At 39.6% G+C, this 57,671-nt stretch carries 49 protein-coding genes and 1 pseudogene (2 of these 50 cut by a window edge); 32 read left to right on the top strand and 18 right to left on the bottom strand.

Features of this window, described 5'->3' with window-relative positions; genetic code table 11:
• A protein-coding gene (gene rsmI, locus IPMB12_RS07620) for a 16S rRNA (cytidine(1402)-2'-O)-methyltransferase (RefSeq protein WP_166916502.1) crosses the window boundary here: on the bottom strand, positions 1–422 show its 5' portion. 421 nt of this gene lie to the left of the window's left edge; only the first 422 of its 843 coding nucleotides appear in the window; its start codon is at positions 420–422; its stop codon lies beyond the left edge, outside the window.
• 549 nt (positions 423–971) lie between these two features.
• On the opposite strand from rsmI, the pseudogene IPMB12_RS07625 reads away from it, so the two are divergent.
• The 4 genes and pseudogenes from IPMB12_RS07625 to mdtI form a co-directional block, all read left to right on the top strand.
• A pseudogene (locus tag IPMB12_RS07625) lies at positions 972–1,730 on the top strand (peptidoglycan DD-metalloendopeptidase family protein); the annotation flags it as partial.
• Positions 1,731–1,890: 160 nt separating this feature from the next.
• A complete protein-coding gene (gpmA, locus tag IPMB12_RS07630) occupies positions 1,891–2,643 on the top strand; it encodes a 2,3-diphosphoglycerate-dependent phosphoglycerate mutase (RefSeq protein ID WP_166916504.1) in 753 nt (250 codons plus the stop codon).
• Positions 2,644–3,161: 518 nt separating this feature from the next.
• A complete protein-coding gene (mdtJ, locus tag IPMB12_RS07635; RefSeq protein WP_166916506.1) occupies positions 3,162–3,551 on the top strand; it encodes a multidrug/spermidine efflux SMR transporter subunit MdtJ in 390 nt (129 codons plus the stop codon).
• Positions 3,538–3,867 carry a multidrug/spermidine efflux SMR transporter subunit MdtI gene (gene mdtI / locus IPMB12_RS07640; RefSeq protein WP_166916508.1) on the top strand — a complete coding sequence of 110 codons (330 nt, stop codon included), beginning with the start codon at positions 3,538–3,540 and terminating at the stop codon, positions 3,865–3,867. Before mdtJ ends, mdtI begins: the two co-directional genes overlap by 14 nt.
• A 154-nt stretch (positions 3,868–4,021) precedes the next feature.
• On the opposite strand, the gene mutS is transcribed toward mdtI, so the two are convergent.
• A complete protein-coding gene (mutS, locus tag IPMB12_RS07645) occupies positions 4,022–6,586 on the bottom strand; it encodes a DNA mismatch repair protein MutS (RefSeq protein WP_208293459.1) in 2,565 nt (854 codons plus the stop codon).
• A gap of 509 nt (positions 6,587–7,095) precedes the next feature.
• Here mutS and IPMB12_RS07650 point away from each other — a divergent pair.
• From IPMB12_RS07650 to IPMB12_RS07675, 6 genes are all read left to right on the top strand, one after another.
• The gene (locus tag IPMB12_RS07650; RefSeq protein WP_166916510.1) at positions 7,096–7,947 is read left to right on the top strand and encodes a MurR/RpiR family transcriptional regulator; all 852 of its coding nucleotides are present in this window, start codon (positions 7,096–7,098) and stop codon (positions 7,945–7,947) included.
• A 219-nt stretch (positions 7,948–8,166) separates the two neighbouring features.
• Positions 8,167–8,598: a PTS sugar transporter subunit IIA gene (locus IPMB12_RS07655; protein ID WP_166916512.1), complete on the top strand. Its 432-nt coding sequence runs from the start codon at positions 8,167–8,169 to the stop codon at positions 8,596–8,598.
• A gap of 14 nt (positions 8,599–8,612) precedes the next feature.
• A complete protein-coding gene (locus IPMB12_RS07660) occupies positions 8,613–9,086 on the top strand; it encodes a PTS system mannose/fructose/N-acetylgalactosamine-transporter subunit IIB (protein ID WP_166916514.1) in 474 nt (157 codons plus the stop codon).
• 16 nt (positions 9,087–9,102) lie between these two features.
• On the top strand, positions 9,103–9,903 hold the full coding sequence (locus IPMB12_RS07665) for a PTS mannose/fructose/sorbose/N-acetylgalactosamine transporter subunit IIC (RefSeq protein ID WP_166916516.1): 801 nt from the start codon (positions 9,103–9,105) through the stop codon (positions 9,901–9,903).
• A complete protein-coding gene (locus IPMB12_RS07670; RefSeq protein ID WP_166916518.1) occupies positions 9,900–10,751 on the top strand; it encodes a PTS system mannose/fructose/sorbose family transporter subunit IID in 852 nt (283 codons plus the stop codon). Before IPMB12_RS07665 ends, IPMB12_RS07670 begins: the two co-directional genes overlap by 4 nt.
• Positions 10,752–10,774: 23 nt before the next feature.
• On the top strand, positions 10,775–11,842 hold the full coding sequence (locus IPMB12_RS07675) for a tyrosine-protein phosphatase (protein ID WP_166916520.1): 1,068 nt from the start codon (positions 10,775–10,777) through the stop codon (positions 11,840–11,842).
• 96 nt (positions 11,843–11,938) lie between these two features.
• Here IPMB12_RS07675 and IPMB12_RS07680 read toward each other — a convergent pair whose 3' ends face one another.
• Both IPMB12_RS07680 and IPMB12_RS07685 read right to left on the bottom strand, forming a co-directional pair.
• Positions 11,939–12,337 (bottom strand): hypothetical protein, encoded by a 399-nt coding sequence (locus IPMB12_RS07680; RefSeq protein WP_166916522.1) that lies wholly within the window; start codon positions 12,335–12,337, stop codon positions 11,939–11,941.
• 126 nt (positions 12,338–12,463) lie between these two features.
• On the bottom strand, positions 12,464–13,708 hold the full coding sequence (locus IPMB12_RS07685) for an MFS transporter (protein ID WP_166916524.1): 1,245 nt from the start codon (positions 13,706–13,708) through the stop codon (positions 12,464–12,466).
• Positions 13,709–13,891: 183 nt separating this feature from the next.
• Here IPMB12_RS07685 and IPMB12_RS07690 point away from each other — a divergent pair, with 183 nt between their 5' ends.
• The 3 genes from IPMB12_RS07690 to IPMB12_RS07700 all read left to right on the top strand — a co-directional run bounded on the left by IPMB12_RS07690 (position 13,892) and on the right by IPMB12_RS07700 (position 16,301).
• Positions 13,892–14,083: a hypothetical protein gene (locus IPMB12_RS07690; protein WP_166916526.1), complete on the top strand. Its 192-nt coding sequence runs from the start codon at positions 13,892–13,894 to the stop codon at positions 14,081–14,083.
• Positions 14,084–14,135: 52 nt separating this feature from the next.
• The gene (gene metC, locus IPMB12_RS07695; protein ID WP_166917737.1) at positions 14,136–15,320 is read left to right on the top strand and encodes a cystathionine beta-lyase; all 1,185 of its coding nucleotides are present in this window, start codon (positions 14,136–14,138) and stop codon (positions 15,318–15,320) included.
• A gap of 147 nt (positions 15,321–15,467) precedes the next feature.
• Positions 15,468–16,301 carry a MurR/RpiR family transcriptional regulator gene (locus tag IPMB12_RS07700; RefSeq protein ID WP_166916528.1) on the top strand — a complete coding sequence of 278 codons (834 nt, stop codon included), beginning with the start codon at positions 15,468–15,470 and terminating at the stop codon, positions 16,299–16,301.
• A gap of 121 nt (positions 16,302–16,422) precedes the next feature.
• Here IPMB12_RS07700 and IPMB12_RS07705 read toward each other — a convergent pair whose 3' ends face one another.
• Entirely contained in the window at positions 16,423–16,929 is a 507-nt protein-coding gene (locus tag IPMB12_RS07705) for a GNAT family N-acetyltransferase (protein WP_166916530.1), read from the bottom strand.
• 108 nt (positions 16,930–17,037) lie between these two features.
• Between IPMB12_RS07705 and mazG the strand changes: the two genes are divergently transcribed.
• The 6 genes from mazG to IPMB12_RS07735 all read left to right on the top strand — a co-directional run bounded on the left by mazG (position 17,038) and on the right by IPMB12_RS07735 (position 24,078).
• Entirely contained in the window at positions 17,038–17,844 is an 807-nt protein-coding gene (gene mazG, locus IPMB12_RS07710) for a nucleoside triphosphate pyrophosphohydrolase (protein WP_166916532.1), read from the top strand.
• A gap of 96 nt (positions 17,845–17,940) precedes the next feature.
• Entirely contained in the window at positions 17,941–18,381 is a 441-nt protein-coding gene (locus tag IPMB12_RS07715; RefSeq protein ID WP_166916534.1) for a hypothetical protein, read from the top strand.
• A gap of 114 nt (positions 18,382–18,495) precedes the next feature.
• Positions 18,496–20,139: a DUF2813 domain-containing protein gene (locus IPMB12_RS07720; RefSeq protein ID WP_166916536.1), complete on the top strand. Its 1,644-nt coding sequence runs from the start codon at positions 18,496–18,498 to the stop codon at positions 20,137–20,139.
• 125 nt (positions 20,140–20,264) lie between these two features.
• Positions 20,265–21,899 (top strand): CTP synthase, encoded by a 1,635-nt coding sequence (locus tag IPMB12_RS07725; protein ID WP_166916538.1) that lies wholly within the window; start codon positions 20,265–20,267, stop codon positions 21,897–21,899.
• Between the two features lie 66 nt (positions 21,900–21,965).
• The gene (gene eno / locus IPMB12_RS07730; protein WP_166916540.1) at positions 21,966–23,267 is read left to right on the top strand and encodes a phosphopyruvate hydratase; all 1,302 of its coding nucleotides are present in this window, start codon (positions 21,966–21,968) and stop codon (positions 23,265–23,267) included.
• Positions 23,268–23,376: 109 nt separating this feature from the next.
• On the top strand, positions 23,377–24,078 hold the full coding sequence (locus IPMB12_RS07735) for a hypothetical protein (protein WP_166916542.1): 702 nt from the start codon (positions 23,377–23,379) through the stop codon (positions 24,076–24,078).
• A 60-nt stretch (positions 24,079–24,138) separates the two neighbouring features.
• Here the strand turns inward: IPMB12_RS07735 and IPMB12_RS07740 are convergent, their stop codons facing one another.
• Positions 24,139–25,035 carry a PhzF family phenazine biosynthesis protein gene (locus IPMB12_RS07740; protein WP_166916543.1) on the bottom strand — a complete coding sequence of 299 codons (897 nt, stop codon included), beginning with the start codon at positions 25,033–25,035 and terminating at the stop codon, positions 24,139–24,141.
• Between the two features lie 79 nt (positions 25,036–25,114).
• Positions 25,115–25,345, bottom strand: a complete 231-nt coding sequence (locus tag IPMB12_RS07745; RefSeq protein WP_166916545.1) for a hypothetical protein — start codon at positions 25,343–25,345, stop codon at positions 25,115–25,117.
• Between the two features lie 213 nt (positions 25,346–25,558).
• Between IPMB12_RS07745 and clpB the strand changes: the two genes are divergently transcribed.
• Together clpB and IPMB12_RS07755 are read left to right on the top strand one after the other, a co-directional pair.
• Positions 25,559–28,129 (top strand): ATP-dependent chaperone ClpB, encoded by a 2,571-nt coding sequence (gene clpB / locus IPMB12_RS07750; protein ID WP_166916547.1) that lies wholly within the window; start codon positions 25,559–25,561, stop codon positions 28,127–28,129.
• A 191-nt stretch (positions 28,130–28,320) separates the two neighbouring features.
• Entirely contained in the window at positions 28,321–30,546 is a 2,226-nt protein-coding gene (locus IPMB12_RS07755) for an IgaA/UmoB family intracellular growth attenuator (protein ID WP_166916549.1), read from the top strand.
• Positions 30,547–30,690: 144 nt separating this feature from the next.
• Here the strand turns inward: IPMB12_RS07755 and ttcA are convergent, their stop codons facing one another.
• From ttcA to yeiP, 3 genes are read right to left on the bottom strand one after another with little or no spacing between them, the layout of a single operon-like run.
• The gene (gene ttcA, locus IPMB12_RS07760) at positions 30,691–31,608 is read right to left on the bottom strand and encodes a tRNA 2-thiocytidine(32) synthetase TtcA (protein WP_166917738.1); all 918 of its coding nucleotides are present in this window, start codon (positions 31,606–31,608) and stop codon (positions 30,691–30,693) included.
• Positions 31,571–32,284, bottom strand: a complete 714-nt coding sequence (locus IPMB12_RS07765) for a phosphatase PAP2 family protein (protein ID WP_166917739.1) — start codon at positions 32,282–32,284, stop codon at positions 31,571–31,573. The genes ttcA and IPMB12_RS07765 overlap by 38 nt, the downstream gene beginning before the upstream one ends.
• Before the next feature lie 11 nt (positions 32,285–32,295).
• Positions 32,296–32,868, bottom strand: a complete 573-nt coding sequence (yeiP, locus tag IPMB12_RS07770) for an elongation factor P-like protein YeiP (protein ID WP_166916551.1) — start codon at positions 32,866–32,868, stop codon at positions 32,296–32,298.
• A 91-nt stretch (positions 32,869–32,959) separates the two neighbouring features.
• Between yeiP and IPMB12_RS07775 the strand changes: the two genes are divergently transcribed.
• Positions 32,960–33,214, top strand: a complete 255-nt coding sequence (locus IPMB12_RS07775; RefSeq protein WP_166916553.1) for a YkgJ family cysteine cluster protein — start codon at positions 32,960–32,962, stop codon at positions 33,212–33,214.
• Positions 33,215–33,295: 81 nt separating this feature from the next.
• On the top strand, positions 33,296–34,741 hold the full coding sequence (locus tag IPMB12_RS07780) for an amino acid permease (RefSeq protein WP_166916555.1): 1,446 nt from the start codon (positions 33,296–33,298) through the stop codon (positions 34,739–34,741).
• A 241-nt stretch (positions 34,742–34,982) separates the two neighbouring features.
• Here IPMB12_RS07780 and infA read toward each other — a convergent pair whose 3' ends face one another.
• From infA to IPMB12_RS07820, 8 genes are all read right to left on the bottom strand, one after another.
• Positions 34,983–35,201 (bottom strand): translation initiation factor IF-1, encoded by a 219-nt coding sequence (infA, locus tag IPMB12_RS07785; RefSeq protein ID WP_025315083.1) that lies wholly within the window; start codon positions 35,199–35,201, stop codon positions 34,983–34,985.
• Between the two features lie 122 nt (positions 35,202–35,323).
• Positions 35,324–35,968, bottom strand: coding sequence for a nicotinate-nucleotide adenylyltransferase (gene nadD / locus IPMB12_RS07790; protein ID WP_166916557.1), 645 nt, complete (start codon positions 35,966–35,968; stop codon positions 35,324–35,326).
• Positions 35,961–36,986 carry a DNA polymerase III subunit delta gene (gene holA, locus IPMB12_RS07795; protein ID WP_166916558.1) on the bottom strand — a complete coding sequence of 342 codons (1,026 nt, stop codon included), beginning with the start codon at positions 36,984–36,986 and terminating at the stop codon, positions 35,961–35,963. Before holA ends, nadD begins: the two co-directional genes overlap by 8 nt.
• Positions 36,986–37,507: an LPS assembly lipoprotein LptE gene (gene lptE / locus IPMB12_RS07800; protein ID WP_166916560.1), complete on the bottom strand. Its 522-nt coding sequence runs from the start codon at positions 37,505–37,507 to the stop codon at positions 36,986–36,988. Before lptE ends, holA begins: the two co-directional genes overlap by 1 nt.
• A gap of 64 nt (positions 37,508–37,571) precedes the next feature.
• The gene (leuS, locus tag IPMB12_RS07805) at positions 37,572–40,154 is read right to left on the bottom strand and encodes a leucine--tRNA ligase (RefSeq protein WP_166916562.1); all 2,583 of its coding nucleotides are present in this window, start codon (positions 40,152–40,154) and stop codon (positions 37,572–37,574) included.
• Positions 40,155–40,534: 380 nt separating this feature from the next.
• Positions 40,535–40,834: an AtuA-related protein gene (locus tag IPMB12_RS07810; protein WP_166916563.1), complete on the bottom strand. Its 300-nt coding sequence runs from the start codon at positions 40,832–40,834 to the stop codon at positions 40,535–40,537.
• A gap of 1 nt (position 40,835) precedes the next feature.
• Positions 40,836–42,173 carry an acyclic terpene utilization AtuA family protein gene (locus IPMB12_RS07815; RefSeq protein ID WP_166916565.1) on the bottom strand — a complete coding sequence of 446 codons (1,338 nt, stop codon included), beginning with the start codon at positions 42,171–42,173 and terminating at the stop codon, positions 40,836–40,838.
• A 44-nt stretch (positions 42,174–42,217) separates the two neighbouring features.
• Positions 42,218–43,531, bottom strand: coding sequence for a CitMHS family transporter (locus IPMB12_RS07820; RefSeq protein ID WP_166916568.1), 1,314 nt, complete (start codon positions 43,529–43,531; stop codon positions 42,218–42,220).
• A 391-nt stretch (positions 43,532–43,922) separates the two neighbouring features.
• Between IPMB12_RS07820 and IPMB12_RS07825 the strand changes: the two genes are divergently transcribed.
• The 9 genes from IPMB12_RS07825 to IPMB12_RS07865 all read left to right on the top strand — a co-directional run.
• Positions 43,923–44,819: a LysR family transcriptional regulator gene (locus IPMB12_RS07825; protein ID WP_166916570.1), complete on the top strand. Its 897-nt coding sequence runs from the start codon at positions 43,923–43,925 to the stop codon at positions 44,817–44,819.
• Positions 44,820–45,762: 943 nt separating this feature from the next.
• Positions 45,763–47,085: a chromosome partition protein MukF gene (gene mukF, locus IPMB12_RS07830; RefSeq protein WP_166916572.1), complete on the top strand. Its 1,323-nt coding sequence runs from the start codon at positions 45,763–45,765 to the stop codon at positions 47,083–47,085.
• Positions 47,086–47,167: 82 nt separating this feature from the next.
• Positions 47,168–47,857 (top strand): chromosome partition protein MukE, encoded by a 690-nt coding sequence (gene mukE, locus IPMB12_RS07835; protein WP_407704080.1) that lies wholly within the window; start codon positions 47,168–47,170, stop codon positions 47,855–47,857.
• A 2-nt stretch (positions 47,858–47,859) separates the two neighbouring features.
• On the top strand, positions 47,860–52,266 hold the full coding sequence (mukB, locus tag IPMB12_RS07840; protein ID WP_166916574.1) for a chromosome partition protein MukB: 4,407 nt from the start codon (positions 47,860–47,862) through the stop codon (positions 52,264–52,266).
• A gap of 85 nt (positions 52,267–52,351) precedes the next feature.
• Positions 52,352–52,651, top strand: a complete 300-nt coding sequence (locus IPMB12_RS07845; protein WP_166916576.1) for a putative periplasmic lipoprotein — start codon at positions 52,352–52,354, stop codon at positions 52,649–52,651.
• An 87-nt stretch (positions 52,652–52,738) separates the two neighbouring features.
• On the top strand, positions 52,739–53,353 hold the full coding sequence (locus IPMB12_RS07850; RefSeq protein ID WP_166916578.1) for a hypothetical protein: 615 nt from the start codon (positions 52,739–52,741) through the stop codon (positions 53,351–53,353).
• Between the two features lie 295 nt (positions 53,354–53,648).
• On the top strand, positions 53,649–55,907 hold the full coding sequence (locus tag IPMB12_RS07855) for an aconitate hydratase (RefSeq protein WP_166916580.1): 2,259 nt from the start codon (positions 53,649–53,651) through the stop codon (positions 55,905–55,907).
• 76 nt (positions 55,908–55,983) lie between these two features.
• Positions 55,984–57,246 carry an NADP-dependent isocitrate dehydrogenase gene (icd, locus tag IPMB12_RS07860; RefSeq protein ID WP_166916582.1) on the top strand — a complete coding sequence of 421 codons (1,263 nt, stop codon included), beginning with the start codon at positions 55,984–55,986 and terminating at the stop codon, positions 57,244–57,246.
• 20 nt (positions 57,247–57,266) lie between these two features.
• Positions 57,267–57,671, top strand: the beginning of a protein-coding gene (locus IPMB12_RS07865) for a citrate synthase (protein WP_166916584.1). It continues 951 nt past the right edge of the window; the window shows 405 of its 1,356 coding nt (coding positions 1–405); its start codon is at positions 57,267–57,269; its stop codon lies beyond the right edge, outside the window.

The following is a 57,671-nucleotide window of genomic DNA, read 5'->3' on the forward strand; positions in this document are numbered from 1 at the left end:
GGTAAAAAGCCTTCATAACAAAAACGGTCAGAAGGAAGTCCGGCAACAGACAATGCTGCAATAGCTGCACAAGCACCGGGAACAGGTACCACGGTAATATTTTCTGCCCGGCACTGATGAACTAAATGATAACCAGGATCGTTAATCAGTGGAGTGCCGGCATCAGAGACTAAAGCAACAGACTGACCGCTCTTTAGTTTTTCAATCAGAACCTGAGCCTTTTGCTGCTCGTTATGATCGTGCAGGGCAAATAATTTGGCATTGATTGAGTAGTGTTGTAGCAGTAGCCCTGTATGTCTGGTATCTTCTGCAGCAATTAGATCGACGTTTTTTAGTACTTCAATTGCGCGTAAAGTCATATCACCTAAATTACCAATAGGAGTAGCGACGATATAGAGTGTAGCTGGTTGAGTAGCAGACATTTATTTTCTTTCTGATTAAGGAGTTAATGGGTGTTATTCTAAATCACTTAGCAGATTAAACCAATTTTTCTGTCGCAATTGATTTTCATGTCATCAAATTTAGCAATATATTTTTTGTGATTGATTGTTTTTGTCATTTAAATCAGTAAGAATAACCACAATCGTAGATGAGAAAAGCACACAATATCAATAGTCAAGCAAACTAATATTGTATAGAATAAGTTCAGTTTGTGTCGAAAATAATGTGTTACATGTATGGACTGTAACTCATAATAAGGGAGACCTATAGTGTTAAATAAAGTTATTAAAATTGCTGCACTCAGTTCTGTAGCGTTAATTCTTGCAGCGTGTACGCAAAATAATCCGGCTGTCGTTAAGGATATCTCCGATGCTGGTACATCACCGTCAAGCCGTACGACGATTGATAACAGCGCTCCAACTTATGAACAGCGTCCTTCTTCAATTGTCAGTGGTACAACGACGCAGCCAACATCTTCAGTCGTAACGACAAACCCTAACAATAATACGGTTACAACGACAACAACAACTCAAGAACGTATTGTTTACACGCGTAATTATGAAGATATTCCTAAGGGCGGTTATCAGGGTAATTCTTATACCGTTCAACGTGGTGATACATTATTCTACGTAGCATGGATTACGGGTAATGACTACCGTGCTTTAGCACTGAAAAATAACATCAAAGCACCTTATGAATTAAGTGTGGGTCAGGTGCTTGACGTTAGTGGTAATACATCAGTTGTGGTAACAGAAAAAACAGTCACAACTAACCCGGCAACATCAACCAAACCAGCTACCAGTACAAGTACAGGAACTAAACCTGCAACGAGTACCACTACAACGACAACAGCGGTGACATCGCCATCATCGTCAACTACGACAACTACTACCACGACTACGCCGACAACGACAACAAATGTTGCCAATATTACATGGCAGTGGCCGGCAAAAGGGAAAGTGATTGAAACCTTCTCTAACGCAACTAAAGGGATTGATATCTCTGGCTCACTTGGTGATAAAGTTGTGGCAGCAGCGGCTGGTCGTGTTGTGTATGCTGGTAACGCATTACCAGGTTATGGTAATTTGATCATTGTGAAACATAATGATGATTACTTAACGGCTTATGCACATAACCAAAGTATTTTAGTGAAAGAGCAACAGGACGTAGCAGCAGGGCAGCAAATTGCAACAATGGGTAATACAGGGACGTCATCAGTTCGCCTGCATTTTGAAATTCGATATAAAGCGAAATCTGTCGATCCTTTAAAATACTTACCTAAACAGTAATATCTGTTATTGATTTACTAATAGCGCTACAACTGTAGCGCTATCACATAATACTAATAATTGTTAGCAATTTGAGAATGTCTTGTTTTTATAGTGAGTTATATGTAGTTACATGATAAGCATGTAGCGGTATATAGTGTTTTATACTAAGGAGCATTCTATGGCAGTAAAAAAATTGGTACTTGTCCGTCACGGAGAAAGTACCTGGAATCAGGAAAATCGTTTTACCGGCTGGACAGATGTTGAGTTGTCCGATAAGGGTCGTCAGGAAGCGCTCGAAGCAGGGAAGTTGCTGAAAAAAGAGGGCTTTATCTTTGATTTTGCCTACACTTCTGTTCTTACCCGCGCAATTCACACGTTATGGACTATTCTGGATGAGTTAAAACAGCCATGGTTGCCTGTAGAAAAATCATGGAAGTTAAACGAACGTCATTATGGTGCACTACAAGGTCTTAATAAGGCTGAAACAGCAGCAAAATATGGTGATGATCAGGTTAAACTCTGGCGTCGTGGTTTTGCGGTAACGCCTCCGGCACTGGATAAATCTGATGAGCGTTATCCGGGTCATGATCTGCGTTATAAAAATCTGACCGAGAAAGAACTCCCTGTGACAGAAAGTCTGGCACTGACCATTGAACGTGTAATGCCATACTGGAATGATGTGATTGCCCCGCGTGTAGCTAAAGGTGAGAGAGTGATTATTGCAGCTCACGGTAATTCACTCCGTGCACTGGTTAAATATCTGGATAATATTAGCGATGATGACATCATTGAGCTAAATATTCCAACAGGTGCGCCACTGGTTTATGAGTTTGATGATAATATGAAAGTGCTTCGTCACTATTATCTGGGTGATGCCGACGCTATAGCAGCCAAGGCGGCAGCAGTTGCTAATCAGGGTAAAAGTAAGTAAGCATTAATTGAAAATATTCAATAAAATCAATGTGTTATAATTAAACCTAACTATTTGATTTTATTGAATAATTTATTTTCACAACTCTATTTTTTCTTCTCATAAATAATTAATTGTTATTAATTAAAAAGTTATTTATTAAAATCTGCTTGCCTTTTTATTTTCACTATGGAAGAATAAAGCCACTGAAGACTTATATTCTGTTTGTTTTTTGAACTTTAAATTGAAATCTTTAGTAAACAAATAAAAGGTTAAATGTTTAAAATGTGTATTTCAAAATCGTTGAATTATCAACTGTCAATTTTCTCAAGTTTTACCAGTGAATATCACTGGCGTGCATTGCTGTAGCGTACTTCACCCTTATCGCTGACGTTTATCAAGCGTAGTTCTGATTTTGGCATAGTTAGTCGTTTTCTATTTATTCTGACAATAATCTATCCATTGATACGCTGATTACGTCCAGTAACCATCATTCTTTCTTAAATTTATAAATATGGTGCAAACCATTGGGGTGAAATATGATTTATTGGATATTTTTATTATTTGCTATTGTGGCAGAAATTATCGGTACTGTTTCGATGAAATATGCCAGTGTACACGGTGCAATGACTGGTCATGTGGTGATGTTTGTGATGATCGCCTGTTCTTATTTACTACTGGCAATCGCCGTTAAAAAGATTGCTTTAGGTGTTGCTTATGCGCTTTGGGAAGGAATTGGTACAGTTGCCATTACCTTCTTTAGTGTGGCCTGGTTTGGCGAAGTAATGACACCACTTAAAGCGACTGGTTTAGCGGTGTTATTACTAGGTATTGCTCTGGTTAAATCTGGCTGTAAAGAAGAGCGCGCCAGGCCAGCCAAAAGCAGATCAAATGTAATTAAACTGGAGGTTAATCATGCAACAGCTTGAGTTCTATCATATTGCCTTCTTAGCCCTGGCGGTTGTACTGGAAATCATCGCCAATATTTTTCTGAAATATTCTAACGGCTTTAGTCATAAAGGTTTCGGTTTTTTGTCACTGGCCTCAGTTTTAGCTGCCTTTGCCTGTCTGGCTCAGGCCGTAAAAGGGATTGATCTTTCAGTAGCTTATGCACTTTGGGGTGGCTTTGGTGTTATCGCAACGGTTGCGGCCGGGTGGATCTTATTTGGTCAGAAACTCAATAATCGTGGCTGGATTGGTCTGGCTTGTCTGTTGATTGGTATGACAATGATTAAGCTGGCTTAATCAAAGTAAATCAGCTTAGGATTAAGAGCAAAATAGCATCAATCACTATGATATAAAGCAGCAATAATGAGTATGTTTCTGGTATTAAGTAATAAAAAAGCGCTAATTATTAGCGCTTTTTTTATGTCCTGATTTTACTGACTCAAGAGAGTTTTTACTTGAGTAAACCTTTTAATCGGTAGAGCTGTTCCAGCGCCTCTTTTGGCGTTAACGAGTCGGGGTCAATACGTTGTAATTCTTCTTCCACAATTGATGGCTCTGCTTCTGCCAGTAATGAGAGTTGTGAACGATCAACATGACTCCCTGATGCCTGCTGAGAAAGAGATTCAAGCTCTTTCAGTTTTTGACGAGCACGTTTTAATACTGATTGTGGAACACCGGCCAGACCTGCTACAGCAACACCATAACTTTTACTCGCAGCACCTTCCTGAACGGTATGCATAAAGGCGATAGTGTGACCATGTTCAACCGCATCTAAATGTACATTGACTGCACCCAGAATTTTTTCTGGTAACTGAGTCAGCTCAAAATAGTGAGTGGCAAACAGCGTCATGGCTTTAATGTGATTAAGCAGATACTCTGCACATGACCAGGCTAAAGACAGACCATCATACGTTGAGGTTCCGCGTCCAATTTCATCCATCAGCACTAAACTTTTATCGGTCGCGTTATGCAGGATATTGGCGGTTTCTGTCATTTCAACCATAAAAGTAGAACGGCCAGACGCTAAATCATCCGAAGCCCCAATACGGGTAAAGATGCGATCAACCGGGCCAATTTGGGCATGAGAAGCTGGCACAAAACTTCCAATATAAGCAAGTAGTACAATCAGTGCAGTCTGGCGCATATAAGTACTTTTACCACCCATATTAGGGCCGGTAATAATCATCATACGGCGCTGTGGTGACAGCATCAAAGGATTAGCAATAAACGGCTCTGAAAGCACTTGTTCAACGACCGGATGACGGCCTTCTTCTATATCAATGCCCATTTTATCGGTCAGCAGCGGACAACTATAGTTTAAAGTATAAGCACGCTCTGATAAGTTGCTAAGAACGTCAAGCTCTGCCAGTGCAGCGGCACTTTTTTGCATTTCAGCTAAAGAAGGCAGAAGCAGATCAAAAAGCTCATCATACAGGGCTTTTTCTAGCGCCAGTGCTTTACCTTTCGAACTTAATACTTTGTCTTCATGTTCTTTTAGTTCAGGGATGATATAACGCTCAGCATTCTTCAGCGTCTGGCGGCGAGTATAGTGGATAGGTGCTAAATGGCTTTGACCTCGACTAATCTGAATATAGTAGCCATGAACAGCATTAAATCCGACTTTAAGCGTGTCGATACCGTGTGCTTCTCGTTCGCGCTTTTCTAGCTGTTCTAAATAGTTACTTGCACCTTCTGCTAAAAGGCGCCACTCATCAAGCTCTGCGTTATAGCCAGTAGCAAGCACACCACCATCACGAATGAGAACAGGTGGCACTTCAATAATTGCACGAGTGAGTAACTCACAAATATCATCGAATTGATTAATATCGGCTTTTAAGTTTTTAAGATGCTGACAGTTAACTTGTGCTAAGTTGCCATGTAACTCTGGCAGTATTTTAAAGGCATCACGAATACGGGCAAAGTCACGCGGACGAGCCGTGCGTAGCGCTAAGCGCGCTAAAATTCGTTCAATATCACCGATTTGTTGTAACATCGGTTGCAGATCACAAATCATAGTTTGTAATTCATTGATCGCTTCCTGACGATATTGCAGCGTTTTTAGATTACGAATCGGTGCATGCAGCCAGCGTTTTAACATACGGCTACCCATAGCGGTTTTGGTTTTATCTAAGATTGCTGCTAAGGTATTTTCTGTACCGCCGGAAAGATTTTCGGTAATTTCCAGATTGCGGCGGGTTGCAGCATCAAGAATTACGCTCTCTTCCAGTGATTCTTTAGTGAGACTACGAATATGTGGCAGGGCAGTGCGCTGGGTATCTTTGACATATTGCAGTAAACAACCAGCAGCACGCAGACCTTTACTGGCGTTTTCAACGCCAAAACCAACCAAATCGCGGGTACCAAACTGCATATTCAGCTGTTGCTTAGCAGTATCCAGTTCAAATTCCCAGACAGGGCGCCGACGTAGACCACGGCGATGTTCAATCAGGTACATCTCCTCAAAGTCTTCCGGATAGAGTAACTCAACCGGATTTGTGCGTTGCAGTTCTGCTGCCATTGATTCAGCATCTTTGCATTCAAACAGATGGAAACGACCAGAGCTGATATCCAGCGTTGAATAGCCAAAACCGGTTTTATCTCTTGAGATAGCGGCTAGTAAGTTATCGCGTTTTTCTTCCAGCAGTGATTCATCACTGATGGTACCGGGAGTAACAATGCGCACCACTTTACGCTCAACCGGACCTTTACTGGTTGCCGGGTCACCAATTTGTTCACAAATCGCGACAGACTCGCCTTGTTGGATGAGTTTTGCCAGATAGTTTTCAACTGCGTGGTAGGGAATACCAGCCATGGGAATAGGATCACCAGCTGAGGCACCGCGCTTAGTTAACGAAATGTCCAACAGTTGCGAAGCTCTTTTAGCATCATCATAAAACATCTCATAAAAGTCACCCATGCGATAAAACAGCAAAATATCCGGATGCTGCGCTTTAAGTTTTAAGTACTGTTGCATCATTGGTGTGTGAGCGGTGTAGTCAGTCTCGATGTTTTGCATAATGATTTGATTTATATCGCTATTTTAAGATATCAGATTATCGGTTATTATCGCATAAATTGGGTGAAGCCGCAAAAATTAGTGATAATTATATAAAAAGATATTAGTGGAATGGGGAGAATAAAAGGAATAAACCTCCCTTCATATCCAAAAATTAAGACTGTTATTTAATATGAGTAAAGCGCATGAATTGATAGCAAAAAAATCACTGGAAGAATATTTTAAATATATAGATTTGTATCAGTGACAGCAAAAAATATCTAATTTTCGTAATAAAAATTTTAGGAAAATGAGCCTGCAAGAAATTTTTCCAGAAATTATTCAAAAGACTAAGTCTAATTGTTAATAAAAAATTATATTTATAATTGTGTTTTAATTATATTGAAAGTGCAATATTGTCTTTAACCTTTCCGTGAATCCCTTCTCACTTTCACAAAAATAACCTTGTTGATTCGTGATAAAGCTATAATATAATGTGACTTAATTTTATACGAGTGGATAACATGTCGATGAGTCTTTTAAAATTGAAGGAAATGCAACAGGATCTTTCTAAGAAAGAACTGCTTGTTGCCTCTTATATTTTAAATAATGCGGAGACGATCAAAACTATTAGTATCCATTCCCTCGCTGAAGCAACCAAAGTCAGTACTGCAACAATCCTTAGACTTTGTGACAAGCTTGGTTATAGTGGCTTTAGTGATTTTAAAATTGCCCTTATTGCCTCACCAAATACCACGCAATCTAAACTCTATCTGCAAGACGATATTAAAGTTAGTGACAGTATGGAGGAGATTAATGCTAAAGTTTTTCAGATGGAAAAACTGGCGATCGATGCGACTTATTCGATGATTGATACTGCAACATTAAATCAAGCCGTTGATATGCTGATTAAATGTAACAAAGTGGTGATTTATGGTGCGGCCAGTAGTTCACTGATTGGTAAAGAACTTGAATATCAGTTGATTAAACTGAAGAAAAATGTGTCCTGTAATTTTGATTATTATGTTCAACATAATATTTTAGGTACGCTTGATAAAGATGATGTCTTGATTATTTTTTCTAACTCAGGTGAAACGTCGCTTTGTATCAAATTACTGGAATACAGTAAAAAATTAAATGTGCCATCGATTGCTATTACTCGTCTTGGACACAGTAAAGTCTCTTCTCTGGCTTCTATTGTGTTACATACTTCGTCAGAAGAAACATCCCGCTTAATTCCTATTCGTTCGAAAGTATCACAACTTTCTATCATTAATATTTTAGTTGCGAATATCTTTGTTCGACAGTACGAAGAAAACTTTGAACGTTTGTCTGCTTTAGTTTCTAGTCCTAACTATTTGAAAACACAAAATAATTTTTAAATCCCTGTTCTAAACGCTACTTTTCATCTTTTTTTGAGTATTTTCTCAATATTTCCGACTATGTCTCATTTTTGACAAGAAACCCTACATTCTTTGTGATTATCTTCACAAAACATAAATCATGGGGTAGTAATCTGTAATATAAAAAGTAACATAATTACTGAAATTATAATTTATTTAGTAACAATGTTTTATTTACTGTGGAAATAAGGAGTACAAATGGCAACAGAATTACCCATTATTTTAGCTAGCCATGGTTCTTTCGCAAAAGGTGCACTGTCTTGTGCTGAACTTTTGATGGGGAAGCAGGATAACGTAGCAACGCTCTCTGTAGAAAATGACAGTAATATCGATCAACTTCGGGAAGAATTTGCCGAACTATATGAAAAAATGAATAACGACAAAGGCTTACTCGTCTTAGTTGATATTATTGGTGGAACACCGTGTAACCTGGCTTCAGAGCTTGCCATCAAACACAAAAATATCACTATTTATACCGGATTTAATATCCCGATTCTACTCGAAGTCCTGTCTAATCGCGATATTTGCTATAACGAAATTTGTCCAATTATTAATGAGGTTTATGGTCAAAGTTGTGTCAATGCAACGGCGATTTTAGCCATTACTAATGATGATGTGACTGAACTTTAATAAGGAACAATGATATGCCTATTAATTTTGCCCGTATTGATGACCGCCTAATCCATGGTCAAGTTGTAACAACCTGGATTAAAGCGTATGACGTAGAACAAATTATTGTTGTGAATGATAAAGTTGCAGCAGATACCGTTCAGCAATCAGTATTAACCATGGCTGCTCCTCCGGGAATTAAAGTGGTAGCTTTTGGTGTTAACCAATTTGTTGAGATTTTGAAGAAAACTGAAATCAAAAAGAAAACGATGCTGATTTTCTCAACTTGTCTTGATGTACTTCCTTTAGTTGAAAGCGGTCTTAAACTGGACAAACTCAATGTTGGTGGTATGCGTAAGAATGATGAACGAAAAGTTCTGTCTCGCGCTGTATCAGTAACGCCAGCAGAGGAAGAAGCATTCCGTAAATTACTGGCAACAGGTCTTAAGATCGAAGTGCAAATGGTGCCAAAAGATCCAATTGTGCAACTTAGCTCAATATTGAATTAATTGAGGGGTAATCATTATGTTAGTACAAGCTCTTTTAGTTGCGGCCTGGGCGGGGATATGTTCCCTTGATGACGTCGGCCCGCAAATGTTACGTCGACCACTCTTAACTGGTACTATTGTTGGTGTCATTATGGGTGATGTGGTTCAAGGTATGGCAATTGGTGCGACACTTGAACTTATGTGGATGGGTGTGGGTAACGTTGGTGCTTACTCTTCTCCGGATACGATTGCCGGGGCAATTATCGGCGTTGCTTTAGGTATTTCAACCAATGGTGGTGTTGCAACAGGTATCGCGCTAGCTATTCCGGTGTCAATTCTGTGTCAGCAGCTTCTGATTATCTGGCGTTCAATGGCATGTTTCTTAAACCCTTGGGCTGATAAAGTTGCACTAACTGGTGACTTTAATGCGATTAAGAAAGTGCACTATTCTGCAACGCTACTTTGGTTCCTGATTCGCGCTATTCCTTGTTTCCTTGCGCTTTACTTTGGTAGTTCTCTGATTGAAAAAATCCTTGAGATGATTCCAGATAGCGTTCTTGGCGGACTTGGTGTTGCGTCTAAATTAATTCCGGCAGTAGGTATCTGTATCCTTCTTCTAATGTTACTAAAAGGCAGAATGTGGGTATTCTTCTTACTTGGTTTTATTTTAACAACTTACCTAAAACTACCAATTATTCCAATTACCTTTATTTCTCTTGCTTTCGCGGTGGTTTATGACCTGGCAAGCAACATGCAAAACAATAATGCAGCAGTGAAAAATGATGCATCAGCAAATCAAACGGGGAATAAAGCAGCAGAAGAGGAGTACGACCTATGACACAAGATATTAAAACTGAAGTGACCGAAGTGGCACCAGTTGAGAATAAAATTACTAAGAAAGATCTCAATCAGATTTTCTGGAACATTCAGACAATGTCGTTTCCTTTCAACTATGAAAAGTTACAAACGATTGGTTTTGCTCACTGTATGGTTCCGGTTCTTAACCGTTTATATAAAGATGCCGATAAAGAGACTCGTATAAAAGCGATGCAGCGTCACCTTGAGTTCTATAACAGTCAGGTAAACTCTGGTGCACTCATCATGGGTATCACTGCGGCACTGGAAGAAAAAACATCTGAAGAAGAAAAAGATGCAGTTGTTGCTGTAAAAACTGGTTTGATGGGACCATTTGCAGGTCTTGGTGATAGCTTACTGAAATTCACCTGGTTACCTATCTGCGGTAGTATCGGTGCTTCTTTTGCCTTACAAGGTAATATTTTAGGCCCGATCATCATGTTCATTATGTTTAACTTTGTGAACTTATTCACTAAATATTACTTTATCCATTATGGTTATAGTAAAGGTGTGGATCTGATCGAACAATCTAAGAACTCAAATATTATTCAACGTATTTCTAACTTAGCTAACGTCGTCGGGGTAATGGTGCTGGGGTCCCTCATAGCCACCACCGTAAAAGTCGCCACCCCAATGACGATAGAAGTTGGGGAGCAAACGATTAAAGTTCAGGAGATGTTTGACAAAGTTATGCCAAACTTCCTGGTATTACTCTTTACGATAGGCCTGTTCTTCTTATTAAGAAAATTAAACGGCAAATATAGTGTAACAGTCATCATTTCATTGATGGTGTTAGGTGTAATTTTATCAACCGCCGGTATTTTAAAATAATTTTTGATGAATAAGGGAAAGTAATGAAACAGTTAATCAAAGCGGCTTCTGTTTGTCGAAAAGATGATAATCGCTTAGTTATAAATATTGAAAAAAATGGTAGTGCTAATGTCGCTTTGTTTTGGACTAAAGATCACGATTCTCAAACTAAAAACAGAGAACTTGTGCAGGAGAATGTAGGGGATTCAATCACCCTACAAGATCCGTTAAATAATCAGCAGCGCATCTACTTTATTCTGGATACTTTAGACGGGCAAAGTAAACCATATTTGTTTGGTGAAAGAACGTTAAAAGTAGCGGGTATGACTAATCTGCGTGATTGTGGTGGGTATGTTGGTGTTGATGGTAAACGTATTAAATGGGGTGTGTTATATCGCTCCAACCATTTACATGGTCTGACTGAGGGCTCTCTGGCTTATATCAAGGCGCTTGGTATTAAAGCGGTTATTGATTTTAGAAGTGACAGAGAAATCAGTAAATCACCAAATGAATATATTGGTGAAAATAAAACAGTCAATGTCGATCCATCAGCCCATACCGCTGAACTGGCTGCGCAATTTGCTGCTAAACCGGATAATGAAAATCAAGATTTAATCAAATTCATTACTGAAAATCTGCCAAAAGATAAAGTGAACGGTAAAGGTGAGCAGGTTCTTGAACAGTACCGTAATTTTGTTAATGGTGATACGGCTAAAGTGGCATTTAAAGATATGCTACAGGCAATGCTGGACAAGAATAACGTTCCTTGTGTTCTGCACTGTCGTGGTGGTAAAGATCGTACTGGTTATGGCGTGTTACTCGTTATGGTTATTTTGGGTATTTCGGTTGAGGATATTGTCTACGACTATATGCTCACCAGAGAAAACCGCTTAGAACGTAATGATTATAAAATGTCGCAATACCGTGAAATTACTCAGGATGAAGATGTACTTGGTTATCTGTTAAGTCTGATTGATACGCGTGAAGAATTTATTCTGGAAGTATTGAAAACGATGAAAGAGGTAGCAGGTACACCGGAAAATTATATCAAACAAGAGCTTGGTTTATCTGAACAAGATTTCCTTACGCTTAGAGATATTTTCCTGGAATAATAACAATAATAAAATCAGTATCTTTTCAATGAATTGCCAGATAACTGGCAGTTCATTTTTTTATTTTTTAATTTGAACTGAATTATTCCAAAAAGATTAATAACGAGGGAGTAACGAAGATACTGCCATCAAAGCCAATGCTAACAATAGACTAGTGATAAACGCAATAAATACCCCTTTCGTGAAAGAAACTCGATATTCGCGACTTGAAAGTATTGTAAGTAGTAAGAATAATAGAGCAAAAGTAATCAGATTATAATTACCTGTTAAATATCGTTCTATATTAAAGAATTTCGATAAAAATCGCAGTAAGAATAAACCAATAATAAAATAACCGGTTGTATATATTGCAGATGAAAAGCGAATTAATTCAGTTGTTGCTATGCGGGCACCAATAAAACTACAAATAGCCATAATACAGACAGATAAAATGACGACAAGACCTAGCTGGTGGATGGGTAAATACAATATATTTTGCAGTGAGTAGAAAGACATAAAGCCCCCCTTAAAACTATAGATAATTGAAATCATAATATCTTGAGATTATTGACATGGATCAATATCAATAAAATCGCAGCGATTATAGCAGGTTTATTTTTTATTTGCTTGATTATCAATCAATTATTTTATTATTTGGCGTGTTGGTAAGGTGATCGAAATCGCAGCAGCCAGCACTAAAAATATACTTGCCATGCCAAAAGCAATCCAGTGAGTTTGATAAGCTTCATACGCAAACCCGCCCAGCCACGAGCTTACCATCGCGCCAACTTGATGACCTAAATAAGTGAGTCCGGTAAGTAGTCCGACTTGCTTAACACCATATACGTCAGCCATTATTGCTGCAGATAAGGAAATGGTACCCGACCAGACAAAGCCACCAATAATCGAAACAGTAAAAAGCTGCCATTTTGATGTGGCGGCGACCAGTCCAATAAAGCCCAGAGCCCGGACAAAATAGATAACAGCTAAAATGTTACGTCTTTGTACCAGATCAGAAATTTTACCCAAAATAATAGTACTGAATATCGCAACAAGTCCAATCAGACCTATTCCGTAAGAGCTGGTGATATTATCAAACCCATGATCCATAAGCATCGGCACACCATGAGTACCCAGTAAATTCATGCTAAAACCACAAGCGAATAATCCTAAGCATAAGAGCCAGAAAGGTTTAGTCTGTAATATTTGTGACAAAGTCAGATGAGCGAGGGGAGAAGGCGCTCTGCTTGTCGTTTTATGAGTCGTATTTTGACTATCCGGGAGTAAATCCGTTTGTTCCGGTACATCTTCACGGATAATCCAGATTGCAGTCGGGATGGCCAGTAACGTGAAAATAACGGCAAAACCTAAAATGGTATTTTGCCAACCAAACCACTCAATGGTGAAAGTAAAGACCGGAATCATAACTGCAATTCCGGCCATTCCTCCGGTAGAGAGAAAGAACAGTGCCATTCCTCTTTGGCGAGTAAACCAGTGGCTAATGATTTGAGTGAAACTAATTGAGCTGACAAAGGCTAAACCAAAAGAAGAAGCAATACCAAAGGCTAAAAAGAAGTTGATTGGATCTCTGGCCCAGACAGTCCAGACTGATGAAATAACAATAATAACGGTACCAAGCAATAAGACAAAACGTGTTCCGTATCGACCAACTAAATAGCCGGCAACTGGCATAGCCAGACCATAAAATAACATACCAATAGCGATCATGCCCGACAGCAAACTACGGCTAAAACCTAAGTCATGGGAAATGGGTAAAAGGAACACACCCAGACTCATTCGCATACCACTGGATAATAAGGTCAAAACTACGGTGGCAGCGACAATATTCCAGCCAAAATACCAATTGAACAAATGTGTTTTTTTCACGCTGCCTCCTTAAAGGCATGACCTTATTATGCTGGAATTACAGGATGTTTATTTGACTCATCATACGCGCTTAATCAGAAATGATGAACTGAAAAAATATTAATATTCGAAAGAAAAATTAGTGATAAAACAGTGACATTTGGTGTTTGTATCTTTATTATCTTATTATTGTGGTGCTGGGTAATGACCAAATTCTCCTTTATCTTATTACAACAAATTGGTGCACCGGTATATGGGCTTGTTTCTTGTCTTATTCCATGTTTTCTGGTGTATCGTGTTCCGGTTTTAAATAAATTTAAAGGTCTGAGTATCTATTACATTATCATAATGGGGATCATGCTTTGTGCTTCGCCATTATTTAAGTTCTTCGAATAAAAATATATTGTTTCGTAACTATGCAGGAATTAAAGAATAAAGGTAATTTATGATGAAAAATAAACACGGTGATCCTAAACATCAAATTAGTACTCAGCTGACACAGTTAGGTCGTGATCCGGAGGAGCAATGTGGCTTTGTTAATACGCCGGTGTATCGTGGTTCAACAGTTATCTATAAATCATTACAAGATATCGAAGCGAGAAAAGCCCGTTTCCATTACGGTACCTCAGGTACTCCAACCATCGCTAATTTAGAAGATGCCTGGTCACAAATCTCTAATGCAGCCGGGACAGTCATGTCACCATCAGGTTTAGGTGCTGTGGCACTGGCTATCTTTACTACGGTGAAAGCCGGTGATCATCTGCTAATGCCTGATTGTGTTTACCGTCCATCACGTAATTTCTGTAACGGTATGTTAAAGAAATTTGGTGTAGAAACGACTTATTATGATCCGCTCATTGGTAAAGATATCGAGAAGCTGATAAAACCAAATACCAGTACGATTTTTCTTGAATCTCCGGGCTCACAAAGTTTTGAAGTGCAGGACGTACCGGGAATTGTTAGTGTCGCTAAAAAGCATGGTATTAAAACTATTATTGATAATACCTGGGCTACGCCTATCTTCTTTAAAGCGCACGATCACGGTGTCGATTTATCGGTGGAAGCAGGGACTAAATATTTAGGTGGTCACTCTGATCTGTTACTTGGTATGGTTTCTGCTAATGAAGAGACATGGCCAGCGCTACGTGCCACTTATGACAGTATGGCAATGCTACCGGGTGCGGAAGATTGCTTCTTAGCACTGCGTGGTCTGCGTACATTACATTTGCGTCTTAAAGAAGCGGAAAGACGTGCGTTAGAAATTGCGAACTGGTTAAAATCAAGACCTGAAGTCAGCAAAGTCTTACATCCGGCATTCCCTGAGTGCCCGGGACATGAATTCTGGAAACGTGATTTTACCGGCTCATCAGGCTTGTTCTCTATTGTCTTGAAAGATGAGTTTACCAAAAAAGGCCTGGCCAGCATGCTGGATAATATGTCAATTTTTGGTATGGGCTTCTCTTGGGGGGGATTTGAAAGTCTGGTTATTCCATTTAACTGTGCAGAGTATCGAACAGTGACCAACTGGAATCCGGGTGGACTGACACTGCGTCTGCAAATTGGTCTGGAAGATGTAGAAGATCTAAAACAGGATTTGGCTGAAGGTTTTAAACGTCTAAAACAAGACAGCTAGAATTATTTCAACTGACTAAAAGGGGCTGTTGCCCCTTTTTATTTAGGGCAAATTCAAGATTTTCACTTGTCAGTCACGGGCTCTTGTAGCATGATCATAATGATGTAGTAATGACTTCTTCAATAATTAATAAAACTGAGCTATAACATGAGTAAGAATGAACAATTATCAGCCCTGCATAATGAAATTCGCTCTCGTTATGATGGATTGAGTAAAAGACTACAACAAGTTGCCCGCTATGTGCTGGATAATGGCGATAGTGTCTGTTTTGATACCATCACTGTCATTGCCCAAAAGGCTGAGGTTCCGCCATCAACGTTAATTCGTTTTGCCCGCCTGTTTGGTTTTAAAGGGTTTAATGATATGAAGCGCGTACTACGACAATATCATATTGGTACTACTCCACTTTATACTGAAAGAGTGAATTTATCGGAAACGGAGTCAGGTCAATTTGATGACTTAGCTGGGCCGCAAGAGGTACTTAGCGCATTTGCTCAGGTCAATATTGAGGCACTACAGGAATTACCTGCACAGGTACATGAATCAGAGCTTAAAAATGCTATTCGTTTACTGAAAAATGCTGATAATATTTATGTGGTCGGTTTCCGGCGCTCTTTTAGCGTTGCTTGTTATCTATCTTATGCGTTATGTAATTTAGAGATGAAATCTATTTTGATTGATAGTGTCGGGGGAATGTATCGTTCTCAGCTTAACGGAGCGACTAAGCGAGATGTTATTTTTGTTGTGAGCTATTCACCTTATGCGACAGAAGTCCTTGAGTTACTTGAAATTGCTGATAAACGTGGTATGAAAAAAATCGCTTTAACGGATAGTCATGTCAGTCCGTTACTGGATAGCAGTAATGTCACCTTTGTTGTTAAGGAAGCAGAGCTTAACCATTTTCGTTCTCAGGTTGTTTCTTTGAGTTTGATTCAGTCACTAGTTGTGTCGCTGGCGCTACAAAAAGCTAAAAAGAAATGAGCTTATAAAAGTAGAAAATGAAGATTGAGAACGTATTAATACTAAGCGAAAGACAAATTGTTAACGATATTTTTCTTCTTCACATGAGTATTAATACGGTTATAGTCGATACAGATAAATTTTATTGATTAATCACGGCCATCACAGAATGTACGCCAATTCCTTCAATGGTGAGCAACTCTTCTTCAATAAAACCGATCTTTTTAAATAAACGCTGCGATACAATGTTGTCTTTATTGACCACTGCAATCAGACGGCGAATTCCGCGTTGATTAAAGGCATAATTAATTACTGCCGTAACAGCTTCTGTCGCATAGCCTTTATTCCAATATTCACTCGCTATTACGACGGACACTTCAATATCATCAATAATTCCCAATGCCATTTTTTCTAAACAGCAGTAACCTATCACTTTGTCAGTCTCTGGCAACGTAATGGCAAAAGCCTGTTTGAAGTCCTCACCATCATAAGAATCAATTTGTTCTGATAACCAAAGCAGGCTCTCTTCAGCCGAAAATGGGTCAATAGCAGAAAACTCAATAACTTTAGGATCAGCGAGTAAAGTTTGTACATCAGACAGGTCGTCTGGTTTAAAAAGACGCAGGACCAAATTATCAGTTTTAATCATATCAATGTCTCTACTTACTTGGGATAAAACCCAATTGTTTTATAAAATAGCTGATATTTTCGAAACTGTTAGCATATAATTACTTAATGAAAAATAACGAAAAATCAGGTGTGTATTGTGCCACAAAATAACTGTTTAGCATTAAAAAAATTATTAGAAATTACAAATACTTTACGTGATCCTGTGAATGGATGTGAGTGGGATAGGGTACAAACATTTGAGTCAATTACTCCTCACACACTGGAAGAAACATACGAAGTTCTTGATGCGATTGAGCGGAAAGATTATCCGGAGTTAAAAGAAGAGTTAGGTGATTTACTGTTTCAGGTCGTGTTTTATGCCGATCTGGCTAAAGAGCAAGGGTATTTTACTTTTGATGATGTCTGTCAGGCGGTGAACGATAAACTCATTCGCCGTCATCCACACATTTTCCAAAATGAATCGGTATCGATGTCTGATGCTAAAAACTGGGAACAGCGTAAGCAACAAGAGCGTAGTCAAAAGCAGCAGTTTTCTGTTTTAGATGATATTCCTCTCGCTTTACCGGCTTTAATGAGAGCACATAAGATTCAAAAACGCTGCGCATCGGTAGGTTTTGACTGGCATGAGCTAGAACCAGTAGTTGATAAAGTGCAGGAAGAGATTTTAGAAGTGATGTTTGAGGTTAAACAAGAAACAGTTGATCAGGAGAAACTGGCTGAAGAAGTCGGTGACTTACTGTTTGCTACTGTGAATCTCTCTCGACACTTAGGGCAAAATGCTGAACTGGCACTAAAACACGCTAATCAGAAATTTGAGCGACGCTTTAGACAAGTTGAAGGGCATTTTAAACAACGCGGTCAGGATATGAATCAAGCCAGTTTGGATGAGATGGAAGAAGTCTGGCAACAAGTTAAGCAAGCAGAACACAAGTAAAGCAGATCTTTTGTGCCAGTTAGCCTTGTCTGATAGTCAAATGTTGAGAAAAGTGATAATCTTTTAAAAGATGAAAATTAACTGAAGGGATATCACATGGCAACAGCAAAAAATGAACTTTATGAAGAGATCAAAGCCTGGTCTGATAATGCAATTTTACATAGCCCGGCATGGAGCGTGAATGAGCTGGACTACAGTGAGAAAAGTCTGAGTGCCGTTGAGATTATTGTTGATGAATTGTCAGCTAAACATTTAGAAGTGTCTGAAGAGCAGCTGGATATGATCGCTCAGGAGTATGGTTGTTATATGTTAATTGCCGCGCAGCGTTTATATGGTGGTGAATTCTACTGGAATGAAGACGTTGAACAGCCGATGTTAATTGTTGGTGAACCTGATGCCTGTATTGTTTTGCTTACATGGAATAAAGTCAAAGGGCGCCTGCTTGGTGATAAAATTGATCATTTAGCGTATTTTTTTGAACAATTTGCAGCTGATGCAAAAGCACCTGAAGCTGGTAAGAAAGTGATTTATATGTAACTGATTTTATTTAGAATATTTAATTAAATCAATTGCTTATTTTTTATTGTAAAGTGAAAAATACGTGCCATACAGGAAGTTTGGACAACCATATATGATATTTTGGAGTTGAGCATGTTTTTAAAAACCGTTGATGTTAAAGGTTTTAGAGGTATCAGTGAGCTATTTCTGGATGTCAATAAAGACGGTAGTGTACTGATTGGTGAAAATGCCTGGGGTAAATCCAGTTTACTTAGTGCGTTGATGTTTTTATCGCCGGAGCAGATGTTTAACCAGTTTGTATCTGAAGATTTTCATCATAATTCCCATAAGCACAATACTCTTTCTATCACCTTTACTTTTTGTGGTGAATATCAAAATCAGCTCAATGAGCCTGTATATCAAGCACTGCAACCGGTTGTATATCTGAATCGTTCTGATAAGTTACAGTATCTGGTTTATCAAATCAGGGCAGAGCAAAAAGAGGGAAAAATCGTTGTTGATTACCGCTTCTTAAATGAATATGGTGACAGCCTGTTTGTAGAAGATGTTAAAACGATGATGACTGCTCTGGTGAAGTTACGTCCGGTACTGCGTCTGAAAGATCCTGGTGATAAGCAGTTCCTTGGTGACCCGGTTAATAATCACTCAATCCATGTAGATCCAAGGTCAGATAAACATTTAGATTTACTCAAACAGCAGTTACTTAAATATTCGCCTAATCTGCGTCCAGAAGAGTTGTCCCGAGGTCTTGATGCCGCGTGTTATTTGCTGGAATATTATCTGGTAGATCAGAAAAAACGCTATAATATTAAGCACGTCGATAAAAGAGAGACCCCTAATCTGGTAGACTGGAACCATCTTGATCAGGTTAACCATATTTTAAGTCGGTTTGATGATACTGCGATTCGCTCAACCTTACTGAGTGTTTTTACTGCGCTGTTGGTGCTTAATAATCCACATCAGTTCTCGCCTGACGTTGTACCAATATTGCTGCTGGAAGAGCCAGAAAGCCAGTTACATCCAAGAATCTTATCTATTGGGATACGGTTTTTAAATCATCTGCCAATGCAAAAAATTGCCACCACGAATTCCAGCGATCTGATTTCTCTTATTCCTCTGGAAAAAATTTATCGTCTGGTGCGTCTGCCTGATCGTATCGCGGTTTATCATTTTGAACCAAGAGCGCTGAGTGTCAGTGATACGCGTAAGATAATGTTCCATTTACTTTATCGTCGTCCAACTACGCTATTTGCCCGCTCCTGGCTTTTGGTTGAAGGTGAAACCGAGATTTGGATGCTCAATGAACTGGCTAATTTGTGCGGTTATCACCTTGATTCAGAAGGGATTCAGCTAATCGAGTTTGCACAGTGTGGTCTTAAGCCTCTCATTAAGCTGGCGAATAAAATTGGTATTGAGTGGTTTGTAGTCACTGATGGCGATATAGCCGGTAAACATTACAGTGAAACGGTTAATTCCTTAGCACCAAATAGAGATCATATAGAAGATTATTTGCTCACATTACCAGCCCAAAATATTGAGAACTTTATGTTCCGCTATGGCTTTAGTCATGTGTATAAACAGATCGCTTATGGCAGTACAGAACACGTGAATTTACCTGTTTCACGTATTATTCAAAAAGCGATTCAGCGTTCATCCAAACCGGATCTGGCTATCGCAATTTGTGATGATGCTAAACAAAGAGGAGTTGAATCAGTTCCTCCAATACTAAGAAATATGTTTGGACGTTTGGTTAAATCGGCAAAGACGATCTATTAGTGTAGAAATTCGACTTTTAAGATCTATTTTGATTGTCGCAAAATGTGGTTTCTGTTAGACTGTTATCCCGTCTGGCAGTAATGCACTTTTTATTATTTTTTCACCTCAACTTGAATCGGTTTATTATGGTCACGAATTATATTTTTGTAACAGGCGGTGTGGTTTCTTCATTAGGTAAAGGGATCGCAGCAGCATCACTTGCCGCAATTCTGGAAGCGCGTGGTTTAAATGTCACCATGCTTAAACTTGACCCTTATATTAACGTCGATCCGGGCACAATGAATCCTACCCAACACGGGGAAGTGTTTGTGACAGAAGATGGCGCAGAGACCGATCTTGACCTTGGTCATTACGAGCGTTTTATTCGAACTAAAATGACACGTCGTAATAACTTTACAACAGGTCGTATCTATTCAGATGTTCTACGCAAAGAGCGCCGTGGCGATTATTTAGGCGCAACAGTTCAGGTTATTCCTCATATTACTAATGCTATCAAAGAACGCGTATTAAGCGGTGCTAAAGGCTTTGATGTAGCGATCGTAGAAGTGGGCGGTACTGTAGGTGATATTGAGTCACTACCATTTCTTGAAGCTATTCGTCAGTTAGCGGTTGATGTGGGTCGTGAACATACCTTATATATGCATTTAACGCTGGTGCCTTATCTGGCGTCTGCGGGTGAAGTGAAAACTAAGCCAACTCAGCACTCAGTAAAAGAGTTACTTTCTATTGGTATTCAGCCGGATATTTTGATCTGTCGTTCTGATCGTGTCGTGCCGGCTAATGAACGTGCTAAAATTGCTCTGTTCTGTAACGTACCAGAAAAAGCGGTTATCTCTTTAAAAGATGTTGATTCGATTTATAAAATTCCGGCCCTGCTAAAATCTCAGGGGCTGGATTCCTTTGTTTGCAGCCGTTTCCGTTTAGAGTGTCCAGAAGCTGACTTATCAGAGTGGGAACAAGTCATTTATGAAGAAGCCAATCCGGTTGGTGAAGTAACAATTGGTATGGTTGGTAAATATATTGAACTTCCTGATGCGTATAAATCAGTGAACGAAGCATTAAAACATGGTGGCTTAAAAAATCGTCTGACTGTGCATATTCGTTATATCGATTCTGAAACTGTGGAATCTCGTGGTGTTGAAGTATTACAAGGTCTTGATGGTATCTTAGTTCCGGGTGGTTTTGGCTACCGTGGTGTGGAAGGTAAAATCATGGCTGTACGTTATGCCCGTGAAAGCAAAATTCCTTATTTAGGTATTTGTTTAGGTATGCAGGTAGCACTGATTGAATTTGCCCGTAATGTTGCCGGCATGAAAGATGCTAACTCAACTGAATTTGTTAAAGATACGCCAATACCTGTTGTTGGTCTAATCACTGAATGGAGCGATGAGGCTGGTAATGTAGAACTTCGTAGCGAAGATAGTGATTTAGGTGGTACAATGCGTTTAGGTGGGCAGGTTTGCCATTTAGAGAAAGGCTCTATGGTTCATGCAATGTATAAGAAAGACTCCATTGTTGAACGTCATCGTCATCGTTATGAAGTAAATAACAATTTATTACCTCAAATTGTTGCAGCAGGTTTAAAAGTAACTGGTTTATCAACTGATAAGCAATTAGTTGAAATCATTGAAAACCCAGATCATCCTTGGTTTGTTGCTTGTCAGTTCCACCCGGAATTTACATCAACTCCGCGCGATGGTCATCCGTTGTTCAGTAGTTTTGTGAAAGCAGCAAAAGAGTATCAGGATACAAATAGCTAATTTGTATTACCTATTTGCTGTTTTGAAAGTTTTTTAATTTACTATGTCATATAGAGGAAAAGTAACATGGCAAAGATCGTTAAAGTACTAGGTCGTGAAGTTATCGATTCACGTGGTAACCCAACTGTAGAAGCTGAAGTTCACTTAGAAGGTGGTTTTGTTGGTTTAGCAATGGTTCCATCAGGAGCTTCAACTGGTTCACGTGAAGCATTAGAATTACGTGACGGTGACAAATCTCGTTTCCTTGGTAAAGGTGTATTAAAAGCTGTTGGTCACGTAAACAATCAAATCGCTAAAGCATTAATCGGTAAAGATGCATTAAATCAAGCAGCTATCGATAAAATCATGTTAGATTTAGATGGTACTGATTACAAATCTAACTTAGGTGCAAACGCAATTCTTGCTGTTTCTTTAGCAAATGCTAAAGCAGCTGCAGCAGCAAAAGGTATTCCTCTTTACAAACATGTTGCTGAATTAAACAACACGCCTGAAAAATACTCTATGCCTTTACCAATGATGAACATCATCAACGGTGGTGAGCATGCTGATAACAATATCGACATTCAAGAGTTTATGATTCAACCAGTAGGTGCGAAAAACTTAAGAGAAGCTTTACGTATGGGTTCTGAAATTTTCCATAACTTAGCTAAAGTTCTTCACTCTAAAGGTATGAGCACATCTGTTGGTGACGAAGGTGGTTTTGCTCCTAACTTAAAATCAAATGCTGACGCTCTTGCATGTATCAAAGAAGCTGTTGAGAAAGCTGGCTATGTTCTTGGTAAAGACGTTGTTCTTGCGCTTGACTGTGCTGCTTCTGAGTTCTATGACAAAGAAACTGGCAAATATGAATTAAAAGGTGAAGGTAAATCATTCACTTCTCAAGAATTTGCTCACTACTTAGAGCAACTAACTAAAGACTACCCAATCGTGTCTATCGAAGACGGTTTAGACGAAAGCGACTGGGATGGTTGGGCATACTTAACTAAAGTACTTGGTAACAAAGTACAATTAGTCGGTGACGATTTATTCGTAACTAATACTCGTATCTTCAAAGAAGGTATTGATAAAGGTATTGCTAACTCAATCCTTATCAAATTCAACCAAATCGGTTCTTTAACTGAAACAATCGCAGCAGTTAAACTTGCTAAAGATTCTGGTTATACAGCAGTTATCTCTCACCGTTCAGGTGAAACAGAAGATGCAACAATTGCAGATCTTGCAGTTGGTTTAGCAGCAGGTCAAATCAAAACTGGTTCTATGAGCCGTTCAGACCGTATTGCTAAATATAACCAATTAATCCGTATTGAAGAAGCACTTGGCGAAGCTAAAGCTCCTTTCCACGGTTTAAAAGAAGTTAAAGGTCAATAATTTCTGATTATTTACTTTAAGAAATCCCGCTTCGGCGGGATTTTTTATACCTTATTTTAAAATATAACATTATAAGTTTATTAATGATTTATTCGAAAGGAAATATAAAATGAAAAAAATATGGTTTCTAGGGTATTTTTTGTTACTGTTATCCGGATGTAGTAGTCATTATGTCAAAAATTATGAAGCACAAAAAGAAAGTATTAATGAGCCTAATTTAGGTATGCAAACTAAAGCTTTTGTAGGGGAAAGTATACTGAAACAAGGACAATTAACCCGCTCAGATGTATTGCATTTTGATAAAGAAACAAATATTAAGGGGCTTGTATTTTATAAAATTTATGCAGGAGATTATCTTAAAGTTGGTGAAGAAGGTAACGATAATTACTATTCACTGCAAGAAATGCGATCAGGTTTAGTTGTTCAAAAATCGGGTTCTGCAGCAGTGCCTGCGGCAATAAAAACGTTTCAAGATAAACCTGGAATTGTTTGTATTCCGTATGAGTGGGGTGGAGGCCCTATGCTCTGCCAAAAGGAAGTCGATTATTCCACAAGAACTATTACTTTTTTGAATAATAACGATTATGAACAAGAAATTATTTATCTTGGAAAATCCGGCAATAAACTTAGTTTTCAATATCGATTAAAGATAGGAAATGGTCACAGTACTTCATCTGAATCTTACCAATTTGAACATAGCTTATCTGACTCATCGATTGTACAATATAAAGGTGCTGAGATTAAGGTTATTACAGCAAATAGTAGCAATATTGAGTATGTGATTGTTAAAGGTTTAAATTCTATTCAATAATTCATTCTCAAAAATCCCGCTTCGGCGGGATTTTTTATACCTGCTATTTTATTGCTATACCTAAATATATATTGATCCATTAATCAGCGTGCAACTTTGCCCACCAATCCATGGCTCATTGTCAATAAAGCGAACACTAACCCGACCATCACGATGCAGTTGGGTACCTTGTCGAACGTGATAACCCTGCGACGTTAGACCTCCATCCGGGAAGTTGTTAGCCTGTAACAAATGGGCCAGACACGCATTAGCACTGCCAGTCACAGGATCCTCAACTAATTTATCCTGTTCAACCAGAAACGCTCGTACTTCGTAATCTGCCGGATTACCAGATGGATAGGCGCCATAAATTGCCACGCCATCAACACGGCAGGCAATTTGTAGTTTTTTAATCATGGCTTGTGTCGGAACCATTGTCAGACAAGACTGAGCATCTGGCATACGAACCATAAGCCAGCGAATGCCCATATCTGCCACCACCGGCATTGTCTCTGTTTCAATAATTGCAGGCTGAAAAGTTGTTATTAGTAGCTCTTTTTCTTCAACGGTCAGCGTTTGAAGTGTTACTGCAGGTGCAGCAAATGCCAGTGTTCTTTCTGGCTGGATATTGACTGTAACCAGACCAACTCCACATTCTTGTACAATAACCCCCGGCTGTTTAGTGACAAGTCCAGCCTCGAGTAATGCATGAGCTGTGCCTAGTGTTGGATGCCCGGCAAAGGGTAATTCTTTTTCAGGGGTAAAAATACGTACCCGATAATCTGCAAGAGGACTCGTCGGTTTGAGAACAAAGGTTGTTTCTGAAAGATTATTCCAGCGCGCGAATGCAAGCATCTGCATTTCATCCAATCCCTCTGCCTCCAGAACCACTGCCAAAGGGTTACCTTGTAGTGGCGAGGTGGTAAAGACATCTACTTGTTTATAGGCACGTAGTATCACCTTATCTTTTTTAGGCATTTTCTATAATCCGATATATACAAGGCTTAATAATAGCTGTGTTAGGTAAATTTATCAATTTGTGGCTAAAGTCAGTAAATTAAATGACTCCACTGGCAATTAAATAAAGCGATAATCCAACACCACACACACCAAGTACGGCTAATATCCAGAATAAAATAGAAAAAGCGATAATATTAGAGCGAGTTTTCTTCCATTCATCACTACCCGGTTCCATTTGTGATAAACGGTTTTTGAGTGTCTTTTTATAAAAATAAATAATCACAGCACCCAGTAACGCAATAATAAGTTTTATATCAATTCCAAACATATCAATAAATCCTACATAATCCATTTAGTCAGTGTTCTATTATACGTGTAATTTAGTTTTATATTGATGATAAATTTTCTGACTTTTCCACTTGAATTCTTATAAAACAGGCATACGTTACTAAAAGAAGCAATGGTTTAAAATGTATGATTAATTCAAGAATATTTGATGTTATCACTTAGACCAAATTTATTGCTATAAGGAGATATCTATATGCGTTTAGACAAACTAACGAACAAATTTCAACAGGCTTTAGGTGATGCACAGTCACTGGCTCTGGGTAAGGATAACCAGTTTATTGAACCTGCTCATTTACTTTCGGCATTACTTAATCAGGACGGTGGCAGCGTTCGTCCGTTACTGGTTTCAGCCGGTGCTAATATTGCAACATTACAAAATGAATTAAATCAGGCGATTAGCCGTTTTCCTCAGGTGCAAGGTGTTGGCGGCGATGTCCGTCCATCGAACGATTTTATGCGTGTGCTTAACTTATGTGACAAGTTAGCTCAGAAAAATAATGATAGTTATATTTCTTCAGAGTTATTTGTGCTTGCAGCACTGGAGGACAAAGGTAGCTTAAGTGAAATGCTAAAAAAAGCAGGTGTCACTCAGGCTCGTCTGGAACAAGCGGTAAATCAAATTAGAGGTGGAGATAGCGTGAACGATAGCAATGCAGAAGATCAAAGAGATGCACTGAAAAAGTTTACTATTGATTTAACAGAACGTGCAGAACAGGGCAAACTTGACCCTGTGATTGGGCGTGATGAAGAGATTCGTCGTACGATTCAGGTATTACAACGTCGTACTAAGAATAACCCGGTACTGATCGGGGAACCCGGTGTTGGTAAAACTGCCATCGTTGAAGGACTAGCACAACGTATTGTGAATGGAGAGATCCCGGAGGGGCTTCGCAATAAACGTGTCTTATCTTTAGATATGGGGGCACTCATTGCTGGCGCTAAATATCGGGGTGAATTTGAAGAGCGTTTAAAAGCGGTACTAAAAGACTTATCAAAAGAAGAAGGACGTGTGATCCTGTTTATTGATGAGTTACATACCATGGTTGGTGCCGGTAAAGGTGATGGTGCGATGGATGCAGGTAATATGTTAAAACCTGCACTTGCTCGTGGTGAGTTACACTGCGTGGGTGCTACCACGCTGGACGAGTATCGTCAGTATATTGAAAAAGATCCGGCACTTGAGCGTCGTTTCCAAAAAGTGTATGTGGCAGAGCCAACAGTGGAAGATACCATTGCCATTTTACGTGGACTTAAAGAGCGTTATGAGCTTCACCACCACGTACAAATTACTGACCCGGCAATTGTCGCAGCAGCGACCTTATCGCACCGGTATATTTCTGACCGAATGCTACCTGATAAAGCAATCGATTTAATCGATGAAGCAGCATCAAGTATTCGTATGCAGATGGACTCTAAACCGGAGTCTTTGGATCGCTTAGAACGTCGTATTATTCAGCTCAAACTAGAACAACAGGCCCTGAAGAAGGAGACTGATGATGCGAGTAAGAAAAGGCTTGAAATGCTCAACGAAGAGCTTGGCGAGAAAGAAAAAGAGTTTGCTTCACTTGAAGAAGAGTGGAAAGCAGAGAAAGCTGCTGTTTCTGGCACTCAGACAATTAAAGCAGAACTGGAAAAAGCGCGTACAGAGTTAGAACAGGCTCGTCGTGCCAGTGATTTAAATAAAATGTCAGAACTTCAGTACGGTAAAATTCCGGATCTGGAAAAACAACTCGCTTTAGCAACGCAGTCAGAAGGCAAGACTATGAAGCTGCTGCGTAATAAAGTGACTGACAATGAGATTGCTGAAGTACTGTCTAAAGCAACGGGTATTCCGGTATCCAGAATGCTGGAAAGTGAAAAAGATAAATTACTGCATATGGAAGATGCGCTACATAAACGTGTGATTGGTCAGGATGAAGCGGTAGTGGCGGTAGCTAATGCGATTCGTCGTAGTCGTGCAGGACTTTCTGATCCAAACAAACCAATTGGTTCATTTCTGTTTTTAGGACCAACCGGGGTGGGTAAAACGGAACTCTGTAAATCGCTGGCTAATTTTATGTTTGATAGCAGTGATGCGATGGTGCGTATTGATATGTCCGAATTTATGGAGAAACACTCAGTTGCCCGTTTAATTGGTGCACCTCCTGGGTATGTTGGCTATGAAGAAGGTGGTTATTTGACTGAGGCTGTCAGACGTCGTCCTTATTCAGTGATTTTGCTGGATGAAGTGGAAAAAGCACATCCTGATGTATTTAACATTTTATTACAGGTGCTTGATGATGGTCGTTTAACTGATGGACAGGGTCGTACTGTGGATTTCCGTAATACTGTGGTAATCATGACATCAAACTTAGGTTCTGATTTAATTCAGGGTCATGATGTATTTAGTTATGATGAAATGAAAGCGATGGTGATGACAGTAGTGAGTAAGCACTTCAGACCAGAGTTTATCAACCGTATTGATGAAACTGTAGTATTCCATCCACTTGGTCGTGAAAACATTAAAGCGATTGCAAAAATTCAATTGGCTCTGGTGGAAAAACGTTTACAAGAACGCGGTTATGAAGTTTCAATTTCTGACGGGGCGCTTGACCAGCTGGCAACTGTTGGCTTTGATCCAATTTATGGCGCAAGACCACTAAAACGTGCCATCCAACAAGAGATTGAAAATCCGCTTGCTCAACAAATCTTATCGGGTCAGTTAATTCCGGGTAAAATGATTAAACTGGATTTAAAAGATAATAAGATTGTAGCAACGCAGTAGTTTATATTCTAACTAACAATTAACACACAAAGGGTCAGCATCTGCTGACCTTTTCTTTTTAAAGTGATTTCATTACTCTTGTTATAAGATTCCTCTCAACTAGCAACAAAAATCATTTTCGTGTAAAATTCTTCGTTCAAAACAAAGATAAAAAATTATTAATTTCTTAATTGCAAGTAAGTGGTGTATTTATGGATGGTATTGCTCTTATTTTAAAACTGATTCTGCTTGGTATTTTCTTAATCTCTGCCATTAGTTATGCGATTCAGCGTAGCGGTAATAAAGCTAATTTAAAGGCAGCCCTATCTTCCGAGCCTTTGCGTGAGCTGACAACTAAAGAGCTCGAATTGCTCAATCCCTATCTGGTTGATAAAAAGCTAGTTAAACCCCCCTATAAACATCAGGAACATTTAGCCAATCTGAATGTTTTCTTACTATCAGGTCCCTGTATTGCCCATACCATCACCACCAATAATAGCTCTTCTACTTATTACACGATTGCTGATGTGGAAGTCTTTTTCCCTTATGAGATGGATAAATACACAATCGACTTCAATCAAGCTGAGGTTGCGTTTACTGGCCGATATGCCTTTGTGGTTAACTTAAATGGTGTATCTCTAGAAGTCGCTAAAAATGTTCAGGATGATATTGCTAAAGATGAAGCTGACTGGCAGGCTGGGGTAACTTTAACTGCAGAGACAAGAAGCTATAAAGACTATACTGGTTCTGATGAAAGCCCTGAAACAGAAGACGAACCAGCTTATAAAGAAACAGTACAAATTATCAGTCAGAGAGACCTGACCGAGACTGAAAAGAAAATGCATTCACAGGCAAATACTGGTTTTGTGAGCTCAGTTTTCTTGGTTATTGCAGCTATAATCATATTATTTATCATCAATCACGTCATGGATATTGAACCGCTTGTGTTATGCGTGATTGCAGTTATCTGTTTAGGTCTGGCAGCTTTCTTTTATATCAAAAAAGCCAAAAGAGAAGAAGAGAAAGTCAACCATGTCAGAGGCACAGTTGGTTTTAAAAGTCCTGAGAATAAAACACTTTATATTGGTAACGCGATTGGTGCTATCTACCCACAGCATTGGGATCAGGATATTCCGGCAACAGAAGGCAGTACTATTGATGTTGACGTGACAGTGACCTCTAAAAACATGTTACGTTTTGGGCATACTCATTCTGTTGAAGATGAAATCAAACGTTTTGGTGCGCCGCGTTTTTGGGGTAGAAACTGCTTCTTATTTATTGTATGTGCTATTTTATCGATTATTTTCTATATTTCGGTTCCGGCTTTAAAAGGCAGTATGATTTACATGTATGCTAAGTTAACCGGTAGCTCTTCAGAAGTGATTACTGTTACCGACAAAGAGGGTTTTAATAAAGAAGCCTTTACTGTAGGTAGCTGGGTGAATTTAAGGGGGCAGGGGCAATGTGCTCGAGATGCTTATTATTGTGAGCGTATTTTGGTAAGCCGGGATATTCCTTATGATGTCGCACCAGAAAAGCTAATATTACCAAGCTGGGCAAGAAAACTGGCAAATGACCAGTTATATTCATCTGTTAGTGATGCACAGGTAACGAGTATGCAAAGTATGATGAATATGTTATCTGGCTATAACTCATATAATGTATATGGTTCCTCTTCCCGTCAGATTTATTTAACTAAACTCAAATCCCTTGATGCTGTTGTTGCGATGATCAATGACATTTGTTTCAAGGATAAAACGACACCAGGAATGATTCAAGGCTCATGTGATAACTTAGCGGGTATGGTTGTTAATCTCTATAATGATGACCTATTAAGTAAGAGTGATAACTTTTATACCTGGGAGCTACTAGTTGAAGACGAGGAAGAAGGAATGTTACCCTCAGATGTGATTGTAACGACTTCATCAACTTATGGTCTGGAAAGTCGCTTAATTAGCCTTGCTAATACTTATTTACGTACTGATTTACTGTCGTTAGAGAATATTGTTGATAAGTATCAACGTGAAAATATGATGGTACTTGATGTCACATTTGATCCTACGAATAACTCGGTCTCATTCCCACGTAGCCGATTAGCGGGGTCTGATCGAAGCATGAGTGCCACGGCTTCTTATAGCTATTTGGTGAACGTGATTAAAGGCAAAGCAGACGAATACTTTAATGTTAAAGGTATGGTGACAGGAGTGAGCTATAATAGTGACGGTCAGCTAGTAAAACTTGAAGTTAACGCTGATATTAACCCTTATACTGATTCACTTAGCGTGTTACTTACGGCAATTGGATTTATTTTCTTAATCGCTTTAACGGTATGGCAATTACTAACATGGATTTACAAAATCATGTTTAATGCCAAACGTAACCGCGCACTAAGTCAGGGAAATAATAATTTTTCTTCCGGTAGCCAAATGGTCAAATAAAAATAAAGCCGCCTTCATTTGAGGGCGGCTTTAATCTTGCTAAATATTGTTGTAATCAAAAAATAGTCTTTTTAATGAAAATCGTAATAAAATCAATGGGTTATAAATTTGAATAATGGTATTTAACTTATTGATTTATTGAGATTAATTCACTTCTTTCCATAAAATAATATCCTGCTCATCAATACCGGAAGCATCAAAAGAGGCAGCAGTAAACTCTTCTTTGTCAAAAGCAATATCACCACCATTGATGACGTTATCCCCTTTTTTAATCGCTTTAAAATCAAAAAGCTTGGTATCACATAGATGGGAAGGAACAATATTTTGTGTCGCGGTAAACATCGTTTCAATGCGTCCCGGGAATTTTTTATCCCACTCTTTGAGCATCTCTTTAATCACCTGACGTTGCAGATTAGGCTGAGAACCACAAAGGTTACATGGAATAATAGGAAACTGTTTAATCTCTGCGTATTTTTCAATATCTTTTTCTTTGCAGTAAGCCAGCGGACGGATGATGATGTGTTCACCAGTATCATTCATCAATTTTGGCGGCATCGCTTTCATTTTGCCACCATAGAACATATTTAAAAACAGAGTTTCTAAGATATCATCACGATGATGACCAAGGGCGATTTTAGTCGCACCCAGTTCAGTGGCTGTTCGGTATAAAATACCACGGCGTAGTCTGGAACAAAGCGAGCAGGTGGTTTTTCCTTCAGGAATCTTCTCTTTCACAATGCCGTAGGTGTTTTCTTCCACAATTTTATATTCAATACCAAGCTTTGTCAGATATTCCGGCAGAATATGCTCCGGAAATCCCGGTTGCTTTTGATCAAGATTAACCGCGATTAATTCAAAGTTAACCGGTGCACTTAGTTTTAGATTAATCAGGATATCAAGCAGGGTATAGCTATCTTTACCACCTGACAGGCAAACCATAATACGATCGCCTTCTTCTATCATATTGTAGTCAGCGATAGCCTCACCAACCTGACGGCGTAAGCGTTTATGGAGTTTATTTTGATTATAGACTTTCAATTTTGAACCTATCAAGTAATGCAGAAAATAACTTAGTGAGTTTACCGATGACCCAGTCGCTGGCTGGAGTAAGTAAGAACCAGCTTAATACGATAGAAACCATGGATAAGGATCCGACATAAACATCAGTAAACCAGTGTGCACCTGCCATGATACGTGGTAATGAAAAGATGACCACAATACCGGCAGAATATAAAAATGCTTTAAGTCCAAAGTAGCGAGCCATAAAGGCGGCAAAAATCATCAGCATCATGCCGTGATCACCCGGGAAACTATCACCTGACGCATCTTTAGTTCCAAAATTAGTCAGCTGTGATACCCGATTAACATGGTCAAAGTAAAGTGACGGGCTTTCATGAGAAATCGGGATGAAACGACCGTATTGTTTAATGAGCACAGCCATAAGCAGCATAGTAAAGCCAATAGCAATCATACGACGTCTGTCTTGTTTTGACTGCTTAAGGAAATAGTGCAGATATAACAGTGCCATGGCCAGAAAAGCAATCACATCAAACAGCCGATAATTGGTGACAGCCACTAAATACAGATAGACTTTATTCGTGCTCAGTGGAGCATTGAAAAAGTGGAAGATAGCGGAATCAATGTTAAACCAGAAACCAGCCCGATAAGTAAAATAGTAGGTAGTCAGTAATATCAGCCCCAAAATATTGAGGCTGATAATTTTATAAATATTCTTCATCACATTAAATATTAGTCTGCACGACTCATATAGCGACGTTCTGCAATATGAATCTTAATTTTTTCACCATTGTTGATATATTCAGGAACCTGAATGACAAGACCTGTTGACAGTGTCGCTGGTTTATTGCGGGCACTGGCAGAAGCGCCTTTGATACCCGGAGCAGTTTCAATGATCTCTAAATCAACTGTTTGCGGCAGTTCTAAAGCGATGATCTGATCTTCAACTGTCAGGACCTGCATACCCGGCATACCGCCTTCTGGCATGAATAGTAGCTCGTCTTCGATTTGCTCTTTTTTGAAGATATAAGGTGTATAGTCTTCATCGTCCATGAAGTTATACTCATCACCATCAATATAAGAGAAAGAGACCGGACGACGACTTAACTGTACAGTTTCCAGAATATCATCACCTTTAAAACGCTCTTCCACTTTTAAACCTGTTTTAACGTCAGCAAAACGCATTTTGTACAGGGTGCTGGCACCACGTGCGCTTGGACTTTGAACATCAATATCTTTTACCAGTAGTAGTTTGCCATTGTAACTAATTGCATCACCACGTTTGACTTCGTTTGCTTTAGCCATGTTAATCTTCTTCAAAATGGGGTTAGAAATTTCGCTCGCTATTTTACCGCTAACTTGATATTGTCACCAGCAAATAATGAAAGGAAAGCAGATGAATTGTAGAGAAAAATGTGGGGCTTGTTGTATTGCGCCTTCAATATCAAGCACAATTCCCGGCATGCCTGATGGTAAAGCAGCTGGTGTTCCTTGCATTCATTTAGATGCAAATTATCGTTGTCAGATTTTTAATCATCCTGACAGGCCGCTTGTTTGTGGTCACTTACAACCTTGTCTTGAAATGTGTCAGCAAAACAGAATTCAGGCACTGGATTACCTGACCGAGCTGGAAAAACAGACTCAGCCCTAAAATTATATAAATATTACTGCTCAGCTACGTGAAAATTTGTTAGAATTGCCGACCATTGATTGAAAGTAACTTGAGTAGATAATGCCAAAAAAATTAAAACGTGACTTAAAAGCCCGCCATTTAACGATGATCGCCATCGGTGGTTCGATCGGTACCGGGCTGTTTGTTGCCTCAGGTGCAACAATTGCACAAGCTGGCCCGGCAGGTGCTTTGCTCTCCTATATGATCATTGGTTTAATGGTCTATTTCCTGATGACAAGTTTAGGTGAACTGGCGGCGTATTTACCTGTTTCAGGGACTTTTGCCACTTATGGTTCTCGTTATGTGGATGAATCATTTGGTTTTGCGATCGGCTGGAACTACTGGTATAACTGGGCTATTACAGTAGCCGTTGACCTTGTAGCAGCACAATTAGTGATTTCCTACTGGATTGACCTTGACCACTCCCTTAGCTGGCTATGGAGTGCATTATTCTTAAGTATTATCTTTGGTCTAAACTACATTTCAGTAAAAGGCTTTGGTGAGGCTGAGTTTTGGTTCTCTCTAATTAAAGTTGTTACAGTTGTTATCTTTATTATTGTCGGCGCACTGATGATTTTTGGTATTTTGCGCGGGGGAGAAGGGGCTGGCTGGCATAACTGGACGATTGGTGATGCACCATTTGTGGGTGGATTCTCATCAATGATTGGGGTTGCCATGATAGTTGGTTTCTCATTCCAGGGTACTGAACTTATTGGTATTGCTGCTGGTGAATCTAAAGATCCAGAGAAAAATATCCCTAAATCGATGAAACAGGTATTCTGGCGTATCTTATTATTTTATGTGCTGGCTATTTTTGTGATCAGTTTAATTATCCCTTATACCGACCCAAATCTGTTACGTAATGACGAAACCGATATTAGTGTGAGTCCGTTTACACTGGTATTCCAAAATGTTGGTTTACTATCAGCAGCTGTGATTATGAATGCAGTTATTTTAACTTCTGTTCTTTCTGCGGGTAACTCTGGCTTATATGCATCAACCCGTATGTTGTATGCCTTAGCTAAAGAAGGTAAAGCACCTAAGATTTTTGCGCGTATCTCTAAATCAGGTGTGCCAAGAATGGCTTTAGTTGCCACAACAGTCGTCGCTATGCTGTGCTTCTTAACCTCTTTCTATAAAGATCAGGCGGTTTACCTGTGGCTACTTAATCTGTCCGGTATGACTGGCTTTATTGCCTGGTTGGGTATTGCTATCAGCCAATATCGCTTTAGACGCGGTATGATGATTCAGGGACGTGATTTAAATCAATTACCTTATAAAGCGAGTCTGTTCCCGTTTGGACCGGTATTTGCTTTTGTGCTATGTTTAATCATTACTCTGGGTCAAAACTATCAGGCATTTTTAGAAGATAAGATCGACTGGAATGGTGTGGTTGCAACGTATATCGGTATTCCATTATTCTTAGCGATCATGTTTGGTTATAAGATTATTAAGAGAACCAAATTCGTTCGCTATAAAGATATGGATTTTACCAGAGATTATTAATCAATTTAATGGGCGAGAGTAGTGGTACTTTTTGCCCATTTTATCAGCTAATGCCTGCTAATTACTCTTCTTAGTAACCAGAGCTATTGATTAATATTTTATAAATTGCAGATAGCACAAAGCACGGCTAATACCGTGCATCACTCAGACAATGTTTTCTTCTTTTCTGTTATCTTGGTAAAACTTCAAAAACAGATATATTCTTGATTATTGCAGGAATAGAACTTGCTTTGAATTGCAATTAACGGCTACGGAAGATGATACGTGCTTTAGATAAGTCATAAGGTGTCATTTCAACAGTCACTTTATCGCCAGTTAAAATACGGATATAGTTCTTACGCATTTTTCCTGAAATGTGAGCTGTAACTACGTGACCATTTTCCAGTTCAACACGGAACATCGTGTTTGGTAATGTATCAAGAATAGTGCCTTGCATTTCAATATTGTCTTCTTTAGCCATTTAATCCTCTAAAGTAAATTAAAAATTATGATATAACAGCGCGTGATAATGCCCAAAAAATGTCCTGATGTAAAGGTCTTTCTTAAGGATCGAGTGAAAAATCTCAATAACGCTGCAATTGGTTAAATATATAACTGGTTTTGTTGAATATATTGCCAGACTTTTTCTGGTAATAGTGTGTGATAATCTTTTTGTTCTCTGATCTGTTGTCTGATTTCTGTGGCAGAAATATCTTCTAGTGGAGTATGTGCCAGATAGAGATGACCATGTGGTTTTTGATGTAGCAGCGCTATATCTTGTGTCTGGTGTTGTACGATCCATTCTTTCAGCTCCGGGCTCTCGGTTTGAGCTGTAAAACCGGGACGACGACAAACCAGTAAATGACAATAATTGAGCAGCTCCCGCCAGCGCTGCCAGGAAGGTAAACTAAGCAGGGAATCCTGACCAATAATAAATGCCAGAGAAACATCCATTCCATGTTCTTTCCGCCACTCTTCCAGTGTATCTATTGTGTATGAAGGTTTATCTCTGTTAAGTTCGCGCATATCAATCGTAAACAGTGGATTACCTTCAATAGCCAGTTTTAACATAGCGACGCGCTGAATTGGTGTCGTATCTGGTTGTTGTTTATGGGGCGGAATATGATTAGGTAACAAATTGACCTGAGTTAAACCCACCTCTTTTGCCAGCGCCATTACCGGAAGTAAATGACCATTATGGATGGGATCAAAAGTACCACCAAAAAGTGCATAGAGTTGTTTAGGCATTAACCGGTTTTCCAATTAATAACAGGCTCAGTGATTCCAGCTCTCGCCAGATTTCTGTGCTGTAATCCTGTTTTAATGAAATTTCAATCTGTGTCAGTTTATTTAGTGCCTGATAAAGATCGTGTAGTGCTAAACGATTTAGAATCTGAGTGAAAAGAGGGCGGCGATTCTGCCAGACTTTATATTGATCAAAGGCCTGCCTGACTGGCATTGACGATCTTTTTAAATTAATTAACAGCAGCAATTCTCTTTGTATGGTCCGCAGTAAAATCAGCACTTCCACTTCATTCAGTTTTAGTTGCTGTAAAATATGCATGGTTCGCTTAGTTTTACCAGCCAGAATGGCATCTATCCAGTGATAGGGCGTAAAAATTGCTGAATCATTAATATTATTTTCGATCTGCTCAAAAGAGACTTTTCCCTCTGGGAACAGCAGAATCAATTGCTCAAGGATTTGAGACAGCGCCAGTAGATTACCTTCGTAATAATAGCTGAGCAGCTCAATCGATTGTGGTTCTAATTTTAAACCTTTCGCTTGTGCCTGTTGATTCAACCATTGAGGTAAACCGGCAGTATCAGGTGCAGTGCAATTAACCCATAAACTTTGTTCTGACAGCGCTTTAAACCAGACACTATTTTCTTGTGGCTTAGTGATTTTGCCTAGGGATAAAATTAAAGCGATATCCGGATTTAGTAAGGGAATAAGCTCATTTAATTTAGCTGTGATGGTAGTATTTACACCGTTTTCACCAAATAACAAAACCAGTAATGTCTGGCTAGAGAACAGACTGAGGGATTGACAATGGTCATAAATCTTATTCCAGTCTGTCTGAGCATCAATAGTGAAGATATATTGTTCTTCAAAGCCAGCTTGTTTTAAGTTTTGTTGTAGAACGGTTTGTGCCTGATGCTGTAAATACGGTTCAGTACCGACCAGAAAATAGTAAGGCAGCAATTTTTGTTGCTGCTTTAAACTGTCTAATTTACTGGTGAGTTGTTCCGTATTAATTTTAATCATTATGGATTTTGTTTTTGCTCTGCAACATCAACAGATTTTAGTTTTCGTACCAGTTGCTCTGCTGCCTGTTGATACATTTCACGGGTAATCATACCTTGTTCTGTATCTTTTGCCAGAGCTGCTGCCGGGTTATCAAAGAAGGTTTTAAAAATCTTCACAGTAATTGGATGGATATCATCACCAGCAATCACAATTTGGGCATCAACCGTCAGAATTAATTGATATTCAGCTGCTTTACCATCCTGATAAATAGAGATGGTATTTTTAGACATGTTATCACCGGTTAAACGTAGTGAAGGGATATTTTGATTTAAGTGATCTTCTGTTATGGTCACACCATTATCTCTTAACGCTGTTTTCACTTCACGCGCGAGCTGACCATAAGGGTCAGCGCTATAAAACGTTAAGGTTTTAAATTGCTCCGGAATTTCAGCTGTACTTGATAAATGAAACCCACACCCGGATAGTGCCAAAACTGCAGTCAGGCATAACCATTGGTATTTTTTAATCAGAAAAAACATTGTTCACCTACATTCTTATTAACTTCTCATAAGAAACTTATTTGTTCCTTATGAGAAATTGAATTTAACCAACTACCACGTTCAGTAATTTACCAGGGACATAGATCACTTTACGGATCGTCACACCCTCAAGGTATTTTTGAATATTTGGTTCTTGTTTAGCGATGTCTGTCACTTGTGCTTCTGTCGCATCTGCTGCAACAGTGAGTTTAGCACGTACTTTACCATTGATTTGTACGACGATCAGTTTTTCATCTTCAACCATTGCTGATTCGTCAGCAATCGGCCATAGTACGTTATCAATTTCAGTCTGATTGCCCAGCGCTTTCCACATAGCAAAACATGCATGAGGAATGATCGGGTAAAGTAAACGCACGATATTGTTTAGCGCCTCATCCATCAGTGCACGGTCTTGGGCTGATTCAAGTGGAGCTTTTTGTAAGCGATTCATCAGTTCCATGACAGCAGCAATTGCGGTATTAAATGTCTGACGACGACCAATATCATCGGTGACTTTAGCAACAGTCTTATGTAACTCACGACGCAGAACTTTTTGCTCATCATTTAACTGGCTTACATCAAGTGCTGGTGCTTTACCTTGCTCTGTATGTTCATACACTAAACGCCATACACGTTTAATAAAGCGGTTGGCACCTTCAACACCAGATTCTTGCCACTCAAGCGTCATATCGGCTGGTGAGGCAAACATCATAAACAGACGAACGGTATCAGCGCCGTATTTTTCAACCATGTCTTGTGGATCGATACCGTTATTTTTTGACTTAGACATTTTGCTCATGCCGGTATAAACCAGTTCACGACCCTCTTGATCTAATGCTTTAACGATACGGCCTTTTTCATCTCGTTCAACATTTACTTCTGTTGGCGAAACCCAGACACGGCTACCTGTTGCAGAGGTATAGTAGAATGAATCTGCCAGTACCATGCCCTGACATAGCAAGCGTTTTGCCGGCTCGTCAGAATCAACCAGACCGGCATCACGTAGTAATTTATGGAAGAAGCGGAAATATAATAAGTGCATGATCGCATGTTCAATCCCACCGATGTATTGGTCAACAGGCAACCAGTAGTTAGCTGCTGCTGGATCAAGCATACCTTGATCGTAGTGCGGGCAGGTATAACGCGCATAGTACCAGGAAGATTCCATAAAGGTATCAAAAGTATCTGTTTCACGTAGAGCAGGCATACCATTTACCGTTGTTTTTGCCCAGTTTGGATCTGCTTTAATCGGACTGGTAATACCGTTCATTTGCACGTCTTCCGGCAGAATAACAGGTAACTGGTCTTCTGGTGTTGGAATGACAGTACCATCTTCCAGAGTCACCATTGGGATTGGAGCACCCCAGTAACGCTGACGAGAGACTCCCCAGTCACGCAGGCGATAGTTCACTTTACGTTGGCCAGCATTTAAGCTAATGATTTTATCAGCGATAGCATTGAAAGCCTGATCAAAATTAAGTCCATCAAACTCACCAGAGTTGAAAAGAATTCCGTGTTCAGTATATGGGCCTTCTGACAGGTCAGGTGTTTGACCGTCGCTATTTAAAATAACTGGTTTGATTGGTAAGTTGTATTTTGTGGCAAATTCCCAGTCACGCTGATCATGGCCTGGAACCGCCATAACTGCACCTGTACCGTATTCCATCAGAACAAAGTTAGCGATCCAGACCGGAATTTTTTCACCATTTAATGGATTAACAGCGTAAAAACCAGTAGCGATCCCTTTTTTCTCCATGGTTGCCATATCAGCTTCAGCCACTTTAAGAGTTTTAAATTCTTCAATTGCTGCTGCGATTTTGCTATTTGCTTTCGCTGCAAGTTGAGCAAGTGGATGATCAGTTGCCACCGCTAAATAGCTGGCTCCAAGCAGGGTGTCCGGACGAGTTGTATAAACGCGGACTTTTTCTGGGTAGTTTTCAACTACAAAGTCGATTTCAACACCTTCTGAACGGCCGATCCAGTTGCGTTGCATGGTTTTCACTTGTTCAGGCCAGCTTTCAAGGGTATCTAAGTCATTTAATAGTTCTTCTGCGTAGGCAGTAATTTTAATGAACCATTGTGGGATCTCTTTACGCTCAACCGGAGTATCACAACGCCAGCAGCAGCCATCGATAACCTGTTCATTTGCGAGTACAGTTAAATCGGTAGGACACCAGTTAACAGCAGATGTCTTTTTATAGACCATGCCTTTTTCATAAAGTTTAGTGAAGAACCATTGTTCCCAACGATAATAGTCAGGATCACAGGTGGTGACTTCACGCTCCCAGTCATAACCAAAACCAAGTAATTGTAATTGGTTTTTCATGTAAGCAATGTTTTCATAGGTCCATTTAGCCGGTGCAGTATTATTTTTTACCGCAGCGCCTTCTGCAGGCAGGCCAAATGCATCCCAACCAATTGGTTGCAGAACGTTTTTACCCATCATACGTTGATAACGAGAAATAACATCACCGATAGTATAGTTACGCACGTGACCCATATGGAGACGACCCGACGGGTACGGAAGCATCACGAGACTATAAAACTTCTCTTTGTTTTTATCTTCTGTTACGTGAAAGGTTTTATTTTCATGCCAGTGTTTTTGTACGGCAGACTCTATCTCTTCGGGGCGATATTGTTCTTGCATAATAACTCTACATCCTATATTTCTGGTGATTTTTTACTACGTCTCAAAATAATCTGTCAATTGTATTGTTTAATGAGGCAAATTGAAATAATTGTTTTCTATTTGTTGCAGTTATTTTCAAGGAAATGGGTTAAATCAGTAACAAAAAAGTAATGAATAAAAAAGAGGATTTAAAAAATCAGTAAATTTAAAGATTCATAAAGTGATTTAAAAGAGTAACTATTTAATTAATATAAATAATTAGTTAAAAAGACTAGTTTGTAACTCTTTGATTAATAAGCGGAAATTTATTGATTAACTAGTTGTGTGCTAATTACAAACACAAATAAAAAAGAGGGAATAATCCCTCTTTTTACTATTAACTCACTATTTAAATTGAACTAAATATCCATATTTAAAATAGCTGCACTCAGGCCTTTACCATGCATATCATGCGCTAAAGTACGAGTTACTCCGCCACCCAGTGCGTTGTACATCACAAAGTTTAGGGCACCAATATTTGGTAACTCATAACGGACAACTTCACCTTTGACGATATCAGAGAAGAAGTCCTTCACTTTTTCTGCCGTTAGCGCGGCTTTGATTTTCTCATAATCTTTGCTGTCATAAGCGATCACAGAGATATTAGAAATATTCCCTTTATCACCAGTACGGGAATGTGCGATTTCACGAAGTTTCATTTTATACCTCCAAATAACTGACAGTGGTTTTAACTAAATTACGAGCAAGTAGTGTTGAATCCATCGCAACAATCTCTTTAACAGATTTAAATGCTCCACCACCGCCAGCTGGACCATTGGTATAAAGGGTTTCAACTTCATTACCAATTGTTGCTGCTTCTTCTTTAGTTGCAAAGCGTGCTGCAACACGCGCTCTGACCTCATAAGGTTTGCTTTCTTTAGAGAGTTTTTCACCATGTAAAGAGTTAACACCAATTAAATCAAAACGAATTTCCTGTGGTTTAACCTGACAAATATCTAAGCGCTCCTTAACAATCTCAAGTGCCAGCTGGCCACGCTCAACAGCGCCTGGGCCTGCGTAACTAATTTCGCCTTCACCAATAAAGCCATCAGTATAGCCAACAGAGACTTTCAGTGTGTCTGTACGTGCTCTGCCAGTTGCTCCTTTGACAGCGACCTGATCTTTAGCCACCTGAGTAAACGTAATTCCGGTAAAATCAGCCACAACATCAGGCGTGATATAAGCATCCGGTTTATGGATCTCATACAGAAGTTGCTGCTTACAGGTGTCAACAGTAACGCAACCTCCTGCATCAGCCACTTTAGTAATAACTGCATTACCATCTTCGGTTATCTCAGCAATCGGGAAGCCAAGACGAGCTAAATTAGGTACGTCACGGAAACCTGGATCAGCAAAATATCCACCAGTAATTTGACCTGCACATTCAAGTAAATGACCAATTGCCGTACCTTTGCCTAGCTTATCCCAGTCATCAGCCAGCCAGCCAAATTCAAACATCATGGTAGATAAGAACAGTGACGGGTCTGAAACACGCCCCGCAATCACAATGTCAGCCCCTTGAGTCAGAGCTTCAACCAGTGGTTTGGCGCCTAAATAAGCATTAGCTGAAATAATTGTTTTGCCTGATTTTGAGATAACACTGCCAGCTTCATCCAGTTTAGAATCTTGCTGAATAATCGTGTTATACACATCATCACCTTCAACAATGGCGATTTTAAGATTTGATAAGCCTAAATCTTTAGCGATTGTTTTAGTCAGCTCAGCCGCTGCTCTTGGGTTTGCAGAGCCCATATTGGTGACAATTTTAATCTTTTTAGCCGCACAGATTGGTAGTACTGCTTTCATACGTGCTGCTAAAAGCTCATTAAAACCTGCATTAGGATTTTGTTTCTTTTGACGCTGACCAATAGCGATCGTTCTTTCCGCCAGACATTCAAAAATTAAGTAAGAGATATCACCTTTTTGAGCCAGTTCAATGGCTGGTTCTACCCGGTCTCCACCGTAGCCTGCACCACAACCAATTCTAATTTTTTTCATAACAATTTACCTTTATTCGATTTAATTTGTCTTTTGTGCGTCTGTTATATCGGGAATACTCCAAACACTACGCACGCAAATGTCATAATGATGGAAGCTAACCATAAAATTGGAATACTGAATTTTTGGTGATCAGCTAAGTCAACGCCAGCAAGGCTTACCAGTAAGAAAGTGGCTGGTGTTAATGGACTAACAGGGAAACCAGTAGTCATTTGTCCCATAATTGATGCCTGAGCAACCTGAATTGCAGGAACACCCAGCATTTCAACGGTATGAGCCACAACTGGCATAATGCCAAAGTAGTAAGAATCAGGATCGAAGACTAAACTTAAAGGCATTGAAATAATACCGGTGATAAACGGTACATGTGATGCAAAGCTTTCTGGTACAAAGTTAACCGCTGCTTCTGACATCGCTTTTAACATACCAGAACCACCCATAATGCCGGTGAAAGCACCTGCTGCAAATAGAATACTTGCCATCATTAGTGCAGCTTTGGCATGAGCATTAATACGCTCAGATTGCATTTTTACATTTGGATAGTTAATGATTAGCGCAAGTGTTAAGGCAATCATAAATGCCACTGTTGGAGAGATTTTGGTAAATACCATGGTGCCAAGAACAGCAACAACCAGTAAAATGTTGACCCAGAATAGATGTGGGCGACGTAATTTCTTCTCTTCTTCAGTCAGCTCTTTCTCATGGAATTGGTCAGAAGAACCACTCGCAATAGAGAAGCCACCAGCTAAACCAAGGCGTTTTTGTTCTTTCTTGCCCCAGTAATAGCCCATAAAGATCATGAATGCCAGACCACAAAGTTGAGCAGGAATAAGCGGTACAAACAGATCGTGAGTTGAGATATTTAAAGCACTCGCAGCACGAATCATCGGTCCAGTCCAAGGCAGGAAGTTAACACCGGCACTGAGTGCGGTAATCCCGATCAGCATGCGTTTATCCATACCTAATTTGTCAAATAGCGGTAGCATAGTTGGGACAGTAATTAGGAACGTTACTGCACCGTTACCATCAAGGTGGGCAATTAGCGCTAGAATCCCGGTACCAATAATGATACGAATAGGATTCACACCAACAAAACGCAAGATACGTTTAATAATTGGGTCAAACATACCGGCATCGGTAACAACACCAAAGAACGTAATAGCAAAAACAAACATCGCCGCCATTGGCGCCAGTTTAGTAATGCCTGATACGATATATTTTGGTGTTTCCAGACCACAACCAGCGATCAGTGCCCCAATTGTCGGTATTAAAATTAATGCCGCAATGGGTGACATTCGTTTTGACATGATGCAGTACAAGAGTGCTGCTATCGTCAAAACCCCGATAAGAGCTAACATAGATTCTCCTTATAATGTAATGATGAGTTGTAACTTTGGAGAAGATTTTTAGGGATTTAAGGCAATAAAACTAATCGAAAAACAAAATAGAGTTATCTGTTTTTTCAATAACATCCATCTATTTGCAATTCAAATAAATTAATTGAACGATTAAATAAATAATATAAATAAAAAACATCAATACATTCATTAAGTTAAATAAAGAAGATAAAAACTGAATCTAACTTTATTGAATTTTTTATTTATTTACGTCACAGAATTAAAAAGTCACTTTTGATAACTCGTCCAAAAATGGAGTAACTATGTTAAAGTGACCGCAACTTAAGGATTGACACACAAAAACCAGGAACGTTTATCCATTTAACAAATAAATATGAGATAACTGACTGATATGAATCTATCTATAAAGCAATTACGTGCTTTTTTGGCTCTGGCTGAAGCGGAAAACTTTACCCGGGCATCAGAGAAAGTAAATTTATCCCAACCTGCTTTTAGTGCACTTATTGCTTCACTCGAACAAGAGATTGGTTATCGATTATTTGATCGTGATACTCGTAAAGTTCAGTTAAATAGTGACGGGCTGCATTTTATCGAACTCGCTCGTACAATGGTACATACTTATGACAATACTGTGAATGAGATCAGAGTTCGTTCCAAAGGTGAAGAAGGCCGGGTGACTTTAGCCGTTTTACCATCTATTGCGGTGCAGTGGGTGCCAGAGTTACTGGTCGAATTTAATAAGCAAAATCCGAATATTCATGTAGAGCTGATGGATACTCAGTGGGATCGCTGCTTGCAATCTATTATCAATCATACTGCTGATTTGGCTTTGACGGCAGGTACGCCATCCTTAAATGAGCTGAGTTCTGAAGTGTTATTTTCAGATAATTTTTATTTGATTTGTCATAAGGATCATCCCTTAGCCAGTAAAGAATATGTAGAACTTTCTGATCTTGAGCATCAGCCACTGATTGCCTTTTCTCAGGGGACAAGTATTCGTATCTATACTGACCAGTTAATTCAGTTTCATAATATCCGGTATATTCTGGAAGTTCGTCAGCTCACCACAATGATGGGAATGGTGGCTTCTAATTATGGTATTAGCATTGTTACCGGGTTGACACTGTTTCAATTCGAACATCACAATATTGCGATCGTGCCTTTTAAGGATGTGTCGCTACGCCGGGCGGTATATCTGATTAAAAGTCGGGATAAAACATTATCGATTCCGGCGCAAAAGTTATATGACTTTATTAAAGAGAGTGCAGAGAAGAAATTTCAGGCGTAGTTTTAATTTAGTTTTGTGTGGCGGGGAGCACACCCCGCTGGCGTGTATTTTTTTGTATCGTGTTTGTTATCTGCATTGGGTTTAGGGCGGACTGCACCGCCCATGCGCAATAGCTTTTGTTCTGTGTTTACTCTCAGCTTGGTATAAGTGCCATGGTTCAATAGAATTCTCGAGAAGAGATGCAAGTGTGCCATCGCGAATTCTATTGAACCATGGCACTTAGTAGATTTTCTCAACCTCTTTTAAAAACACAAATACTTTTTCCAAAAGTAAGACGATTAATATCGTTTTGATATGTGTATATAATTAATAAATACAAAATATAGAAGTTAATAAAATCAAGTGGTTAAAATTTGAATTTATATATTTAACTTATTAATATTGAAAAATTTTTTCTTCTTTGTTCTTTTTGATTCAAACGGTGAAGTGTTGATTGATGGAGAGCGTACCTCATAGGTCTTAGCGAGCCCTCGAGCGGGAGCCTATGGGGTGCGGTAGGCCATCAAACCTACGGAATCAGCAGCCACACTCCCAAAAAACATACCCGGGGGATGTATCCCCCGCAACATACCATGCTAATACAAACACAGAATAAGCCTGATTGTATATTGCGCCCAGGCGGCGCAGTCCGCCCTAACCGAATGCTAATAGCAGACTCAAAACAAAGAACACGCAGAGCGGGGCGTGCTCCCCGCCCAAACACCATGCTAATAACATTTACCCCTCAAGAAACCTTCACCCAATGGTAATGAATCTCCTCAAATATCTCCTTAAAAATTAAATCGTTATTTTTAAATGTTAACTTCTTCTCGTAATTTGCTTGAATCATTACAATTTTTTGCCGATTTGTTATATAATCTCCGATTATTTTGCCTGTAATTTGTACTTAGTTGTATAGACGTTTACAGAGTTGGCTTAGGCTGAAAGTTTATAAGGGTTATATATGAGCGATTTTTCCCAATCAGTACCAGAACTGGTAGCTTGGGCAAAAAAGAATGATTTCTCCATTTCGTTACCAACAGAGCGCCTGGCGTTCCTGCTTGCTATTGCGGCGCTGAACGGTGAGCGATTTGATGGTGAAATGAATGAATCTGAACTGGTTGATGCTTTCAGACATGTCAGTAAAGGTTTTGAACAGAGTCAGGAAACAATTACCGTCCGTGCGAACAATGCCATTAATGATCTGGTTCGTCAGCGACTGATTACGCGTTTTACCAGTGAACTTACCGATGGCTTATCTATCTATCGACTAACACCACTTGGGATTGGTATTACCGATTACTATATCCGCCAGCGTGAGTTTTCAACTCTTCGTCTGTCTATCCAGTTATCGATTGTGGCTCAGGAATTAAAACGTGCCGCAGATGCTGCTCAGGAAGGTGGTGATGACATTCACTGGCATCGTAACGTGTTTGCACCACTTAAATATTCTGTGGCTGAGATCTTTGACAGTATTGATATGACTCAGCGCATCATGGATGAGCAACAAAGTGAAGTGAAACAAAATATTGCCGCACTGCTCAGTCAGGACTGGCAAGCTGCCATTAGCAGCTGTGAATCATTACTTTCAGAAACATCCGGTACGCTGCGAGAACTACAAGATACGCTGGAAGCAGCAGGGGATAAGCTACAAGCCAGCTTACTTCAGATTCAGGATGCAACCATGTATGACCCTGAACTTGAACGTGTAAATAACGTTGTTATCGATTTGCAGGGTAAACTAGACCGAATTATTAGCTGGGGTCAGCAAGCGATTGACCTCTGGATTGGCTACGACCGCCATGTGCATAAATTTATCCGAACGGCTATCGATCTGGATAAAAACCGAATTTTCTCTCAACGTTTACGTCGTTCCATTCAAAGTTATTTCGATCTACCGTGGACACTTACTGTGGCTAACGCAGAACGCTTGCTTGATATGCGCGATGAAGAGTTATTGCTCAGAGATGCAGAAGTAACCGGTGAGTTACCTTCTGAACTCGAATTTGAACAAATTGAAGAGATTCAAGAACATATTATCGCTCATATCGAGCAAAATCTGTTGGTCTTCCGTGAAGCGGCAAAACCACTGGATATGGGAGCGTCGATTCGTAGCTATCTGGCACAATTCCCTCGTTCCCAACACTTTGATATTGCACGTCTATTTATCGATCAAGCGATTCGTTTAGGCGTAGCAGATGCTGACTTCTCAGGAGTTCCTGCGCAGTGGCAACCGATTAACGATTATGGAGCTAAGGTACAGGCACATGTCATCAATACATACTGAAGAACAAATGGATATTGAAGAAGCATTAAACAGGGATGAGAAACCGGGTTCACCTGCGGTGAGTCAAAATTTATCAACCTATATGCCGGTTAAGCTGGCTCAGGCTATTGCCAATTCACTGTTCCCTGAACTTGATAGTACGCTGCGTTCAGGTCGCCATGTTGGTATTGATGAGCTGGATAATCATGCATTTTTAATGGATTATCAGGCTGAGCTTGAGCAATTCTATCAACGCTATCATGTTGAATTAATTCGTGCACCGGAAGGGTTCTTCTACCTGCGTCCGCGTTCGACAACACTTATCCCGCGTTCGGTATTGTCTGAGCTGGATATGCTGGTTGGTAAAGTACTTTGTTATCTTTACCTCAGTCCTGAGCGTTTAGCGCATGAAGGTATCTTCTCTATCAATGAGCTATACGATGAACTCATGGGACTGGCTGATGAAGGTAAATTATTAAAACTGGTAAATAACCGTTCAACCGGTTCAGATTTAGATCGTCAAAAATTACAAGACAAGGTTAGAACATCACTTAATCGTTTACGTCGTTTAGGTATGGTGTTCTTTATTGTTGGTAATGACAGTAGCAAGTTTCGTATTACTGAATCAATTTTCCGCTTTGGGGCCGATGTTCGTAGTGGCGATGATGCACAGGAAGCGCAATTACGTATGATTCGTGATGGTGAAGCAATGAAAATTGAAGGTTCATTATCTCTAGCTGATGATGAAAGTAGTGAAGAAAATAGTCAGGATAATGAGGGGATAGAGGAATAATTATGATCGAACATGGTAAATATCACTCATTAACACTAATTAACTGGAACGGTTTCTTTGCCCGTACTTTTGAGCTGGATGAGCTTGTTACAACTCTATCAGGCGGTAATGGTGCCGGTAAATCAACGACGATGGCAGCTTTTGTTACTGCGTTAATTCCTGATTTAACTTTACTTCACTTCCGTAATACCACTGAAGCAGGCGCAACCAGCGGTTCAAGAGATAAAGGCTTACACGGTAAGTTACGCCCGGGCGTTTGTTACTCATTACTTGAAGTGGTGAATTCTCGTCATCAACGTATTATTTGTGGTGTTCGTCTGCAACAAGTTGCCGGTCGTGATAAGAAAGTGGATATCAAACCATTTATTGTTCAGGGCTTACCGACCAATATTCAGCCAACCGAGATGGTGACAGAGCGTTTGGCTGAACGTCAGGCCAGAATCTTATCTTTACCTGAATTGAAAGACCGTATTGAGTCAATGGAAGGGGTTCAGTTTAAACAATTTAACTCTATTACTGACTACCACTCATTAATGTTTGATTTTGGCGTACTGCCAAAACGTTTACGTTCTGCATCTGATCGTAGTAAATACTATCGTCTGATTGAAGCATCACTTTATGGCGGTATTTCCAGTGCTATTACCCGTTCTCTGCGTGACTACCTGCTGCCAGAGAATAGTGGTGTACGCAAAGCATTCCAGGATATGGAAGCTGCACTACGTGAAAACCGGATGACGCTGGAGGCGATTCGAGTCACTCAGTCTGACCGTGATCTGTTTAAACATTTAATTACTGAGTCAACTAACTATGTTGCCTCAGATTATATGCGTCATGCCAATGAGCGTCGCGTGCATATTGAAGAAGTGCTTGGTTACCGTAAGGATCTGTTTGATACCAAGCAACAGTTAGTTAATGATCAGTATCGTCATGTTGAAATGGCGAAAGAGTTACAGGAATATACCGAGTCTCAGTCAGATTTAGAGACAGATTATCAGGCTGCCAGTGACCATTTAAATTTAGTTCAGACGGCGATGCGTCAGCAGGAAAAAATTGACCGCTATCAATCAGATTTAGATGAACTCACTTATCGTTTAGAAGAACAAAGTGAAGTTGTGAGCGAGTCCAATGAACAGTATTTAGAGTATCAAACGCGTTCAGAAGAGACAGAACAAGAAGTTGATGAGATCAAAACGCAATTGGCTGATTATCAGCAGGCGTTAGATGTTCAGCAAACTCGTGCGATTCAATATCAACAGGCTCTACAGGCACTGGAAAACGCTAAAGAAGTTTGTCAGCTGAAAAAACTTTCTACAGAGAATGTTGAAGAACACCTAGCCAAGTTTAAACAAGTTGAGAAAGAAACCACTGAACTGGTTCTGCAACTGGAACAAAAACTAAGCGTAGCAGATGCTGCAGTCACTCAGTTTGAACGTGCTTATGAACTGGTGGTTAAACTGGTTGGTGAAGTGACACGTGGTGAGGCATGGCAGGCGGCTCGTCAGACGCTGAAAGAGTGGCCTTCCCATAGTTATCAGGCAGAACGCGCTGAAAATCTGCAACTGCAACTGGCTGAGCTGGAACAGCGTTTTTATGAGCAAAAAGAAGCTGAAGAACGTTTAGCTCAGTTCTCAAAACGTTTTGAGCGTAACATTTCGGTCGAAGAATTAGATGATTTACAGCAAGAACTGGAAGCGAAGCTGGAAAATGCTTCTGCAAGTGCAACGTCATCAAGTGAACAACGCCTTGAGTTGCGTCAGGAACTAAATCAGATTCAAACCAAAGTTCGTGAGTTTACCGAGAAAGCACCAGCCTGGTTAAAAGCGCAGGAAGCCTTGATTACTCTACGTGAGCAATCAAATAAACCGCTTAAAACTAATCAACAAGTGACTGAGTATATGCAGTCTCTACTTGAGACTGAACGTACGCTTACTGTTGAGCGCGATAGCGTAATGGGTAAACGTAAAATACTTGATGAGCAAATTGAACGACTCAATCAACCAAATGGTGCTGAAGATGGGCGTTTAAATGCGCTCGCAGAACGTTTTAACGGTGTTTTACTGTCTGAAATTTATGATGACGTGACTATTGAAGATGCGCCGTACTTCTCTGCGTTATATGGTCCGTCAAGACAGGCGATTGTGGTTCCTGATCTGTCTGTGGTCAGAGCACAACTGGAGTCACTGGAAGACTGCCCGGAAGATCTTTATTTCATCGAAGGTGATCCGTCATCATTTGATGATAGCGTTTTTGATAACGAAGAGATGGAAAATGCAGTTCTGGTTAAATCGGGTGATCGTCAGTGGCGTTATTCCCGCTTCCCGGAAGTACCTTTATTTGGTCGTGCTGCGCGTGAGACTCGCTTAGAAGTATTAACTGCTGAGCGTGAAGTGCTGGCTGAACAATACGCCACACTCTCTTTTGATTTACAAAAAACGCAGCGTGTACAACAAAATGTTAGCCAGTTTATTGGTGCTTATTTATCTGTCGCGTTTGAAGCTGATCCGGAAGCGGAGATGCAGAAATTGTCGGCACGTCGTGTTGAAATTGAACGTCAGTTAAGTAGTCAGGAAAATCAGGACAAACAACATCAGGTACAGGTTGCTCAGTTAAAAGAGCAATTAAGTAGTCTGAATAAATTAACACCTTATTTACATTTGCTGGCAGATGATGATTTAGCGGATCGTGTTGATGATTTACGTGATGAGCTTAGTGAAGCTCAGGAATCAGTTGACTTTGTGAAGCGTAATCGTGATGTCATTGCAGAGCTTGAACCACTTGTGCCGGTACTGCAAAGCGATCCTGAACAAAATGATGAACTACATTCTCAGTATGATGAGATTAAAGCCAAGCAACGCGTGGCTAAACAGCAGGTGTTTGCTTTAACCGAAGTTGTACAGCGTCGTGCTCATTTTGGTTATGCTGATTCAGCCAGTATGCTGACAGAAAATTCAGACCTGAATGAGAAATTACGCACACGTCTGGAACAAGTTGAAAAAGAACGTACTGAAGCACGTGATAAAGCTCGCCAATATCAGGCTCAATATAATCAATATAACCAAACTTTAGTATCACTGAAGAGTGCTTATGATACTAAACGTGATATGTTGAATGAGCTGAAACAAGAGATGGAGCAAATTGGTGTTAAAGCCGATACTGCAACTGAAGAGCGTGCTCGCGTTCGCCGTGATGAGCTGCAACAAAAAGTGAATAGCAACCGTTCTCACAGTAATCAGTTAGAAAAACAATTGATGATGTGTGAAAACGAAATGGATCAATTGCAGAAGAAAGTCCGTAAAGTTGAGCGTGATTATCAGCAATTACGTGAGCAGGTGGTTCAGGCTAAAGCTGGCTGGTGCTTGGTTCTGCGTATGGTGAAAGAAAATGGCGTTGAGCGTCGTTTACATCGTCGCGAACTGGCTTATTTAAATGCAGAAGATTTACGTTCTATGTCGGATAAGGCGCTGGGTTCTCTTCGTCAGGCGGTGGCAGATAATGAGCATTTACGTGATGTATTGCGTCTGTCTGAAGATGCAAAACACCCTGAGCGTAAGATTCAATTCTATATTGCCGTTTATAGCCACTTGCGTGAGCGTATCCGTCAGGATATTGTCAAAACAGACGATCCAATTGAAGCTATTGAGCAGATGGAAATTGAGTTGTCTCGCTTAACTGAAGAGTTAACCGGGCGTGAGCAGCAACTGGCTATTAGTGCTAAGAGTGTGGCTAATATTATTCGTAAGACGATTCAGCGTGAGCAAAATCGCATCCGTATGCTAAATCAAGGGCTGCAAGCTGTAGCATTTGGTCAGGTGAATGGTGTTCGTCTGAATGTGAACGTACGAGAAACCCATGCAACGTTATTATCGGTTCTGGCTGAGCAACAAGATGAGCATCAGGATCTATTCACCAATAATCGTATGACGTTCTCAGAAGCACTGGCGAAGCTTTATCAGCGTCTGAACCCACATATTGATGTTGGTCAGCGTACTGCACAAACCATTGGTGAAGAGTTACTTGATTATCGTAACTATCTGGAACTGGATGTTGAAGTTAACCGTGGTGCAGATGGCTGGTTACGTGCGGAAAGTGGTGCACTATCAACGGGTGAGGCTATCGGTACAGGTATGTCAATCCTTCTGATGGTTATTCAAAGCTGGGAAGAAGAGTCTAAACGTTTACGTAGTAAAGATATCTCTCCATGTCGCTTATTGTTCCTTGATGAGGCAGCGCGTCTGGATGCGAAATCTATTTCGACCTTGTTTGAACTTTGTGAACGTTTGGAGATGCAGCTGGTTATTGCGGCACCAGAGAATATCAGTCCGGAGAAGGGGACAACATATAAATTAGTGCGTAAAGTCTTTAATAATCAAGAGCATGTACACGTTGTTGGTTTAAAAGGGTTTGCATAACAGAAGATAATTTGACTTAGGTCAACCTTATACATAAAATTGGCTCGTTTGTAGGTTGTTTCAATAACACGAAAAGGGAATAAAAATGAAAAAAGTATTAATGCTAGTGGTAGCAGTAACATTGTTAGCAGGTTGTGGTGCGAATAAACATGATGAGATGAGAACTCAACGTCTTACTGCTCAGGAATTAGGGCTTGCATCAACAGATGAAGTAACTCTTTCTAATGTAAAAGAAGGTGAAGCGGATGCTTTAGGTGGTAAACGTATTACGTTTAATGCAAGAACCAATAAAGGCCGTAACTTTGCGTGTTCTTACCTTTCAACACCAGCACTTTTACCGTTTGATGCTCCATCAATTAGTGACTTTAAATGTCAGCCTAAGTAAAAATAGCTATCATTATTAAGAAATATGTCCAATTTATCGTTTAACTAATAGATAAATTGGGCTTTTTTATAAATTTTTGAGGTGAACATGAAGAGTATAAAGTTTATTCTGATAGCGCTTGCTGCGGTTGTATTAGCAGGTTGTGGAGTCAGCCAATCTTATGAAGAAGATCCAAAAGCTTTCTCAACTGGAGTCACAATTGTTACTAAAGAACAGGTTTATGCCTGGGGCTCAAGAACTAAATATGAGTTAAAAGATAAAGATGGAATGAGCTATGATGTTTATTCTGATCTTGATATTTATAATGTAGGTGATTGCGTGACATTATGGCAATCAAGAAATCGTAGTTATTGGCAGTATCCTCGTATTACTCCGGCACAAAGCAATTGTCAGGCTGCAACTAAGCAACAAGATGTGGGTGACAACTTTGTTTATTCAACAAAAAATGGTGTTACTGCAAAGCAAATAATTAGCCTCCATTTTGATGCATGGCTTGGTGCTTCAGCTAATGAAATTATGTCAGCCTGGGGTGTACCGGATAAGCAATCTTCTGCCGATGGTGTTTCGTATTTAGGCTATGTTTATAATTCATATGATCCATATGGTAATCGCTCTTATTGCGACTTAACCTTTACTGTTAAGAAAGGTGTAATGACCAATTATAAGTGGAGTGGTAATGACTGCGGTGAGTTTTTAAGATAACGATATAGTAATTCATTTATAACGTTATACACTGGTCAGCAAGGCGATTATTTATATAATCGCCTTTTTTATTTCTTTATTTCTGGTTTTATTCCCATTGAATACTTGTTTTTTCTGGTAAAAACGGGCAAATTAATTGAGTTATTCATAATTAATCGTAAAAACAGCATTGTTTTTCACTTAATAAGTAGCTAGCATACTAAATATTGCATTTTTAAACATAAAAAATGAATAAATATACAATTCATTGATGTTCTTTTACTCTAATTCACATAATAAGCAATGAGCGTGTAACATGGTATTTGATATTGATTTAATTAAGAAAATTTATCTGGCTTATCCAAATAAAATTAGTCATATTCAGGCAACGTTAAAACAACCTCTAACACTAACTGAAAAAATTCTTTATGCTCATCTGTCCGAAGGTGAGGAAATCAAACTGTATCAACGTGGTGTTGATTATGTTAATTTTGATCCGGATCGCGTTGCGATGCAGGATGCAACAGCGCAGATGGCATTATTACAGCTAATGAATTCAGGACGTGATCGTGTTGCTGTACCTTCTACTGTTCATTGTGATCATCTTATTCAGGCTCATAAAAATGCTTATGAAGATTTAATTGTTGCCGAGAATGGTAACAAAGAGGTCTATACGTTCCTGCGTGATGTATCAAATAAATATGGTATTGGTTTCTGGAAACCGGGGGCTGGCATTATTCATCAGGTTGTCCTTGAAAATTATGCGTTCCCGGGTGGGATGATGATTGGTACTGATTCACATACTCCTAATGCAGGTGGGCTGGCAATGCTCGCTATTGGTGTGGGTGGTGCTGATGCAGTAGACGTCATGGCAGGTATGCCGTGGGAATTAAAAATGCCAAAAATTATTGGTGTTAAGCTAACTGGTAAACTTTCTGGTTGGTCTTCTGCTAAAGACGTGATTTTAAAACTGGCGGGTATTTTGACTGTAAAAGGCGGGACTAACGCTGTTATTGAATACTTTGGTGAAGGAACTCAATCTCTGTCTGCCACCGGTAAAGCCACAATTTGTAATATGGGTGCAGAGGTTGGTGCAACAGCATCTATCTTCCCATTTGATGATAAATCTATTAATTATTTAAATATTACTGGACGCAAAGAAGTTGCCGATCTGGCTAAATCATTAATGGCGTGTTTTACGGCTGATGATGAAGTCATTAAACAACCGGAAACTTATTATGACCAACTGATTGAAATTAATTTGAGTGAACTGGAACCTTATGTAAATGGTCCGTTTACTCCGGATTTAGCTCATCCTATTTCAAGCATGGCTCAGGCTATCAAAGAGGGTAATTATCCTGAAAATATGGAAGTAGGGCTGATTGGCTCCTGCACTAACTCTTCTTATGAAGATATGAGTCGTGCGGCAACAATTATCAAAAATGCTCAGGATTTAGGTATTGAGATGAAAGCTCAGCTGATTATTAATCCGGGCTCAGAACAAGTACGTTATACTGCTGAGCGCGACGGTATTTTAGCTGTCTTTGAGAAAGCAGGTGCAGTCATTATGGCTAATGCTTGCGGGCCTTGTATCGGGCAATGGAAACGTGAAGGAGCAGAGAAAGAACAACGTAACTCCATCGTCACTTCATTTAACCGTAATTTTGCCAAACGTAATGATGGTAATCCCAATACTTATGCGTTTGTCTGTTCACCTGAAATTGTTGCAGCCCTATCAATTGCAGGCAGCCTGAGTTTTAATCCTATGACGGATACTTTAGTCAACAAAAAAGGCGAGAAAGTTAAACTGGCAGAGCCGGTTGGTGATGAATTACCGAAAGATGGCTTTAGTGTTGAAGATGCAGGTTATATCGAGCCTATTGCGGATGGTAGTAAAGTTGAAGTGGTTATTGCTCCTCATTCTGAGCGTTTACAGAAGCTGGCTCCGTTTGCCCGCTGGGACGGTAAAGATATTATTGAACAGCCACTCTTGATTAAAGTCACAGGTAAAGCGACAACTGACCATATCTCTATGGCCGGTCCGTGGCTGCGCTATCGCGGTCATTTAGATAATATTTCTAACAATATGTTAATTGGTGCCGTTAACGCATTCAATAATAAAACTAATAGTGTGCTTGATACTGAGAGCAAAGAGTATATTGCTGTTCCGGCATTAGCGCGTAAATATAAATCAGCAGGGCTGGGCTCTATTGTTATTGCTGAAGAAAACTATGGTGAAGGCTCTTCTCGTGAACATGCCGCTATGGAACCACGCTTCTTAAATGTGAAAGCAATTGTCGCTAAATCCTTTGCCCGTATTCATGAAACGAACCTGAAAAAGCAAGGCATGCTGGCTTTAACGTTTTCTAATAAATCAGATTATGACAAGGTAAGAGAAAACGACAAGATCAGTATTGTTGGTCTGACAACATTTAGTCCGGGTAAAAATCTGACTATGGTGTTAAATCATAGTGATGGTACTGTTGATAAAGTTGACGTTGTGCATACTTATAACGAGGCTCAAATTGAGTGGTTTAAAGCAGGTAGCGCACTAAATAAATTAAAAGCGCAATAAGATTCTGATTGTTGTGCTTAAAGCCGGATTATGCCGGCTTTTTTAGCCATTATGAGCTGTAAAGAAGGATATTATTATGAGTGATAAAATTACTATTCATCAGGGCCAGTTAAAGGTGCCAAGTCATCCTGTGATTCCATTTATTGAAGGCGATGGTGTCGGAAAAGAGATTTGGCAGGCAGCTCAAACTATTTTTGATAAAGCGATAGAAAAGGCTTATCAGGGCAAACGTAAAGTGGTCTGGAAAGAAGTGTTAGCCGGAGAGAAGTCATTTAATCTGAATGGTTCATGGCTACCAGATGACACAATGCAGGCGTTTAAGGATTATCTGGTTGGCATTAAAGGGCCATTAACAACTCCTGTTGGTGGTGGGATTCGCTCACTTAACGTGGCTTTACGTCAGGAACTTGATCTGTTTGTTTGTCTGCGTCCGGTGCGTTGGTTTAAAGGGGTTGAGACACCAATTAAATATCCGGAAAAAGTGAATATGACGATCTTCCGTGAAAATACAGAGGATATTTATGCTGGTATTGAGTGGATGCAAGGTAGTGCAGAGGCTAAAAAACTGTATCACTTTTTAAAAGATGAAATGGGTGTGAAGAAGATTCGTTTCCCTGAAACTTCCTCATTTGGTATTAAACCTGTCTCTGTTGAAGGTTCTGAACGTTTAATTCGTTCAGCTATTGAATATGCTATTACAAACAAATTACCTTCTGTCACTCTGGTACATAAAGGTAATATTATGAAATTTACTGAAGGTGGTTTTAAACAATGGGGCTATGAGCTGGCTGAACGTGAGTTCTCGGCTAAGACCTTTACCATGAATCAGTATGATAAGTTGAAAAAGTCAGAAGGTAAAGCTGCTGCTGACGCTGCACTTAAGACAGCTAAAGAAAGTAACAAAGTGATTATTAACGATGTTATCGCTGATGCTTTTTTACAAAATACACTTCTTAAACCAGAGGCTTACTCTGTTATTGCCACATTGAACCTGAATGGGGACTATGTGTCAGATCAGCTTGCGGCTATGGTTGGGGGGATTGGTATTGCCCCAGGTGCTAATATTAACTATTTATCGGGCCATGCAATTTTTGAAGCAACACATGGCACGGCTCCGGACATTGCCGGTCAGAATCAGGCAAATCCATCTTCACTCTTGTTATCTGGCGTTATGATGTTTGATTATCTTGGCTGGTCAGAAGTTGGTGAACTTATTACTCAGGCGATGGAGAAGTTATTCCAACGCGGTCAGGCAACAGTTGATTTAGCGCGTTTTATGACAAATGGGCAAACCTTATCAACGACTGCTTTCACACAAGCAATGATTGAAAACCTCTAAAAATAAGGAAGCAAATAATAATGAAAAATGAATTTATGATTTATAAGCTTTCTGAAACCGTGAAGTCGACGTGTAAAATTGAGAGTGAATTATTTGAAAAGTTTAATGTTAAGCGCGGACTGCGTAATGCCGATCATACAGGGGTTCTTGTTGGCTTAACGACAGTTGGTGATGTGCTTGGTTATGAGCGTCTTGAGGATGGTTCATTACAGGCAATTCCTGGTAAGTTACTCTATCGTGGTATTGATATTGATGATTTGGTACATAGTATTCAACATGAGAAGCGTACCGGATTTGAAGAGGTGATTTTTCTGTTACTATCGGGATATTTGCCTGATAAGGATGAATTAAAACAGTTTTCTCGTTTACTCAATGAGTCAATGGCGCTAGAGAAGCAAACTAAGATGAGTATTATTCAGCTTGAA

Source organism: Zophobihabitans entericus (assembly GCF_011745665.1).
GTDB lineage: Bacteria > Pseudomonadota > Gammaproteobacteria > Enterobacterales > Orbaceae > Zophobihabitans > Zophobihabitans entericus.

Coding starts and splice junctions, on each gene's coding strand:
- gpmA (WP_166916504.1), top strand. CDS start 1,891: ATGGCAGTAAAAAAATTGGTACTTGTCCGTCACGGAGAAAGTACCTGG.
- mdtJ (WP_166916506.1), top strand. CDS start 3,162: ATGATTTATTGGATATTTTTATTATTTGCTATTGTGGCAGAAATTATC.
- mdtI (WP_166916508.1), top strand. CDS start 3,538: ATGCAACAGCTTGAGTTCTATCATATTGCCTTCTTAGCCCTGGCGGTT.
- mutS (WP_208293459.1), bottom strand. CDS start 6,586: ATGCAAAACATCGAGACTGACTACACCGCTCACACACCAATGATGCAA.
- IPMB12_RS07650 (WP_166916510.1), top strand. CDS start 7,096: ATGAGTCTTTTAAAATTGAAGGAAATGCAACAGGATCTTTCTAAGAAA.
- IPMB12_RS07655 (WP_166916512.1), top strand. CDS start 8,167: ATGGCAACAGAATTACCCATTATTTTAGCTAGCCATGGTTCTTTCGCA.
- IPMB12_RS07660 (WP_166916514.1), top strand. CDS start 8,613: ATGCCTATTAATTTTGCCCGTATTGATGACCGCCTAATCCATGGTCAA.
- IPMB12_RS07665 (WP_166916516.1), top strand. CDS start 9,103: ATGTTAGTACAAGCTCTTTTAGTTGCGGCCTGGGCGGGGATATGTTCC.
- IPMB12_RS07670 (WP_166916518.1), top strand. CDS start 9,900: ATGACACAAGATATTAAAACTGAAGTGACCGAAGTGGCACCAGTTGAG.
- IPMB12_RS07675 (WP_166916520.1), top strand. CDS start 10,775: ATGAAACAGTTAATCAAAGCGGCTTCTGTTTGTCGAAAAGATGATAAT.
- IPMB12_RS07680 (WP_166916522.1), bottom strand. CDS start 12,337: ATGTCTTTCTACTCACTGCAAAATATATTGTATTTACCCATCCACCAG.
- IPMB12_RS07690 (WP_166916526.1), top strand. CDS start 13,892: ATGACCAAATTCTCCTTTATCTTATTACAACAAATTGGTGCACCGGTA.
- metC (WP_166917737.1), top strand. CDS start 14,136: ATGAAAAATAAACACGGTGATCCTAAACATCAAATTAGTACTCAGCTG.
- IPMB12_RS07700 (WP_166916528.1), top strand. CDS start 15,468: ATGAGTAAGAATGAACAATTATCAGCCCTGCATAATGAAATTCGCTCT.
- IPMB12_RS07705 (WP_166916530.1), bottom strand. CDS start 16,929: ATGATTAAAACTGATAATTTGGTCCTGCGTCTTTTTAAACCAGACGAC.
- IPMB12_RS07715 (WP_166916534.1), top strand. CDS start 17,941: ATGGCAACAGCAAAAAATGAACTTTATGAAGAGATCAAAGCCTGGTCT.
- IPMB12_RS07720 (WP_166916536.1), top strand. CDS start 18,496: ATGTTTTTAAAAACCGTTGATGTTAAAGGTTTTAGAGGTATCAGTGAG.
- IPMB12_RS07725 (WP_166916538.1), top strand. CDS start 20,265: ATGGTCACGAATTATATTTTTGTAACAGGCGGTGTGGTTTCTTCATTA.
- eno (WP_166916540.1), top strand. CDS start 21,966: ATGGCAAAGATCGTTAAAGTACTAGGTCGTGAAGTTATCGATTCACGT.
- IPMB12_RS07735 (WP_166916542.1), top strand. CDS start 23,377: ATGAAAAAAATATGGTTTCTAGGGTATTTTTTGTTACTGTTATCCGGA.
- IPMB12_RS07740 (WP_166916543.1), bottom strand. CDS start 25,035: ATGCCTAAAAAAGATAAGGTGATACTACGTGCCTATAAACAAGTAGAT.
- IPMB12_RS07745 (WP_166916545.1), bottom strand. CDS start 25,345: ATGTTTGGAATTGATATAAAACTTATTATTGCGTTACTGGGTGCTGTG.
- clpB (WP_166916547.1), top strand. CDS start 25,559: ATGCGTTTAGACAAACTAACGAACAAATTTCAACAGGCTTTAGGTGAT.
- IPMB12_RS07755 (WP_166916549.1), top strand. CDS start 28,321: ATGGATGGTATTGCTCTTATTTTAAAACTGATTCTGCTTGGTATTTTC.
- IPMB12_RS07765 (WP_166917739.1), bottom strand. CDS start 32,284: ATGAAGAATATTTATAAAATTATCAGCCTCAATATTTTGGGGCTGATA.
- yeiP (WP_166916551.1), bottom strand. CDS start 32,868: ATGGCTAAAGCAAACGAAGTCAAACGTGGTGATGCAATTAGTTACAAT.
- IPMB12_RS07775 (WP_166916553.1), top strand. CDS start 32,960: ATGAATTGTAGAGAAAAATGTGGGGCTTGTTGTATTGCGCCTTCAATA.
- IPMB12_RS07780 (WP_166916555.1), top strand. CDS start 33,296: ATGCCAAAAAAATTAAAACGTGACTTAAAAGCCCGCCATTTAACGATG.
- infA (WP_025315083.1), bottom strand. CDS start 35,201: ATGGCTAAAGAAGACAATATTGAAATGCAAGGCACTATTCTTGATACA.
- nadD (WP_166916557.1), bottom strand. CDS start 35,968: ATGCCTAAACAACTCTATGCACTTTTTGGTGGTACTTTTGATCCCATC.
- holA (WP_166916558.1), bottom strand. CDS start 36,986: ATGATTAAAATTAATACGGAACAACTCACCAGTAAATTAGACAGTTTA.
- lptE (WP_166916560.1), bottom strand. CDS start 37,507: ATGTTTTTTCTGATTAAAAAATACCAATGGTTATGCCTGACTGCAGTT.
- leuS (WP_166916562.1), bottom strand. CDS start 40,154: ATGCAAGAACAATATCGCCCCGAAGAGATAGAGTCTGCCGTACAAAAA.
- IPMB12_RS07810 (WP_166916563.1), bottom strand. CDS start 40,834: ATGAAACTTCGTGAAATCGCACATTCCCGTACTGGTGATAAAGGGAAT.
- IPMB12_RS07815 (WP_166916565.1), bottom strand. CDS start 42,173: ATGAAAAAAATTAGAATTGGTTGTGGTGCAGGCTACGGTGGAGACCGG.
- IPMB12_RS07820 (WP_166916568.1), bottom strand. CDS start 43,531: ATGTTAGCTCTTATCGGGGTTTTGACGATAGCAGCACTCTTGTACTGC.
- IPMB12_RS07825 (WP_166916570.1), top strand. CDS start 43,923: ATGAATCTATCTATAAAGCAATTACGTGCTTTTTTGGCTCTGGCTGAA.
- mukF (WP_166916572.1), top strand. CDS start 45,763: ATGAGCGATTTTTCCCAATCAGTACCAGAACTGGTAGCTTGGGCAAAA.
- mukE (WP_407704080.1), top strand. CDS start 47,168: ATGCCGGTTAAGCTGGCTCAGGCTATTGCCAATTCACTGTTCCCTGAA.
- mukB (WP_166916574.1), top strand. CDS start 47,860: ATGATCGAACATGGTAAATATCACTCATTAACACTAATTAACTGGAAC.
- IPMB12_RS07845 (WP_166916576.1), top strand. CDS start 52,352: ATGAAAAAAGTATTAATGCTAGTGGTAGCAGTAACATTGTTAGCAGGT.
- IPMB12_RS07850 (WP_166916578.1), top strand. CDS start 52,739: ATGAAGAGTATAAAGTTTATTCTGATAGCGCTTGCTGCGGTTGTATTA.
- IPMB12_RS07855 (WP_166916580.1), top strand. CDS start 53,649: ATGGTATTTGATATTGATTTAATTAAGAAAATTTATCTGGCTTATCCA.
- icd (WP_166916582.1), top strand. CDS start 55,984: ATGAGTGATAAAATTACTATTCATCAGGGCCAGTTAAAGGTGCCAAGT.